A 56,392-nucleotide genomic window follows, 5' to 3' on the forward strand; every position below is an offset into this window, starting at 1 on the left:
CCCCCCCCCCCCCCCCCCCCCCCCCCCCCCCCCCTTATTTCAAGCAGAAGACGGCATACCAGATAATGGCGTATGTCTCGTGGGCTCGGAGATGTGTATAAGAGACAGGAGTGCGCTGAGCGACATTGACGGTCTGCTGTTCACCGGCAGTGCCGGAACGGGGTATCAGCTGCATCGTCAGCTGGCGGGGCAGCCGGAAAAAATTCTGGCGCTGGAGATGGGCGGCAACAACCCGCTGATTGTGGAAGATCCGGATGATATCGATGCCGCGGTCCATCTGACCATTCAGTCGGCGTTCATTACCGCCGGACAGCGCTGCACCTGCGCCCGCCGCCTGCTGGTTAAGCGCGGCGCGCAGGGGGATGCGTTCCTGAAGCGTCTGGTGGAGGTGAGCGCGCGTCTGGTTCCCGCGAAATGGGATGCCGAGCCGCAGCCGTTTATCGGCGGGCTGATCTCCGCGCAGGCGGCGCTGAACGTGCTGAAAGCGTGGCAGGAGCACGTGGCGCGTGGGGCGAAAACCCTGCTGGAGCCGAAACAGGTAACGCCGGGCACGTCGCTGCTGACGCCGGGGATTATTGAGATGAGTGCGACGAGCCACGTGCCGGATGAAGAGGTCTTTGGCCCGCTGCTGTGCGTCTGGCGCTATGACGATTTTGAGTCGGCGATCGAGATGGCCAACAACACCCGCTACGGCCTGTCGAGCGGCCTGATATCGCCGCATCGCGAGAAATTCGAACAACTGCTGCTGGAAGCGCGCGCCGGGATCGTGAACTGGAACAAACCGCTGACCGGTGCGGCGAGCACCGCGCCGTTTGGTGGCGTAGGGGCGTCGGGCAACCATCGCGCCAGCGCCTGGTATGCCGCCGATTACTGCGCGTGGCCGATGGCAAGCCTGGAAACCCCGGCGCTGACGCTGCCGGAGACGCTGAATCCAGGGCTGGATTTTACAGAGGGTGACGCCCATGAAAGCGCGTGAGGTTAACTTTGACGGCCTCGTGGGGCTGACGCACCACTATGCCGGGCTGTCGTTCGGTAATGAAGCCTCGACGAAGCACCGTTTCCAGGTCTCGAACCCGAAGCTGGCGGCGAAGCAGGGTCTGTTGAAAATGAAGGCGCTGTCCGATGCCGGTTTCCCGCAGGCGGTGATCCCGCCTCAGGAGCGACCAAACGTGGACGTGCTGCGCCAGCTGGGGTTCAGCGGTACGGATGAACAGGTGGTGGAAAAAGCAGGCACGCAGACGCCACACCTGCTTTCGGCGGCCAGTTCAGCCTCCTCGATGTGGGTGGCGAATGCCGCCACCGTTGCGCCGTCGGCGGATACGCTGGACGGCAAAGTGCATCTGACCGTTGCTAACCTGAACAACAAATTCCACCGCGCCAGCGAAGCGGAGACAACCGGGCGCGTGCTGCGCGCCATTTTTAATCATGAAGCGCATTTCGAGGTGCATTCGGCGCTGCCGCAGGTCGCGATGTTTGGCGATGAAGGGGCGGCAAACCACAACCGTCTGGGCGGCGACTATGGCGAGCCGGGTTTGCAGCTGTTTATCTATGGACGGGAAGAGGGCGGCCACGCCGCGCCGGTTCGTTATCCGGCGAGACAAACTTTAGCCGCAAGCCAGGCGGTTGCGCGGCTGAACCAGGTTAATCCTTCTCAGGTGATTTTTGCCCAGCAAAATCCGCAGGTGATCGACCAGGGCGTGTTTCATAACGACGTCATTGCCGTTTCCAACCGTCAGGTGCTGTTCTGCCACGAGCAGGCGTTTGCCCATCAGGAAAAGTTGCTGGCCACGCTGCGCGAACGCGTGCCGGGATTTATGCCGATTCAGGTGCCCACGCAGGCGGTAAGCGTGCAGGATGCGGTCGAAACGTATCTGTTCAACAGCCAGCTGCTGAGCCGGGATGATGGCAGCATGATGCTGGTGCTGCCGCAGGAGTCCCGCAACCATCAGGGCGTCTGGCGCTATCTGAGCGAACTGGTGCAGGCGGATAACCCGATTGATGAACTGCGCGTGTTTGATCTGCGGGAAAGTATGGCCAACGGCGGGGGACCGGCGTGCCTGCGACTGCGCGTGGTGTTAACGCCGGAGGAGATGCAGGCCATGAATCCGGCGGTGATGATGAACGACACGCTGTTCAATACCCTCAATGACTGGGTGGACCGCTATTATCGCGACCGTCTGGTTCAGGCCGATCTGGTTGATCCGCAGCTGCTGCGCGAAGGCCGCGAGGCGCTGGATGCATTATCGACCATCCTGCAACTGGGATCGGTTTATCCGTTCCAGCGCTAAGGAGATGATATGGAAAACTTACTGGCGCTGACGCTGGCCGAAGAGACACCGGAGCGGCAAGAGGGGGAAGGCCCCTCGTTCCACTGGCGATGGCTGGGGCCGGGCATGCTTGAACTGACGCCGACGGGGGAATATGACCTGTCGCTGCTGCTTTCGACCGGCATTCACGGAAACGAAACCGCGCCCGTGGAGATTGTCGATCTTTTGCTGCGCGCGCTGTTTCGCGCAGAGATCACGCTGCACTGCCGTCTGCTGGTGGTGCTGGGAAATCCGCCTGCGCTGGCGCAAAATAAACGGTATCTCGTGAGCGACATCAACCGCATGTTTGGTGGTCGCTGGGCGCAGTTTCCACAGAGTGATGAGACGACACGCGCGCAATGGCTGGAGAAGGTGGTCACGGCGTTTTTTGCCGGGGCGGGGGAAACGCGCTGGCACCTCGATCTGCATACGGCCATTCGCGCCTCGTACCACGTGCGTTTTGGCGTGTTACCGCAGCGTCATCAGCCGTGGGATGAGGCGTTTCTGACCTGGCTTGGCGACGCGGGGCTGGAGGCGCTGGTTTTCCACCAGACGCCAGGCGGCACGTTTACCCACTTCACCTGCGAAAATGTTGGCGCGTTATCCTGCACCCTGGAGCTGGGAAAAGCGCTTCCGTTCGGGCAAAACGACCTGACGCGTTTTGCCCCTACGCATCAGGCGCTTCGGGCGTTGCTCGCCGGGGTTGCGGCGGAACCCTCCCGGGAACCCGTTGTGCGCTATCGGGTCGTGCAGCAGATCACGCGTCAAAGCGAGGCTTTCCAGCTACATATGGCGCCCCATACGCTGAACTTTACGCCGTTTCGCCAGGGCGTCCTGCTGGCGGAAGATGGTGAGACGCGCTATGCGGTACAGAAATCCACGGAGTATGTTTTATTTCCTAATCCGTCGGTCGCGTTTGGTTTGCGAGCTGGCCTGATGCTGGAAAAAATGCCCTGATCGTCTCCCCTCGCGCAGACCGGAGGGGAAATGAAGAATAAATTTCTTAGCGTTAAAAGCGCTCTGGTATTGTTTGCGGAATATTCCTGGAGAATTGCTTTATTATTAAACGGCACTTCGCTATACTTCTCCACAATCTCTTTAAAATCATCCTGTTGAATATTTTTGTTTCATCTCTCCACGCTTTTTCCTTAATTTCTCCACAATTGGTGGAAAGTTGTTTTTTACACTTTCATTGTTTTACCGTTGCTCTGACTAATTGACGATAAACCCCGTAAAGTTAATCTCGTCAACACGGCATAGCGCCGAAGAATAACTGAAAGTAAGGAAAGACATTATGCGTAAATTAACTGCACTGTTTGTTGCCTCTACCCTGGCTCTGGGCGCTACCAGCATGGCGTTCGCCGCCGATACCGCGACCACTACCGCCGCGCCGACGGAAGGCAAAATGATGATGCATCATAAAGGCAAGCCGGGTATGCACCATGAGATGATGATGTTTAAAGATCTGAACCTCACCGATGCGCAGAAGCAGCAGATCCGCGACATCATGAAAAGCCAGCGTGACCAGATGAAACGTCCTCCGCTGGAAGAGCGCCGCGCAATGCATGACATCATTGCCAGCGACAGTTTCGATAAAGCAAAAGCGGAAGCGCAGATCGACAAAATGGCCGAGCAGCATAAAGCGCGCATGCTGGCCCACATGGAAACCCAGAACAAGATTTACAACATTCTGACGCCGGAACAGAAAAAGCAATTTAATGCCAATTTTGAGAAGCGTCTGACAGAACGTGCAGCGCCGGAAGGTAAAATGCCTGCACCAACCGAATAATCGGTTCACTCTCTTAAGACCGCCGGGCTCCTGTCTACAAAAGCGAAAACGCTGTGGACAGGACCGGCGGTTTTTCTTTTATCCCATGCCTAAGGTCTGGCCTGACTGCTGCCGATAATACGTCTGTGAAAATGCCCTGGCGCACGTTGCGTCCTTCAGGAGTGGTCATGGAATTCTTTGATATCCGTAAAATGCCGGTCAGTCTCTGGCGTAATGGTGGGGGTGAGACGCGTGAGATTTGCTGTTTTCCTCCCGCGACGCGGGATTTTTTCTGGCGGGCCAGTATTGCCTCCATCGCCAGTAATGGCGAATTTTCCGCGTTCCCGGGCGTTGACCGGGTGATTACGCTGCTGGAGGGCGGCGAGGTGACTCTGGATGCAGGCAGGGCGTTTTGTCATACCCTGAAGCATCATCAGCCTTACCGATTTGCGGGCGATCTGGCGGTGAAAGCCGTGCTCACAGAGGGGCAGATGTCGATGGACTTCAACATCATGACCCGACGGGACTGCTGTCAGGCAAAGGTGCGCGTTGCTACCCGGACGTTCACTACCTTCGCATCACGCGGTGGGGTGGCCTTCGTATTAAGTGGCGCCTGGCAACTGGGCGACAAATTACTGACCGCCGATCAGGGCGCCAGCTGGGAAGCGGGCAGTCATACCCTCCGTTTACTGGAAACGAAGGGGTCGCTGCTGTTCAGTGAAATTACCTGGCTGCCGGGTCATTGAGGACGATGATCTCATATTTTCCGGTTAACAGTGGCTTGCAGAGAATTTTGTAACCATCCTGATCGAAACCGGCAGGGGTGCGCAGCAGAGCGGTAGCGTCATCCAGACTTTCAACGGCGCCAAGCCAGAGCCAGTTGCGGATGATGTGATAGTGCGTCATCCCATCGCGGGTTTCTTTCAGCGCCACCGCGCCTTCCCACGGCCAGCAGTTAACGCTGATAGAGGCAAGGCCAGCCATAAACCGGGCATGATGGTCTTCAACGCTCTCTTTTCCACAGCACGCCCCGGCGCAGCGTTTCAGCGCTGAGCGGAAACAGGCGCGACCACGGGTGGTGGCTTCCAGTCCTAACAGGCCGTAACAAAGCTGTAATTCATCAGCCAGGGATTGCAGGGTTTGCAGTGCGGCACGTTTGTTGGCAAACAGACCGTAAAGATTGGGTTCATGCGAAAAATCCACTTCCCGGGCATAAACGACCTGCGGTTTTCCTGCGTTAATCTGCAAGGAACACAGCTGGCGGTTGCGGCGCAGGCGTTTGTTAAACAGCGGCTGCTGTTCCTTGATGAGCCGGGCTTCGAGCAGAAGCGCGCCCAGTTCGCCTGCCGTCTCGATCCAGGTGATCCGCCGGGACTGCCTGAGCATCGATGCTTCATCCGGCGTACGCAGGTGCGACATCACCCGGCTGCGGATATTCACGCTTTTGCCGATATAGAGCGGCATGGTGTCGCTGTCGCCGTGGAAGAAATAGACGCCAGGCTGTTTAGGCAGTGCCTCAAGCCAGGGGCGAAGATGCTCGGGATATTCGTAGATAGCCGCCGCTTCGAACTCAAGACGCGGGGCGGATTGACGCCTGCTCACATACTGCTCCATATACTGTTCAGGCATACAGTGTAGCAGGTGTTCGGTGGTTAAAAAAGAGCCGGGTGGCGGCTACGCCTTACCCGGCCTGCAAAGCGGAGTTACCGTTTTGCTTTTACTTTTTCCAGAAATCATCAAACACCGTAATGGGCGGACGGCGCTTGTGCTCGGTTTTCAGATACCAGCCTTCGATAATTTTAGCGGTACCTTCGTCGAGCGTTTTGCCTTCCAGATAATCATCGATGTTGTCATACGTGACGCCCAGCGCCGCTTCATCCGGCAGGGAAGGGCGATCGTCCTCCAGGTCCGCCGTTGGCGCCTTCTTATACAGGTGCTCCGGGCAGCCCAACGCCGCCAGCAGTTGCTTGCCCTGACGCTTGTTCAGGCGGAAGAGGGGGTTGATATCCGTGCCGCCATCGCCGTATTTGGTGAAGAAGCCGGTGATGGCTTCCGCGGCGTGGTCGGTGCCGACGACGACCCCTTTGGTCATCCCTGCGATACTGTACTGCGCTTTCATGCGCTCACGGGCTTTCTCGTTGCCGCGGACAAAATCGCTCAGTTCAATACCGGCTTCACGCAAGGCCTGCTCGCTTGCCAGTACCGAACCTTTGATGTTTACGGTAAGAACACGGTCCGGCTGAATAAACGCAATCGCATCCTGACAGTCCTGCTCGTCGGCCTGCACGCCATACGGCAGACGTACGGCAATAAATTGCAGCGCGGTGTCACCTGTCTCGTCACGCAGCTCGGAGATGGCCATCTGGCTCAGCTTACCGGCCAGAGTGGAATCCTGACCGCCGCTGATGCCCAGCACCAGCGTCTTCAGGAAAGGGTGTGCAGACAGGTAAGCTTTCAAAAAATCAACGCTACGACGGATCTCTTCATTGGCATCAATCGCAGGTTTCGCGCCCAGCGCCTGAATAATTTCTTGTTGCAGAGCCATTACGCCCTCCCTATGCAGAACCAAACAGAAAGTGTGATCTGTTAAAACTAACCCTTTGTCGGGGAAACGACAAGGATCACAGTTTTGAGTGTACTGTTTTACAGCGATTTAGCAGCTTACCGTTGTTTTATTAGAATTTTCCGAAATTCGTCTGGCGTAACTCGCAAAGTTGAACAATAGTAATTTTTATCCCATGCTTAGTTAACACGCTGATAAACAAGAGGACGGAATATGAACAAGAACGTAGCAGGAATTTTAAGCGCAGCGGCGGTACTGACTATGCTGGCAGGGTGTACAGCTTACGATCGCACTAAAGATCAGTTCACACAGCCAGTGGTAAAAGACGTCAAAAAAGGCATGACGCGTTCCCAGGTTGCAGCCATTGCCGGTAAACCTTCTTCAGAAGTCACGATGATCCACGCGCGTGGTACCTGCCAGACGTACATTCTGGGTCAACGTGATGGTAAGGCAGAGACCTACTTTGTCGCCCTGGATGATACGGGTCACGTGATCAATTCTGGTTACCAGACCTGTGCCGAATACGACACCGACCCACAGGCACCTAAGGCACAGTAAGCCTGCTTGCCTGAGAGCGTTAACAAACCGGCCGGAAGGCCGGTTTTTTTATGCATACGTGAATCTTATTTCTTGGCGCGAATTATTTGCCTGAAATGTGAAGGTAGTCAACAAGCTAGGTCAATGAGAGACAATTTCAGTCTATCCAGAATTATCCCCTCCCTGTACCATTGCGTATACTCACTTCAACGACAAACAATGTTCAGCACACTGCCCGTCAGCCAGGATAGCGAGTCGAGTGATAGCGCGACGGCGGGTAGCCAAACAAGAGGGAAGTTATCATGGAAAAGAAACATATCTATCTGTTCTGCTCTGCGGGCATGTCCACTTCGCTGCTGGTTTCCAAAATGCGCGCGCAGGCCGAAAAGTATGAAGTCCCTGTGGTGATTGAGGCGTTTCCGGAAACGCTGGCGGGCGAGAAGGGCCAGACAGCAGACGTTATTTTACTCGGGCCGCAAATCGCTTATATGCTGCCAGAAATTCAACGTCTGCTACCCAATAAGCCGGTCGAAGTGATCGATTCCGTTTTATACGGCAAGATCGATGGTTTAGGTGTATTAAAAGCTGCCGTTGCGGCGATTAAAAAAGCTGCTAATTAATTTTTTATTTTTCCCGTCAAAGAGTTATTTCACACACAATATGCCGTAACGGTCGTTGCGGCCTTTAAGGGTATTTTCCTATGAGTAAAGTCATCGCTTCACTTGAAAAGGTACTCCTTCCTTTTGCTGTTAAAATAGGAAAGCAGCCTCACGTTAATGCCATTAAGAACGGCTTTATTAAATTAATGCCGTTGACATTAGCCGGGGCAATGTTCGTTTTAATTAACAACGTTTTTCTGAGCTTTGGAGAAGGTTCCTTTTTTTATTCATTAGGAATTAGGTTAGATGCTTCAACTATTGAAACCCTTAATGGTTTAAAAGCCATTGGCGGCAACGTATACAACGGTACGTTGGGTATTATGTCGCTAATGGCGCCTTTCTTTATCGGAATGGCGCTGGCGGAAGAGCGTAAAGTGGATCCGCTGGCGGCAGGCTTACTGTCCATTGCCGCGTTCATGACCGTCACACCGTACAGCGTGGGCGACGCTTATGCCGTTGGCGCCAACTGGCTGGGTGGGGCAAACATCATTTCCGGTATTATTATCGGGCTGGTGGTGGCCGAAATGTTCACCTTCATTATTCGCCGTAACTGGGTAATCCGCTTGCCGGATAGCGTTCCGGCCTCTGTTTCTCGTTCATTTTCCGCGTTGATTCCGGGCTTCATTATTCTCTCCATCATGGGGATTATTGCCTGGGCGCTCTCTCACTGGGGAACTAACTTCCACCAGATCATTATGGACTCTATCTCAACGCCGCTGGCGTCGATGGGTAGCGTGGTCGGTTGGGCGTATGTCATCTTTACCTCCCTGCTGTGGTTCTTCGGCGTGCATGGTTCACTGGCACTGGCGGCGCTGGACAGCGGTATTATGACCCCGTGGGCACTGGAAAACGTCGCGCTTTACCAGCAGTACGGCTCCGTCGATGCGGCGCTGGCGGCCGGTAAAACCTTCCATGTGTGGGCGAAGCCGATGCTTGACTCCTATATCTTCCTGGGCGGTACCGGGGCGACGTTGGGTCTGATCATCGCGGTCTTTATTGTCTCTCGCCGCGCTGACCATCGTCAGGTTGCGAAGCTGGCCCTGCCGTCAGGCATCTTCCAGATTAACGAGCCGATCCTGTTTGGTCTGCCAATTATCATGAACCCGGTGATGTTCATTCCCTTCATCCTGGTTCAGCCGCTGCTGGCCGCGATTACGCTGACGGCGTACTACCTGGGCATTATCCCGCCGGTGACCAACATTGCGCCGTGGACGATGCCGGCTGGTCTGGGCGCGTTCTTCAACACTAACGGTAGCGTGGCCGCCTTCCTGCTGGCGATATTCAACCTCGGGATTGCAACCCTGCTCTACATGCCGTTCGTGGCGATTGCGAACAAGGCCGCAACGGTTATCGATGAAGAAGAGAGCGAAGAGGATATCGCCCTCGCACTGAAATTCTAAAATTGCACGGCGCGGGGCAACCCGCGCCAGCGGAAAGGAGCTTAAAGATGTTAGATTTAGAGAGTATCGTTGCCGAAGAAACCGCAGAGAACGATCTGGAAGAGGTGGTGATGGGCCTCATCATCAACTCCGGGCAGGCGCGCAGCCTGGCGTATGCGGCGCTCAAGCAGGCTAAGCAGGGCGATTTCGTTGCCGCGAAAACCATGATGGAGCAGTCCCGTACGGCGTTAAACGAAGCGCATCTGGTGCAGACGAAGCTCATCGAAAGCGACCAGGGCGAAGGGAAGATGAAAGTGAGTCTGGTGCTGGTACATGCGCAGGATCATCTGATGACCTCCATGCTGGCACGCGAGCTGGTAGCGGAGCTCATCGAGCTTCACGAGAAGATGCAATAAGTCAGTTGCAGTAGCAGGAGGTCAGCACGATGGAAATCAAAACCGCACATGAGCAGCAGCTGTTTAATGGCAAGAATTTTCACGTGGTGATTTACAACAAAACGGAGAGCGCCAGCGGTCTGCACCAGCATGACTACTACGAGTTCACGATTGTTCTGACCGGCCGCTACTATCAGGAGATCAACGGTAAGCGCGTCCTGCTTGAGCGTGGCGATTTCGTCTTCCTGCCGATGGGATCTTATCACCAGAGCTTTTATGAGTTTGGCGCGACGCGCATTCTGAACGTAGGGGTGAGCAGGCGTTTCTTCGAGAAGCACTATCTGCCGCTGGTGCCGTTCTGCTTTGTGGCGTCACAGGTGTATCGCGTTAAAAATGAGTTTATGGCCTGGATTGAAACGGTTATCGCCTCGCTGAATTTCCGCGACAATGAATTTGATGAATTTATTGAAACCGTGACGTTCTACGTCATGAATCGCCTCCGCCATCACCGTGAAGAACAGCAGGTGGTGGATGATATTCCTCAGTGGCTGCGCAGTACCGTGGAGCTGATGCATGATAAAGGACAGTTCAGCGATAACGCCCTGGAGAATATGGTGGCGCTGTCGGGTAAATCGCAGGAATATTTGACGCGCGCCACGCAGCGTTATTACCGTAAAACGCCTGTGCAAATCATTAATGAAATCCGCATTAACTTTGCCAAAAAACAGCTGGAAATTACTAACTACTCTGTCACCGATATCGCTTACGAATCGGGTTACAGTAGCCCCAGCCTGTTTATTAAAACCTTTAAAAAATTGACTTCATTCACACCGAACAGTTACCGCAAAAATTTAACGGTAATTAATTAACTTTCGGCGGTTTATCCGCCAGGAACAGTGACGTAATGGCTTGCCCAAATAGCGGGAAGAGTACGCTATACCTTGCAGGCGATTAACCTGATACGCTAAGGGAGATATTATGCAACAGAAATTAAAAGTCGTAACCATTGGTGGCGGCAGCAGCTATACCCCGGAATTACTTGAAGGTTTCCTGAAACGGTATCATGAATTACCGGTCAGCGAATTATGGCTGGTGGATGTTGAAGAAGGTCAGGAGAAACTGAATATTATTTTTGAACTGTGCAAACGCATGGTTGAAAAAGCGGGCGTGCCCTTAACCGTGCATAAAACGCTGGATCGCCGCCTGGCGCTGAAAGATGCTGACTTCGTAACCACGCAGCTGCGCGTCGGCCAGCTGAAGGCGCGTGAGCTGGACGAGCGCATTCCGCTGAGCCACGGTTATCTGGGCCAGGAAACCAACGGGGCAGGTGGCCTGTTTAAAGGCCTGCGTACCATTCCGGTCATTTTTGACATCATTAAAGACGTGGAGGAGATCTGCCCGAACGCCTGGGTGATCAACTTTACTAACCCGGCCGGGATGGTCACCGAGGCAGTCTATCGCCACACCGGTTTCAAACGTTTTATCGGCGTCTGCAATATTCCGATTGGCATGAAGATGTTCATCCGCGATGTACTGGAACTGACCGATCACGATGACCTGTCCATTGACCTGTTCGGCCTGAATCACATGGTCTTTATCAAAGATGTGATAGTGAACGGGCAATCGCGCTTTGCGGAACTGCTCGACGGCGTCGCCTCTGGCCGCCTGACCGCGGCCTCGGTGAAAAATATCTTCGATCTGCCGTTCAGCGAAGGGCTGATCCGCTCCCTGAATCTGCTGCCGTGCTCGTATCTGCTCTACTACTTCAAGCAGAAAGAGATGCTGGCCATTGAGATGGGCGAATACTACAAAGGTGGCGCACGCGCTCAGGTTGTGCAGAAAGTAGAGAAGCAGCTGTTTGATTTGTATAAAGATCCGAACCTGAACGTCAAACCGAAAGAGCTGGAGCAGCGCGGCGGGGCATACTATTCGGATGCCGCGTGTGAAGTGATTAACGCCATTTACAATGACAAGCAGGCCGAGCACTATGTGAACGTTCCCCATCACGGGCACATCGACAATATCCCGGCAGACTGGGCCGTTGAGATGACCTGCATCCTTGGGCGCGAGGGGGCAAAACCGCATCCCCGCATTACCCACTTCGACGATAAGGTGATGGGGCTGATTCACACCATCAAAGGCTTTGAAGTGGCAGCGAGCAATGCGGCCCTGAGCGGCGAACTGAATGACGTGCTGCTGGCGCTGAACCTCAGCCCGCTGGTGCATTCTGACCGTGACGCTGAAAAACTCGCGAGTGAGATGATCCTGGCGCATGAAAAATGGCTGCCAAACTTTGCTGCAACGGTTGAGAAACTGAAACTCACACACCGTTAAGAGGAGGCGCGATGGAAAACCTGCTGATCGTCAATGCCGATGATTTTGGCCTGTCAAAAGGGCAGAACTACGGCATTATTGAAGCCTGTCGCCGTGGCGTCGTGACCTCTACAACAGCGCTTATCAACGGTGAGGCGGTGGAACATGCGGCGCAGTTAAGCCGTGAGCTGCCCGAACTGGGCGTGGGCATGCACTTTGTGCTGACGCTTGGGTTGCCCCTTTCACCGATGCCGGGTCTGACGCGCGAGGGGCAACTGGGGAAATGGATTTGGGAAATGGCGGAGCAGGACGCTCTGCCGCTCGATGAGATTGCCCGCGAGCTGGATTGCCAGTTTAACCGCTTTGTGGATGTGTTTGGCCGCGAGCCTACCCATATTGACAGCCATCATCATGTGCATATGATCCCGGCGATTTTCCCGCTTGTGGCAGAGTTTGCGCAACGTAAAGGCGTGGCGATGCGCGTGGATCGTGAGGTGCGCGGGTTGCCGGACGTCGCGGTAACGTCAACGGAGGGGTTCAGCAGCGCATTTTATGGCGACGAAATCGACGAAGCGCTGTTCCTGAAGGTGCTGGATGACTCCGCCGCAAAAGGGGAGCGCTCGCTTGAGGTAATGGCGCACCCGGCGTTTGTCGATCAGATCGTACGTAAGAGCGCCTACTGCTGGCCGCGTCTGGCGGAACTGGAAGTGCTGACGTCGGCGTCGTTGAAGTACGCGATTGCCGAGCGCGGATATCGTCTGGGGACGTTCAGGGATCTTTGAGTTAAAGCCCGGTGGCGAGGTAAAAGCAAAACGGTAACCTTTTGGTTACCGTTTTTATTGTTTTCTCCCTCTCCCGAGAGAGAGGGCCGGGGTGAGGGCTTCAGGCCGCACAACCGGGTATGGTTTTTTACGCCGGTATCTGGTCAATCTTACTGCTGCGCGACCACACGCGGTGCGCGGCAAGCAGGTCAAACAGCCGGGTCATAAACGCATCGTCAATGTTATCACCTTCGACAATGCCTTCTTCCCCTTGATCCGGTACCTTCAGCAGAGATTTAAACTTCCGCGCATCGCCTGCCAGGGCGATTGGCTTCAGGTGCTTATAGGCTTCCAGCAGGTAATAGGCGGCATCACCGTTACCGAGCAGGCTCTCAACGTCGCCGCACGGCATGATCACTGCATCAACCGTCAGCGACGGCGCTCCGGCGAAGGTCGCGGCAATCGGCAGGACAGAGCCATCGTCGGCTGTCACTTCACCCATGCGTGAGTAAAGCAGTTTGGCATGTACGCCCTGGGTTTTGAGCGCCCTCATGATCCCCAGTACGTCGCTGGCGCGCGGTTTATCGTTCAGCAGGATAGCCACTACGCGGCCTTTAATTGACCCGCCAGGTACCGCGTACAGGCTCAGGGACGGATCCTTCTTCAACCCGTTCACGTCTTTTGGCGGCGCGGCATGGCATTGCTCGTCAGTCAGCGTGATGCCGAGATTATTCGCCACGCCCTGAGCAAGCTGGATATCAATATGCGCCAGATGGTCGACCACGCGCTCGCGAATGTAGGTACGCACCACTTTACTCAGTTCAAAACTGAAACCGCCGATAATGTGCTGCTGTTCAATCGGGGTCTGGCTGTTCCAGAACAGGCGAGGCTGAGCGTAATATTCGCCGAATGACGGGCTGCGCTCGCGAATTTTTGTTCCGTCCACGCGCTCCTGATACGACTCAAATCCGCCACGTTTTGGCCCCGGCGGGGTTTCACGCGGCCAGTTATCGTTAATGGAGTTTGGCTCGTAGTTCGCCGGGTTGGTATCGATATCCTGGCGATGCATCCCGTCACGCTGGAAGTTATGGTACGGGCAGGTCGGACGGTTGATAGGAATTTCGTGGAAGTTCGGTCCACCGAGACGGCTGATCTGCGTATCGGTGTAAGAGAACAGACGGCCCTGTAGCAGCGGATCGTTGGTGAAATCCAGCCCCGGCACAATATGGCCCGGGTGGAACGCAGCCTGCTCATTCTCCGCGAAGAAGTTATCCGGGTTGCGGTTAAGCACCATTTTGCCCACCAGCTGAACCGGCACCAGCTCTTCAGGAATAAGCTTGGTCGGGTCGAGCAGGTCGAAGTCGAATTTGAACTCGTCCTCTTCCGGGATCAGCTGTAATCCCAGCTCGTATTCCGGGAAATCACCGGCTTCAATGGATTCCCACAGTTCGCGACGGTGGAAGTCCGGATCGCGCCCGGTCAGCTTCTGTGCTTCATCCCACACCAGGGATGCTTTCCCCGCGACCGGTTTCCAGTGGAAACGCACAAACGTCGCTTTGCCTTCAGCGTTAATCAGACGGAAGGTATGAATACCAAACCCTTCCATGGTGCGATAGCTGCGTGGGATCCCCCGGTCAGACATCGCCCACATCACGTTGTGAAGGGTTTCCGGTTGCAGGGAGACGTAGTCCCAGAAGGTGTCATGCGCACTTTGTCCCTGCGGTATGGCCCAGTGTGGCTCTGGTTTTACCGCATGGACAAAGTCAGGGAACTTATGCGCATCCTGAATGAAGAAAACCGGGGTGTTATTCCCGACGAGGTCGAAAATGCCCTCTTCGGTATAGAATTTGGTGGCGAAGCCGCGGATATCACGCACCGTATCGGCCGAACCCGCGCCGCCCTGTACTGTAGAGAAGCGCACAAATACCGGTGTGATTTTGTTCGGATCGGAAAGGAAATCCGCCTTCGTGATCGCCTTCAGGCTCTTGTACGGCTGGAAATAGCCGTGCGCCGCGGAGCCGCGAGCGTGAACGATACGCTCAGGAATACGCTCATGGTCGAAATGGGTGATTTTTTCCCGCAGGATGAAATCTTCCAGCAGCGTCGGGCCGCGCGTTCCGGCGCGCAGGGAGTTCTGGTCATCGGCGATGCGCACGCCCTGATTGGTGGTCAGCGCATAGCCTTCACCCCCTTTGCGGTGCGGGTCGAGAGATTTTAACTTTTCGTTGTCCGCATCGGGTGACTTCATGCTTCCCGGTGCAGTAGGTTGCTCGCCCGGCGCCGAAGGACCTGGCGACGGTTTATGAGAGCCATCAGCCGGGGCGAGTGAGTCCATTCCTGGTTGAGATTCTTCGGTGCCATGAATAGGGGATTGATGGGGTTTATCATTGTTCGACATTGCACGATTCTCCTTTGTTCGTTCCTGAAAACCCTATTAAGGATAGAACAATGTGATGAATTAGCAGGCGAACTAAGCGTTTTCAGAGGAAGTGATTAGCGAAAGGAGCCATCTGCCACACGTCAGGCGCGACGGGTGGGGGGAGAATCGGCTATGATAGAAATTTCCTGCTTTAAGAATTTGCTTTAGTGAACCCGTCGCTTATGAAACCTCTTCGTCAACAAAACCGCCAGGTTATTAGCTATGTGCCCCGCGTTGAACCCGCGCCGCCTGACCATGCCCTGAAAGTGGATGGTTTTCGCGATGTCTGGATGTTACGGGGTAAATACGTTGCCTTCGTGCTGATTGGCGAGCACTTCCGTCGCTCCCCTGCGTTTACGGTGCCGGAATCGGCGCAGCGATGGGCTGTGCAGACCCGCCAGGATGAAGAGGTTGAAGAATAACAGCCATAAAAAAACCGCCCGCAGGCGGTTTTTTTATTTTCAGCAGTGATTAACGATGGGCCAGTTCGGCATCTTCTTCACTGTCGAGAATCGTTTTGTCGGTCTGCTTCAGCCACTGGCTGGTCAGGGTACCGGCGGTCATTGAGCCACTCACGTTCAGGGCGGTACGCCCCATATCGATCAGCGGTTCAACAGAGATCAGCAGCGCAACCAGCGTCACCGGCAGTCCCAGCGCAGGCAGAACGATCAGCGCAGCGAAGGTCGCGCCGCCGCCCACGCCCGCAACACCGGCGGAACTAATGGTCACGATACCCACCAGCGTCGCAATCCAGACCGGATCCAGCGGGTTAATCCCCACGGTTGGGGCAACCATCACCGCCAGCATCGCCGGGTAGAGACCCGCACAGCCGTTCTGCCCGATGGTGGCGCCAAAGGAGGCCGAGAAGCTGGCGATAGACTCCGGTACGCCCAGACGACGGGTCTGTGCTTCCACGTTCAGCGGGATAGATGCCGCGCTGGAACGGCTGGTAAAGGCGAAGGTCAGCACCGGCCAGACTTTGCGGAAATATTTCAGCGGGCTAACGCCGTTCACGCCCAGCAGGATACCGTGCACCACAAACATAATGCCCAGCCCCAGGTAAGAGGCGATCACAAAGCTGCCAAGCTTGATGATGTCTTGCAGGTTAGAGCCTGCCACGACTTTGGTCATCAGCGCCAGGACACCGTACGGCGTCAGCTGCATGACCAGACGCACCAGCTTCATCACCCAGCTTTGCAGGGTATCGATGGCCGTCAGAACGCGCTCGCCTTTCGGCGCATCGTCCTTCAGCAGCTTCAGCGCCGCCACGCCCAGGAACGCCGCGAAGATCACCACGCTGATAATGGAGGTTGGGCTTGCACCGGTCAGGTCAGCGAACGGGTTCTTCGGAATGAAGGAGAGCACCATCTGCGGAACGGTCAGATCGGCCACTTTACCTACGTAGTTGGTCTCAATCGCCGTCAGACGCGCGGTTTCAGCGCTACCCTGCACCAGACCTTCAGCAGTCAGGCCAAACAGATTGGTTACCAGCACACCCACCAGCGCCGCAATCAGCGTGGTGAAGAGCAGGGTACCAATGGTCAGGAAACTGATTTTACCCAGTTGAGAGGCATTATGCAGGCGGGCTACGGCGCTCAGAATAGAGGCGAATACCAGCGGCATAACGATCATTTGCAGCAGCTGTACATAGCCGTTACCGACGATGTTGAACCACTGAATGGAATCTTTCAGTACCGGGCTATCGGAGCCGTAAATGGCGTGTAAGGCCAGGCCAAACACCACGCCCATGACCAGACCGACCAGTACCTTTTTCGCCAGGCTCCACTGTTTGTGGCGAGCCTGGGCGAGAAGCAATAGCAATACGACGAACACAACAATGTTCGCGATGAGTGGAAAATTCATCCCCGTTCTCCTGATTTATTATACGGTCGGTTTTTACCGAACCTGTTGGCGCAAGGTTAGCAGAAGTGTGATGTCGCGCTTATATCCATATGGAATGGTTTATGACAAAAGTGATTATATTGTCGGTTTAATGTTCAATCTGGTGATTAATAAAACGATTGAACTGAAATTGCAGCGAGTTGATCATCTGCGATGACCAGCGCACTGCACCATTTTCGGGCAATGTCTGCGGCATCCAGACGGCATACGCAAACAGCGCCATGCACAGAACGCGCTCCAGCTGGTTGCCTTTTTGCGGCACGAGGATGGGCAGGCGGAAACGCCAGCGGCAGGGCCAGAGCAGCGGAACGCCCGCTGGCGTCAGCATATCGGCGAGGATATGGCTTAAGTAGCCGAGCACCATGCCCTGAATGGCATCCGCCGGGACGATCCAGCTCTCCGGAACCTTCAAATAGAAGAGTGTAAGCAGGCCGAATACGGCCAGCAGGCTGTGGGTAAATCCGCGATGACCAAAGGCTCTGGCGATGGGTTTTGAAATCCACTTTAGCCGCTGGCCAAGGAATGACTTTGGATGATCTACGTCCGGCAGCAGGCAGGTCAGCACGGCGGAAGGGACAATATGCCACCAGTCCCCCTGTGCCAGCACAGGGGTCAGTTCAGCGTTTTTGGCAAACACTGCACAGGCAAGTGAAAAAAGCAGGTGGCCTTCCGCCGTCATGATAAAACCCGGTAAACTGTCGATTCATACAGTATAGGGTTTTTATACAGTGTATGAAAGAGGTGACGGTGTAACTCTTTGTCACAAACGCGCGGTTAGCGCGCCAGCCAGCCACCGTCTACGGCGAGGGTATGACCGTTAACGTAATCAGAGGCCGATGAGGCCAGGAACACCACCGGACCCTGTAAATCCTCCGGCAGACCCCAGCGACCCGCCGGAATACGGTCGAGGATCGCCTGGCTGCGCTGCTCATCATCGCGAAGCTGCCGGGTGTTATTGGTCGCCATATAACCCGGCGCAATAGCATTCACATTAATGCCCAGCGTTGCCCATTCGTTCGCCAGCAGGCGGGTGAGGCCCAGCACGCCGCTTTTGGACGCCGTATAGGAGGGCACCCGGATGCCGCCCTGGAAGGAGAGCATGGAGGCAATGTTAATGATCTTGCCGCCCTGACCCTGCGCGATAAACTGTTTCGCCACTGCCTGAGAGAGGAAAAAGACCGATTTCAGATTGAGATCGATGACCTCGTCCCAGTCCTTCTCGCTAAATTCCAGCGCATCGGCACGGCGGATGGTGCCGGCATTGTTAACCAGAATATCGATGCGGCCCATCTCAGCGACTGCGGTATCCACCACGCTCTGAATACTCTCCTGCTTGCCAAGATCGGCGCGAATCGCGATAAAGCGTCGTCCCAGCGCCGTAACGCGCGCTGCCGTTTCGTCAGGAACCTTGCGGTTAACCCCCACGATATCGCATCCTGCCTGGGCGAGGGCAATGGCCATACCTTGCCCCAGACCGGTATCGCACCCGGTCACCATCGCCACTTTTCCTGCCAGAGTAAAAGCATCCAGTATCATACGCGCCTCAGAAGTCAGGTTATTGTCATTCTGCACGTAAGAATAGGAGTCTGGAATGAGAAAAGCAAATAAAGTAAAACGTTGTTTTGATTTGGCGAGACAGGCAGCCGAAGCTGCCTGAAAGAGCGTTACTCCCCGCGCAGATGGCGGGCAGTCAATTCTTCAAGAGACGTCAGCCTGACGTCCGCGAGGGCAAAACGGGGATCGTGTCGGCCTTCTTCAGCCGGCACAACGATGGAGCGCATACGTGCGGCTTTGGACGCCACCATGCCGTTAACCGAATCTTCCAGCGCCACACAGGTAAGTGGATCCAGCCCCAGTTTCGCGGCGCAGTCCATATATACCTGCGGATGTGGCTTGCTGTAAGGAAGCTTTTCGGCCGAGGCCAGCGCGTCGAAGCTGTCGCGCAGCCCGAACATCGTCAGCACTTTTTCCAGCATATGCAGCGGTGAGGCGGAGGCCAGCCCCACTTTCAGCCCTTGCGCCTTGCACAGGGCGATAGCGTCGCGTACGCCCGGTAACAGCGGCTTATACTCTTCTACGAGGGAGATAGCGCGGTTGATAATGCGCGCCGTTACTTCGTCGCGATCCGGGCCAACCCATGGCTGGTGGGCATACCAGAGGTCAACCACCATATCGATGCGCAGCCCCAGGGTATCGGGAAGCTCGTTACGACGACTGATATCGACGCCGAGGCTGGCCATCACGTCCAGTTCAGCCCGATCCCACAGGGGTTCGGAGTCAATCAGCAATCCATCCATGTCAAAAATAGCGGCAAGTATCTGGCGCGGGGTCGACATTACAACATCTCCTTATCTTGGGGGTAAGACGAACGGTGCTAAGCACAAGCAATTTAGCATATTGCATTCAAAGAGCGGGCGAAAATGACCGACAGCAGGTAGACTTAGGCACAAATAACGCGTCTTTATGAAGAGGAACTAATGACGTATCAACAAGCTGGACGCATCGCGGTCTTAAAACGTATTGCTGGTTGGGTTATTTTCATTCCCGCCCTGATTTCAACGCTGATCTCCGTACTCAAATTTATGTACGATCACAGCGAAAAACAGCCGGGCATCAATGCCGTCATGCTTGATTTTGCGCACGTCATGATTGAGATGATGCGGTTTAACACCCCGTTCCTGAACGTCTTCTGGTTCAACTCGCCCACGCCGGATTTTCACCACCAGCTGAATGTCGGTTTCTGGATAATCTATGCGTTGATATTTATCGCGATGGCGTTGCAGGCCTCCGGCGCACGCATGAGTCGCCAGACCCGCTTTTTACGCGAAGGGGTGGAAGACCAGCTGATACTTGAGAAGGCGAAAGGCCCTGACGGGATGAGCCGCGAGCAGATCGAATCGCGCATTGTCGTTCCGCGTCATACCATTTTCGTGCAGTTTTTCCCGCTCTACATCCTGCCGGTCATCATCATTGTGGCCGGGTATTTCTTCTTTACGCTGCTTGGCTTCCTGTAAATCCTAAGGGAAGGGGCGTCAAGCCGCCCCCTCCCGCTATGCCGCCAGAATGCGGTCCAGCGCCCGCTGGGCATTCACCAGATGACTCCCGCCAAACAAAATAGCCCGGTTTATCAAGGTGTACAGCTGATAAACCGGCTGACGATCAAGGAAACCCGCAGGTAACGGCGAGACAGACTGATAGCCATCATAAATTTGCGGCGGCTGTTCAGGGTGCAACGGCAGCATTGCTAGGTCACATTCTCTGTCGCCCCAGTAGCAGGCCGGGTCAAATATATAGGGACCATCAGGCCCAAGTGCACAGTTGTTTGACCATAAATCTCCGTGCAGAAGGGAAGCCTGAGGCTGATGCGAAGCCAGACGCTGCTGAATGTGTTCAACAATCGCGTCGATGTTGCCGAACGCTAATCCCTTTTCAGCGGCCAGCTCCAGCTGCCAGCCGATGCGCTGCTCGGCGAAAAAGGTCGACCAGCGGCGCTGCCATGCGTTTGGCTGTGGGGTAGTGGAGAGGTCGTTATCAAAGTCGAGCCCGAACTGAGGTTGATCGCTCCACTGGTGCAAACGGGCGATCTGTTGCCCGAGAATAAAGGCATTGTGCGCATCCAGAGGGCGCGCGGGAAGATAGTTCATCACCAGAAAGCTATAGTCACGATCGCTGCCGACGGCTAAAACCTGCGGAACGGTGACTGTTTTACTGCGCGATAACAGCTCAAGCTGATCGGCTTCGGCAGTAAAAATGGGGAGTAATTCGCGCTCATCACATTTAACGAAAAGATCGCGCCCGGCGTAACGTAAATGCCATGCGGCATGGATCTCTCCGCCTGGCAGTTCGTTACGCAGTTCAATTTCACCTTCACCCAGCTGCTCACTTAAAAGATGACTGATAGCCTGCCACATGATGTCTCTCCCATGTTGTCTGCCAGATCATAAAGTTAGCGCAAAACGGCTATAAAAAAACAGGAACTAACGCACAACTGAGCGGTTTAATTTTATACAGGGCACTTATTGTGCTTTTTTATGCCAGTTTTCCCAGCTATCCACATCAATTTCCGTGGCTTTGTCAGTCACGCTTTCCACCAGGCTACTGGCCAGCGCCTTCACCTCTTCCTGGCTCAGCGGGCTTATCAGGCCAAATGCCAGTGAGCCGAGATCGTGAATATTGCCCTCATCGTCCGTCAGCGTGAGCAGAAAATTCGCCCGCGTGAACGCGTTGTTGAGTTCATTCAGTTCGGTCAGCGACGCCTCATGAATATTCACGGTAACGACGTAGCGGGTGATATCACCACTGCTCATAATTCACCTCGTTGTTATCCTGAAAGTTTTCTTAGCATAGTCGATATGCCCTGTTTAGCGACTTCCCCCTCCATGGGAAGGGGAAGCAGGTTCAGCTTCTCGCCAGGTAATCGACAATTTTCTGGGTATCCGCAAGCGAACACAGGCGCGTTCCCTGGTTTATGGTGGCTGCACTCCCTGCCGCGACGCCATAGCGTGCCATCTCCAGAAGCGAAGCGCCCTGCGCCAGCTTCAGCACCATCGCGCCAACCATACTGTCACCGGCACCCACGGTGCTCTGGCTTTTCATCGGCGGTGGCACAACCTGCACAAAGCCCGTCTTGTCGACGGCCAGCGCACCCTGAGGACCGAGAGAAACCACAACGCGATGCGCTTTGCCCGTACGTACCAGCTCTTCTGCGGCAGTACGCACGTCATCGGGCTGGTTGAGTTCGCGATTAACCAGGGCACTGAGCTCTTTCTGGTTAGGTTTAACGAGTTCAAGTTGTCCGGGCTCTAACGCCGCCTTCAGGGCTTCGCCCGAGCTATCGACAATGCAGCGGATGCCGCGCTGGAGCGCCGCCTGAACCAGCGCCGTCAGTTTCTCTGTTTCGACGCCCGGCGGCAGGCTACCGCTGATCACCAGTAATGAGCCGCTTTCAATGGTCAGCACTTTCTCTTCCAGTTGACGAAACTCATCATCGCTTAATTTCGCCCCCGGCATCACAAAACGATATTGCTCGCCGCTGGATTCAACATGGACATGCAGGTTCTGCCGGGTCCAGTCTTTAGCATCGACGGTGTCTACGGCCACCTGTTCATCTGCCAGCAACGCAACCAGATGTTCTCCCGTGGCGCCGCCAGCGGGGAAGATGGCGGTGGCTTTTCCGCCGAGATGGGTAATAGCGCGCGCCACGTTGATGCCGCCGCCGCCTGGCTCAAACACCGGCGCGCTACAGCGCAGCTTACCTTCCGGGTAGATTTGCGGCGTCATGGTCGCGGAGTCGAGGGAAGGGGAGAGTGTCAGCGTATAAATCGAAGCCATCATGACCTCCTTTTATCATGGGTTCTTTTAAGCCTGGCACCGTTTGGCAGGAAGGCAACGTAAATAACAGTATGATTTTAAATATGAATGCTGACAAATAACCTGCGCCGGGCATATAAAATAAAACGCGTTTTGGGATCGTTCTTATTCAAAAAATGAAAGAAGAAAATATTGCTATGTTATTTGCGGCTTTTTATAATTTGTTACCTTTCTATGGTCGCCTTGTCATTGATCCGCAAGAAAGTTTCCGAGACCGTGACGGTCTCTTTTTATGTTGTACGGACTCCTTAAATAAAATGAAGCTTTTGAAGACAGTACCCGCAGCACTGATGCTGGCGGGTGGCGTATTTGCGTCACTGAATGCAACCGCCGATGATACCGTTTTTACTGTCATGGACGATCCCTCCACTGCCAAAAAACCCTTTGAAGGTAACGTGAATGCCGGGTATCTGGCGCAATCCGGTAATACGAAAAGCTCCTCCCTGACCGCAGACAGCACCCTGACCTGGTACGGCAACACCACGGCCTGGTCGCTGTGGGGAAATGCCAGCAACACCTCTGCTAACGATCAACGCTCATCGGAGAAATACGCGGTAGGCGGACGTAGCCGATACAACATGACCGATTATGACTACCTGTTCGGGCAGGCGAGTTGGCTGACTGACCGCTACAACGGCTATCGCCAGCGTGATGTCGTAACTGCGGGTTATGGTCGTCAGTTCCTCAATGGGCCGGTGCACAGCCTGCGTTTTGAATTCGGTCCGGGTGTCCGTTACGACGAGTACACCAACGGCGAAGATGAAACCCAGCCGTTGGGTTATGCATCGGGCACCTATGCATGGCAGATGACGGACAACGCAAAATTCACCCAGGGTGTGTCGGTGTTTGGTGCTGAAGATACAACGCTGAACTCAGAAAGTGCGTTGAACATGGCCATCAACGAACACTTTGGACTCAAGGTGGCGTACAACGTAACCTGGAACTCATCACCACCTGATTCTGCACCGGAACATACCGATCGCCGAACCACGATTTCTTTAGGTTATAAAATGTAATATCGTCGGGCCGGGACTCTTCTCGGCCTGTTTTTTATTTTCTGAAACTGTGCTTATTTATATTAAACGGCGTTTTAAAATAAATAATGGGTTTGGTTTCTTCTTCATAATTTCTCCATAATTGCTTGTCAGACCTTATTCAGTTTATTTGACACGAATTGATAAATAATTTGACTAGGCAAAAATGTGATCCAGATCTACACTTACGGCACAGGCGAAAAAATCGCCTCAGGCATATCGCATTAAACGCATTAAATAAGTATGAGAATAAAATTATGAAAAAAATCAAAACCGCTACAGCAGCGATGGTGCTTTCCGCACTTTCATTTGGCGTATTTGCTGCTGATAATATGACACAACCTGCCAGTGACGTTAACAACCCAATCGGGATCGCTAAAGCCTCTGGTGTAGAAGCGGGCTCCAACATTGCCCCCGGCTCTCAGTCTACCGGCCAGTCAATGAATGACGCATTTGATGTACACAAGCTGGTGGCGGGTGAGTGGTCCTGATATTTCAACTGCCGCCTCTGACGCAATATATACGCTGTCATAGCCTGTCGAAAACCGGATTATGACGTACCGGTTTTTGTACCCTAAATTATCGTAAAGATAGTTAAATTTTATTCAGTAAATTACCGCCACGTTTTTGCTGACAAAATATTAGCCCCAGATCATTGCGGCCCAGCGCAACAGCAACATCGCGCCGCAAATAGCAATTAACACCACGACCATTTTCCAGTGCTTCACGGCAAATCTTTTTGTTGGCATAACCTAATCCTTGTCAGTTGATACCCTTAGTCTATCAAAATTTGCGCCAGAAAGCGCTCAACCCGGGACAACAGGTTATGCCGGAACACCGGTTCGGCTTAAAACCAATGGAATCTGTCAGCCAGAATCAATACCAGGCAAGCAGCGGAAAGTAGATTCAATATCACAACGGTTTTGCTGGATACATTCATGTGATACCCCTTCGATGTTTAAGGACCAAGTCAAGAATAGCTCAGCACTTTCGGATTGCGAGCCTCTGCCAGCAAAAGTTCATGAACGCATACAAAAGGATGTGCGGTTCAAAACGGTCGCAGAAGGTGCATTCGCCCTTTCAATAGTGTTACCATTACCCTGCTTGCCGTAAATCCGCATTTATCTGAAATCGGCAGGTGCACGATGACGACCCAATTTGACGATTGTTGGTCAGATGGTTTCGTAATCTACTGTTTAATCACGATTATTTTCTTTGTATATGCTCTTATGTGTGGGGCATCACTGCAAATAAGGATATAAAATGCCTGTAATTACTCTTCCTGATGGCAGCCAACGCCATTTCGACCACGCTGTTAGCCCAATGGATGTTGCCCTGGATATCGGTCCTGGACTCGCAAAAGCAACCATCGCAGGTCGCGTAAACGGCGAGCTGGTAGACGCGTCCGATCTGATTGAAAGCGATGCAACGCTTGCGATCATCACCGCGAAAGACGAAGAAGGTCTGGAGATCATTCGTCACTCCTGTGCGCACCTGTTAGGCCATGCTATCAAGCAACTGTGGCCAAACACCAAAATGGCGATCGGCCCGGTTATCGACAACGGTTTCTATTACGACGTTGACCTTGACCACACCCTGACTCAGGAAGATATCGACGCGCTCGAGAAACGAATGCACGAGCTCGCCGAAACCAACTATGACGTCATTAAGAAGAAAGTCAGCTGGCACGAAGCGCGTGAAACCTTCGTGAAGCGCGGCGAGAACTACAAAGTCTCGATTCTTGATGAAAACATCGCTCATGATGACAAGCCAGGCTTGTACCATCACCAGGAATACGTCGACATGTGCCGTGGTCCGCACGTGCCGAATATGCGCTTCTGTCATCACTTCAAGCTGATGAAAATCGCAGGCGCTTACTGGCGTGGCGACAGCAACAACAAAATGTTGCAGCGTATCTATGGTACCGCGTGGGCCGATAAGAAAGCCCTGAACGCATACCTGCAACGCCTGGAAGAGGCGGCTAAGCGTGACCACCGTAAAATCGGTAAGCAGCTTGACCTGTATCATATGCAGGAAGAAGCGCCGGGGATGGTGTTCTGGCATAACGACGGCTGGACTATCTTCCGTGAACTGGAAACGTTCGTGCGCTCCAAGCTGAAAGAGTACCAGTATCAGGAAGTGAAAGGCCCGTTCATGATGGACCGTGTGCTGTGGGAAAAGACCGGCCACTGGGACAACTACAAAGATGCGATGTTCACCACTTCGTCTGAGAACCGTGAATACTGCATCAAGCCAATGAACTGCCCGGGCCACGTTCAGATCTTCAACCAGGGTCTGAAATCCTACCGCGATCTGCCGCTGCGTATGGCGGAGTTCGGTAGCTGCCACCGTAACGAGCCATCAGGTGCGCTGCACGGTCTGATGCGTGTTCGTGGCTTTACTCAGGATGATGCGCATATCTTCTGTACTGAAGATCAGGTCCGTGAAGAAGTTAACGCCTGTATTCGTATGGTCTACGATATGTACAGCACCTTTGGCTTCGAGAAGATCGTGGTCAAACTCTCAACGCGTCCGGAAAAACGTATCGGCAGCGATGAGACATGGGATCGCGCAGAGGCGGATCTTGCCGTAGCGCTGGAAGAGAACGGTATTCCGTTCGAATACCAGCTGGGCGAGGGCGCATTCTACGGTCCGAAAATTGAATTTACCCTGTATGACTGCCTCGATCGCGCATGGCAGTGCGGAACGGTACAGCTGGACTTCTCCCTGCCGCAGCGTTTAAGCGCCTCTTATGTTGGCGAAGACAACGAGCGTCAGGTGCCGGTTATGATTCACCGTGCGATTCTCGGTTCACTGGAGCGCTTCATCGGCATCCTGACCGAAGAGTTCGCGGGCTTCTTCCCAACCTGGCTTGCGCCAGTGCAGGTCGTGGTGATGAACATTACCGATTCTCAGGCGGATTACGTTAAAGAATTGACGCAGAAACTACAAAATGCGGGCATTCGCGTAAAAGCAGACTTGAGAAATGAGAAGATTGGCTTTAAAATCCGCGAGCACACTTTACGTCGTGTCCCGTATATGTTGGTCTGTGGTGATAAAGAGGTGGAAGCAGGCAAAGTTGCCGTTCGCACCCGCCGTGGTAAAGACCTGGGGAGCCTGGACGTAAGTGAAGTGATTGAGAAGCTGCAACAAGAGATTCGCAGCCGCAGTCTTCAACAACTGGAGGAATAAGGTATTAAAGGCGGAAAACGAGTTCAAACGGCACGTCCGAATCGTATCAATGGCGAGATTCGCGCCCAGGAAGTTCGCTTAACAGGTCTGGAAGGCGAGCAGCTGGGGATTGTGAGTCTGAGAGAAGCGATCGAAAAGGCTGAAGAAGCTGGAGTAGATTTAGTTGAAATCAGCCCTAACGCCGAACCGCCAGTTTGTCGTATCATGGACTACGGCAAGTTCCTTTATGAAAAGAGTAAGTCTTCTAAGGAACAGAAGAAGAAGCAAAAAGTTATCCAGGTTAAGGAAATTAAATTCCGTCCTGGTACCGACGATGGCGATTATCAGGTAAAACTCCGCAGCCTGATTCGCTTTCTGGAAGATGGCGATAAGGCCAAGATCACGCTGCGTTTCCGCGGTCGTGAGATGGCCCACCAACAGATTGGTATGGAAGTGCTTAACCGCGTCCGTGACGATCTGAGTGAACTGGCAGTAGTCGAATCCTTCCCTACGAAGATCGAAGGCCGCCAGATGATCATGGTGCTCGCTCCTAAGAAGAAACAGTAAGGCCTTCAAGCAGCAAAATCTGTGGAGCCTTCGGGCCCCATAGGTTTTGTTCGCCTATGTTTCGTTTATTTAACAATGCGAAGTGGAAGTTATTAAAATGCCAAAAATTAAGACCGTACGCGGTGCTGCTAAGCGCTTCAAAAAAACCGGTAAAGGTGGTTTTAAGCACAAGCACGCTAACCTGCGTCACATTCTGACTAAGAAAGCTACCAAGCGTAAACGTCACCTGCGTCCAAAAGCCATGGTTTCTAAAGGCGATCTGGGCCTGGTCATCGCGTGCCTGCCGTACGCATAAGTCGTTAACGTTTAACTTTTTTAACTTAGAATAGATACAGGAGAGCACACATGGCTCGCGTAAAACGTGGTGTAATTGCACGTGCACGTCACAAGAAAATTTTGAAACAAGCTAAAGGCTACTACGGTGCGCGTTCACGCGTATACCGCGTTGCCTTCCAGGCTGTTATCAAAGCAGGTCAGTACGCTTACCGTGACCGTCGTCAGCGTAAGCGTCAGTTCCGTCAACTGTGGATTGCGCGTATCAACGCAGCAGCACGTCAGAACGGTATTTCTTACAGCAAATTCATCAACGGCCTGAAAAAAGCCTCTGTTGAAATCGACCGTAAGATCCTGGCTGACATCGCAGTATTCGACAAAGTAGCGTTCACCGCTCTGGTCGAAAAAGCGAAAGCAGCACTGGCATAAGCCAGTTGAGAGAGGGGGCTTTGCCTCCTCTTTTCATTTAACACCATCAGAAGATTGACATTTATCCGTGCAGGCTTTTCAATAAGGTCTTAACGGTTTTTACCCTACAAGGTAACGCAAGCATGAATGCTGCTATTTTCCGCTTCTTCTTTTACTTTAGCACCTGACTTCAGGAGGCTAGCGCGTGAAAGATGAAACGAAAAACAGCGCCAGATAAGCCTCCCGATGGAGGCTTTTTTTGTGCCTGAAGTTAAGAGAATACGTCCAACAATTCGGTGTCTGCACCGACATAATGAGGAAAACCATGTCACATCTCGCAGAGCTGGTTGCCAGTGCAACGGCCGCCATTAACCAGGCCTCAGATGTTGCCGCGTTAGACAATGTCCGCGTCGAATATCTGGGCAAGAAAGGGCATTTGACCCTTCAGATGACTACCCTGCGTGAACTGCCAGCAGAGGAGCGCCCGGCAGCCGGTGCAGTGATTAACGAAGCCAAAGAGCAGGTACAGCAGGCGCTGAACGCGCGTAAAGCCGAGCTGGAAAGCGCAGTCCTGAATGCGCGCCTGGCGGCAGAAACGATAGACGTCTCTCTGCCGGGTCGTCGTATTGAAAACGGCGGTCTGCATCCGGTTACCCGTACTATCGATCGTATTGAAAGTTTCTTCGGTGAGCTCGGCTTTACCGTGGCGACTGGCCCGGAAATTGAAGATGACTACCACAACTTCGATGCCCTGAACATTCCTGGCCATCATCCGGCACGTGCTGACCACGACACTTTCTGGTTTGACGCCACCCGTCTGCTGCGTACCCAGACCTCCGGCGTGCAGATCCGCACCATGAAGGAACAGGAGCCGCCAATCCGCATCATCGCGCCGGGTCGCGTATACCGTAACGACTACGATCAGACCCACACCCCAATGTTCCACCAGATGGAAGGTCTGATTGTTGATAAAAACATCAGCTTTACCAACCTGAAAGGCACGCTGCACGATTTCCTGAACAACTTCTTTGAGGAAGATTTGCAGGTTCGCTTCCGTCCGTCCTACTTCCCGTTCACTGAACCGTCTGCGGAAGTTGACGTGATGGGTAAAAACGGCAAATGGCTGGAAGTGCTGGGCTGCGGCATGGTGCATCCAAACGTGCTGCGCAACGTGGGTATCGATCCGGAAGTGTATTCCGGCTTTGCGTTCGGTATGGGCATGGAGCGTCTGACCATGCTGCGCTACGGCGTGACCGATTTACGTGCGTTCTTCGAAAACGATCTGCGTTTCCTCAAACAGTTTAAATAAGGGCAGGACAGAACAATGAAATTCAGTGAACTGTGGTTACGCGAATGGGTGAACACCACGCTGGACAGCGACGCGCTTTCCAACCAGATCACCATGGCGGGTCTGGAAGTTGACGGTGTAGAGCCGGTTTCTGGCGCCTTCACCGGCGTGGTCGTGGGCGAAGTGGTTGAATGCGGTCAGCACCCTAACGCTGACAAACTGCGCGTAACAAAAGTCAATGTGGGCGGTGACCGTCTGCTGGATATCGTCTGCGGTGCGCCAAACTGCCGTCAGGGCCTGAAAGTGGCCGTGGCGACCGTCGGTGCGGTGCTGCCGGGCGATTTCAAAATCAAAGCGGCTAAGCTGCGCGGTGAGCCGTCTGAAGGCATGCTGTGCTCCTTCTCCGAACTGGGTATTTCCGACGATCACTCCGGCATTATTGAACTGCCGCAGGATGCGCCAGTTGGTACCGATATCCGCGAATACCTGAAGCTTGATGACAACACCATCGAAATCAGCGTAACGCCAAACCGTGCTGACTGTTTAGGCATCATCGGTGTGGCCCGCGACGTGGCCGTGCTGAACCAGACTGAACTGAACGTGCCGGAGATCGCTCCGGTTGAGGCAACCATCAGTGACGTGCTGCCGATACAGGTAGACGCGCCTGAGGCCTGCCCACGCTACCTCGGTCGTGTGGTGAAAGGTATTAACGTTAAAGCGCCAACCCCGCTGTGGATGAAAGAGAAACTGCGTCGCTGCGGTATCCGTTCTATCGATGCAGTCGTCGACGTCACCAACTATGTTCTGCTGGAGCTGGGCCAGCCAATGCACGCCTTTGATAAAGATCGTATCGAAGGTGGGATCGTCGTGCGCATGGCGAAAGAGGGCGAAACCCTGGTTCTGCTGGACGGCAGCGAAGCGAAACTGAACGCTGACACCCTGGTGATTGCCGATCACAACAAAGCGCTGGCGATGGGCGGGATCTTCGGCGGCGAGCACTCTGGCGTTAACGACGAGACGCAAAACGTCCTGCTGGAATGCGCGTTCTTCAGCCCGCTCTCCATCACCGGCCGCGCACGCCGTCACGGTCTGCACACTGATGCTTCTCACCGCTACGAGCGTGGCGTGGATCCTGCGCTGCAATACAAAGCGATGGAGCGTGCGACTCGCCTGCTGATCGCCATCTGCGGCGGCGAAGCGGGTCCGGTTATCGATGTGACCAACGAAGCGACGCTGCCGAAGCGTGCGACCATTACCCTGCGCCGCAGCAAGCTGGATCGCCTGATTGGTCACCACGTTGCCGATGCGCAGGTGACCGACATTCTGACGCGTCTGGGCTGCGAAGTCACTGAAGGTCAGGACGAGTGGAAAGCCGTTGCGCCATCCTGGCGTTTTGACATGGAGATCGAAGAAGATCTGGTGGAAGAAGTGGCCCGCGTGTACGGCTACAACAACATCCCTGACGAGCCGGTGCAGGCGGGTCTGGTGATGGGCAGCCATCGCGAAGCCGATTTGTCTCTGAAGCGTGTGAAAACCATGCTGAACGACAAAGGCTACCAGGAAGTGATCACCTACAGCTTCGTTGATCCTAAGCTGCAACAGCTGATCCACCCGGGTCAGGAAGCGCTGATCCTGCCAAGCCCGATTTCCAGCGAGATGTCAGCGATGCGTCTGTCCCTGTGGACGGGACTGCTGGGCACTATCGTTTATAACCAGAACCGTCAGCAAAACCGTGTACGTATTTTCGAAAGCGGTTTGCGCTTTGTACCGGATACTCAGGCGAATTTAGGCATCCGTCAGGATCTCATGCTGGCCGGCGCCATCAGCGGTAACCGCTATGAAGAGCACTGGGACCTGGCAAAAGGGACGGTTGATTTCTACGATATGAAGGGCGATCTGGAAGCGATTCTCGATCTGACCGGTAAATTATCCGAAATTGAATTCCGCGCAGAAGCGATTCCAGCCCTGCATCCGGGTCAGAGTGCGGCGATCTATTTAGACGGCAAACGCGTTGGTTTCATTGGGGTTGTTCACCCGGAGCTGGAACGTAAGCTGGATCTGAATGGCCGTACCATCGTATTCGAACTGGAGTGGAACCCGGTTGCAGACCGCGTCATTCCTCAGGCGCAGGACGTCTCACGCTTCCCGGCAAACCGCCGTGATATCGCGGTTGTGGTCGCTGAAAATGTGCCCGCAGCAGATATTTTGGCCGAATGTAAGAAAGTTGGCGTAAATCAGGTAGTTGGCGTAAACTTATTTGACGTGTACCGCGGCAAGGGCGTAGCAGAAGGTTTCAAGAGCCTCGCTATTAGCCTTATCCTTCAGGATACCAGCCGTACACTCGAAGAAGAGGAGATTGCCGCTACCGTCGCCAAATGTGTAGAGGCATTAAAAGAGCGATTCCAGGCATCATTGAGGGATTGAACCTATGGCGCTTACAAAAGCTGAAATGTCAGAATATCTGTTTGATAAGCTTGGGCTTAGCAAACGGGATGCCAAAGAGCTGGTAGAGCTGTTTTTCGAAGAGATCCGTCGTGCTCTGGAAAATGGTGAGCAGGTTAAACTCTCCGGCTTTGGCAATTTTGATTTGCGAGACAAAAACCAACGTCCGGGCCGTAACCCGAAGACGGGGGAAGATATTCCCATTACAGCCCGCCGCGTGGTGACCTTCAGACCCGGACAGAAGTTAAAAAGCCGTGTCGAAAACGCAACGCCCAAAACAGAGTAATATGAACTAACTAAAAAGGCCGCTCACGCGGCCTTTTTTCTTTGCGCTATTTGCCAAACCCGCCGTAAAATCAATGATATCTCAACCGGATAACCTATCGTCTATGCTTGATCTTGCCCGTCGCCAGCACCGCTCCGATCTCCGCCGCCTGTGTCTGCTCGGGGTGCTGTTGATTGTCGCCACCACCGTCAGCCTGTGTGCGGGCGATCGGTGGTTGGGGCCGGAAAGCTGGTTTACGCCTGAAGGACAGCTCTTTGTCTGGCAGATCCGCCTGCCGCGGACGCTGGCGGTCCTTTTAGTCGGCGCGGCGCTGGCGCTGTGCGGTACGATCATGCAGGCATTATTTGAAAACCCCCTGGCGGAACCCGGACTTCTCGGGGTCTCGAATGGCGCAGGCGTCGGGCTTATCGCCGCCGTGATGCTGGGGGGAAGCGAGCTCTCCGCCTGGGGGATTAGCCTCAGCGCAATCCTTGGCGCGCTGTTGATCACCCTTATCCTTCTGCGCTTTGCCCGTCGCCACTTATCCACCAGCCGGCTGCTGCTTGCCGGGGTAGCGTTGGGGATCATCTGTAGTGCGCTGATGACCTGGGCCGTCTACTTCTCCACCTCCTTCGATCTGCGCCAGTTAATGTACTGGATGATGGGGGGATTTGGTGGCGTCGACTGGCGTCAGGGGTGGCTGATGGTGCTCCTGATCCCGGTCATCCTGTGGACGGCGTTCCAGGCGCAGCCGCTTAATATTCTCGCGCTGGGGGAAACGTCTGCTCGCCAGCTCGGGATGCCGATTGGATTCTGGCGCAACGTGCTGGTTATCGCCATCGGCTGGATGGTGGGCGTAAGCGTGGCGCTGGCGGGGGCGATTGGCTTTATTGGGCTGGTGATCCCGCATATGCTGCGTCTGTGCGGTATTACGGACCACCGAACCCTGCTCCCGGCCTCGGCGGTTGCCGGGGCGGCAACGCTGCTGATTGCCGATATCATCGCCCGGCTCGCCCTGACGGCCGCTGAGTTGCCCATAGGCGTGGTGACCGCAACGCTGGGCGCGCCGGTCTTTATCTGGCTACTATTAAAAGCTGGACGTTAAAACACAACCTGTAAGTCAACCTGAGGGAATGCTATGCAGTCTGATATTCTGAATACCGAAGTGACGACCATTGACGGCGAGAAAACCACGCTGGAAGGCTACAAGGGCAAGGTGCTGCTCATCGTTAACGTGGCGTCGAAATGTGGCCTTACGCCGCAGTATGAACAGCTGGAAAACATTCATAAAGCCTGGGAAAAAGACGGCTTTACCGTACTCGGCTTCCCGTGCAACCAGTTCCTGGGCCAGGAGCCGGGTAGCGAAGAGGAGATTAAGACCTTTTGCAGCACAACCTATGGCGTGACGTTCCCGATGTTCAGCAAAATTGACGTGAACGGGGAAAATCGTCATCCGCTGTATGCCAAACTGGTGGCCGCGGCGCCGACCGCCGTTGCGCCTGAAGAGAGTGGTTTCTATGAACGTATGGCGAGTAAAGGCCGCGCGCCGCTCTATCCGGACGATATTCTGTGGAACTTCGAAAAATTCCTGATTGGCCGTGACGGTCAGGTTGTGCAGCGTTTTTCGCCTGACATGACGCCTGAAGATCCTATCGTGATGGAATCAATCAAGCTGGCGCTGGCGAAATAATGACGCTGCTGATGCAGCTCACGGACGTTGCCGGGAAGGGACGTCTTGAGCCTGTGACTGCCGCAGTCAACGCAGGTGAAATCCTTCACCTGGTTGGGCCAAACGGCGCCGGAAAAAGCACGCTGCTGGCGCGCATGGCGGGGCTGACCACCGGGGAAGGAGAGATTACCTTTCTCGGGCAATCGCTCGTCGACTGGCTACCCGCTACACTCGCCTCCCGTCGAAGCTACCTGGTTCAGCAGCAGGTTCCCCCCTTTGCGATGCCCGTCTGGCACTACCTGACGCTGCATCTGCCTGATAAAAATCAGGTGGGCTTGCTCAACGAGGTTGCTGCGGCGCTCGGGTTAGACGACAAGCTTACCCGGCAGGCAAATCAGCTTTCCGGCGGCGAGTGGCAGCGCGTGCGTCTGGCCGCCGTTATCCTTCAGATCCATCCGGCGGGAAATCCTCACGGGCGGTTGCTGCTGCTGGACGAGCCGATGAGCGGGCTGGACGTTGCCCAGCAGGCTGCGCTGGATACCCTGCTCAGCGCGCTGTGTCGCAAGGGGATCGCCATCGTGATGAGCAGCCATGATTTAAACCATACGTTGCGGCACGCGCATCGGGTGTGGTTGCTGGCGCGTGGCAAGCTGATTGCCAGCGGAACGCGCGACAGCGTGCTGACGGCCGCAAATCTTGCGAGCGCTTACCACATGTCGTTCCGGAGGCTGGATATTGAAGGCCACAAGATGCTCATTTCCACGGCGCAGGAATAACCTTTCTTGCACAGCTGCATAGATGCACGCTAAATTACCGAAAGAACAAAAAAAGCAGAGGATTCGTCTGAAATGCGATTCTGGTTTCTCCTTGTTGCGGCGCTCTTTCTTGCAGGATGCAGCAGCCATCGTGCACCTCCGCCCAACCCACGACTTTCTGATTCCATTACGGTCATTGCCAGCCTGAACGATCAGCTCAGCAACTGGCGCGGCACCCCTTATCGCTACGGCGGCATGAGCCGGGGCGGGGTGGATTGCTCGGGATTCGTGCTGATGACCTTCCGCGATAAATTTGACCTCCAGCTTCCGCGTGAAACGCGTATGCAGGCGAAAATCGGCACTGAAATTGATAAAGACGAACTCCTGCCCGGCGATCTGGTCTTTTTTAAAACGGGCTCCGGTGAAAGCGGCCTTCATGTCGGCATTTATGACACCGATAATCAGTTCATTCATGCCTCGACCAGCCGTGGCGTGATGCGCTCCTCTCTGGATAATGTTTACTGGCGTAAAAACTTCTGGCAGGCCAGACGTATTTAACCGCTGCATAAAAATGCAGTGCGGAGGGCCTGGCGGTGAAAATAGACGTCAGGCTTTTCTTACGGGTTGATTAAAGTTAAATTTTTTGCCCAATTATTTATGGCTGCATGTGCCTGTTTTATCTAAAACTGGCTATTATTCAATAACCAGGATAAAATTAATTAAGATTCAGGGAAAAATCTGAAAATTAATACGGAAAGAATGAAATTAATCTTATTAAAATCAAGACAGTGGAATTGTGCCTGCAATTGCTCCAGGATGTTCTCTCTCATCTTTAATGCAGGACAAGCGCGATGATTATTACGCTAGATAATGCTTACCAGTCTGAACTTTTACTCCTTCCGGCGCGTGATAGTGCAGGTTTGCTTAAAGGTTTAGAGATTTTGGTTAACTTTACTGGCGTGGGTGCGGACGTACGGATCCCGACTGAACTGGTTATCCCACATCTTTCTCACGAAGATGAATTAGCGCTGTTTCAGGAGAAACTGCAATTACTCGATACCTGTAAGCTATTTTTTATTCAGCATCAGTTAATTGCATGGATCAATATTACACCTGCAATTGTTGAGTTTTTATTAACTAATGAGAACGCTGTTTCAATCCTTGAGCGATATCCGTTTCTTGAGTTTACTGTTAATGAGAACTATCCAGGTTTAAATAACGGGAAAGACGATCCCTGTCTGGCAAGAATGGCGATCCATTTCCCCTTAGTGCTGGCTAACTTCGGTGCAGGGGCTGCGTCCCTTAAACCGGTTTATGATGGTCTGTTCAAACGGGTGATTGTGGATAAAAACTTTATCCAGCAGCGCGTGTCGGCACTCTCGTTTGAGCCTTTTATGCGCGCTATTCTCTGGCAGATCGCGCCGCATTGCCAGTCGGTCATGGTCTCGGGAATTGACGATCACGGCATCTTACAACGCGTGCTGCCCTTCAATTTTGGTGCAATGCAGGGAAGCCTGTGGCCTGCCGTCCCGGCAGAGCGGGTCACGACTCTCGTTCAGCAATAACCCCTTTCTTCGCCCGTGTTTACGTCCAGGGAAACCCTCTACACTTAAAGCAGGAGGACTTATGACCCTGTCTTTTACTGCTCACTGGCACGATGAATTACCCGGCTTTTACACCGCGCTTAAGCCAACGCCTTTACAAAACGCGCGTCTTATCTGGCATAACGATGCCTTAGCGGATTCGCTTGGCATCCCTGCGACACTTTTTCAGCCAGAAAAAGGCGCCGGCGTCTGGGGCGGCGAAACGCTGCTCCCGGGCATGAAGCCGCTGGCTCAGGTCTACAGCGGACATCAGTTTGGCGTCTGGGCGGGACAGCTCGGCGATGGTCGCGGCATCCTGCTGGGTGAACAGGTTCTGCCGAATGGCGAAACGCTCGACTGGCACCTGAAAGGGGCAGGGCTAACCCCGTACTCACGCATGGGGGATGGCCGCGCGGTGCTGCGTTCAACCATCCGTGAAGCTCTGGCTTCCGAGGCGATGCATGCCCTGGGGATCCCCACCTCACGCGCGCTGTCCATTGTCACCAGCGACACGCCGGTGGCCCGCGAAACGATGGAGCAGGGGGCGTTGCTGGTCCGCGTGGCGGAAAGCCATCTGCGTTTCGGTCATTTTGAACACTTCTACTATCGCCGCGAGCCGGATAAAGTCCGCCAGCTTGCCGATTACGCCCTTCGCCGTCACTGGCCGCACCTGCAAAACGAACCAGACCGCTATGTTCTCTGGTTCCGGGATATTGTCGCCCGCACTGCCGCAATGATTGCCCGCTGGCAGGCCGTCGGCTTTGCCCACGGGGTGATGAATACCGACAACATGTCCCTGTTAGGGCTGACGTTTGACTACGGTCCGTACGGCTTCCTTGATGACTATCAGCCGGGTTACATCTGTAATCATTCGGACTATCAGGGGCGTTACCGTTTCGATAACCAGCCTGCGGTGGGGCTGTGGAACCTTCAGCGGCTTGCGCAAAGCCTGTCGCCGTTTATCGACGTCGATGCCCTGAACGATGCGCTGGACAGCTATCAGGAGGTCCTGCTGCGGGAATACGGTGTGTTAATGCGCAACAAGCTGGGGCTGATGACCCAGGAAAAAGGCGATAACGCGCTGCTGAATGGGCTGTTTGCAATCATGGCGCGGGAAGGCAGCGACTATACCCGAACCTTCCGTATGCTGAGCCAGACCGCGCAGCAGAGCGCCGCGTCACCGCTGCGCGACGAGTTCATCGATCGTCAGGCGTTTGATGACTGGTTTGCCGTTTACCGGACGCGTTTACAGCAGGAACAGATTGATGACGATACCCGCCAGACGCGGATGAAGGCGGTTAACCCGGCGATGGTGTTGCGCAACTGGCTGGCGCAGCGGGCTATTGAGCAGGCAGAGCAGGGGGACTATACCGAGCTGCATCGGCTGCATATCGCCCTGCGCACGCCGTTTGCCGACCGGGAGGATGACTATGTCAGCCGCCCGCCAGACTGGGGCAAGCGGCTGGAAGTGAGCTGCTCAAGCTAAGGGGCGAGAAAAACCTGCGGCGCGGCGTGCGCCGGATGTCTGCCGACGTGCACCTGCGCACCGTACCAGTGTGCCAGCGCGTCGGCCTGCAATACCGTCTCCGGTATGCCCTGAGAAACAATCCTGCCGTTGTGTAACAGCAGGATCCGGTCCGACCATAATGCGGCAAGATTGAGATCGTGCAGCACCACACAGGCGTGAAGATGGCCCTGACGGGTCAGCGATTTCAACAGGCGCAGCAGATGCTGCTGGTGGTAGAGATCCAGCGCGGAAGTGGGTTCGTCGAGAAACAGCCAGCCACGCGGCGTTCCGTCACGCCACAGCTGCGCCAGCGCGCGGGCGAGCTGAACGCGCTGCTGCTCGCCCCCCGAGAGGGCATGCCAGCGCCTGCCGGCCAGCGGCAGGCAACCGGTCAGCTGCAACACCTCACGCACAATCGACGGTTCCGGGTGACGCGTCCAGGGCGCACGCCCCATTCCAACGATCTCCTCCACCTGCCAGTCAAATCCAGGCTGAGACTGCTGACGCATCACCGCCCGATAGCGGGACAGCGTCTGCGGATGCCATTCACTTAGCGCTTTTCCCGCCAGCGAACAGCCGCCGCTGTCGGGTTTCAGGTAGCCGGTCAGCAGCCGCAGCAGCGTGGATTTCCCCGCGCCGTTGGGGCCGATCAATGTAACCAGCTCTCCCTGCGACAGTGACAGCGAAACGTTATCTGTCAGCGTGCGGCCAGACCGGGTAAAAGTAAGATTTTCAGCCGTATAACGTTCAGCCATGCTGTTCTCCACGACGAAAAATGAGCCATAAGAACCAGGGAGCGCCAAGGATACTGGTGAGCAGGCCGACCGGCATTTCTGCCGGAGCGACCAGGGTGCGCGCGACCGTATCCGCCACCAGCAGCAGTAAAGCGCCCGCGAGTACCGTGCCGGGGAGGGTTGCCCGGTGATCGGCGCCCAGCCACATGCGCATCAGGTGCGGCACCACGAGTCCGACAAAACCAATCACGCCGCTGACGGCGACAGCCGCCGCGACCAGCAGGGCGCTACATAACAGTAATATTCGCTGTACAAGGGCAACGTCCACGCCAAGGTAATGCGCTTCCTCCTCACCCAATTGCAGTAAATTTAACGCGCTGGCACAGCGCCAGATCGCCAGAACGGCAGGCACCATCAGCGAGGTCACGGCGAGTAGCGTTGACCACTGCGCCTGACCGAGACTTCCCATTCCCCAGAGTGAAAGCTGACGCAGCTGGGCGTCATTGCTGACCCACGAAAGCACACCCACTGCCGCACCGCACAGGGCATTGATGGCGATACCCACCAGCAACAGACGTGACAGAGAGGGGTCACGCTGCCTGCTGAGCAGGAAGATCACGCCAGTGGCTGCCAGCGCCCCAAGAAATGCCGCCAGCATAGGGGCGTAAAGCATCACCAGCGCGGGCAGCGAGAGCGGGAGCACCACCCACAGGGCGACGGCCAGCGCCGCACCGCTGCTGATCCCGAGCAGGCCCGGGTCGGCCAGCGGATTGCGGAACAGCCCCTGCATGACGCAGCCGGCGAGCGCCAATGACCCGCCAATCACCAGCGCCAGCAGTACGCGGGGCAGACGGATGGTAAGCCAGATCTGGCGTAGCGTCTCATCGCTGCCGCTCCACAGCACGTTCACCGGCAGGCGTAACGCCCCAAAACCGGTGGCCATGAACGTCATGACGGTAAGCAACCCCGCCAGAAGCCATAACGATAACGTGATGCGCCGGGACATCAGGGCAGTTGCTCCGCTCTGGCACGCAGCTGTTGTATGGCTTTCGGCGTGCGGACGCTGAAGCCCAGCAGGGCCATATCATCAATAGCCAGCATCTGCTTGCTTCGTCCCGCTGGCGTTTGCGCCAGACCGGGCAGTTTCCACAGATTTTCTTCGCCGCCCAGCGCGTTAAGGCCGTCCTGCGAAATCACCACCAGATCCGGCTGGCTGGCCATAATCCCCTCCTGCGAAAGCGGCTGATAGCGGGTAAAGCCCTGCATGGCGTTCTGCAACCCGGCGGCGCGTATTGCCGCATCCGCGCCGGTCTGTTGCCCGGCCGCCATTGCGGTCATTCCGCCGTGGCTGAGGATAAACAGCACCCGCTTGTTGAGCGGTGTTGAGGGCAGTGCCGCCACCGCCTGACGCAGCGAGCTGCGCAGGGTTTCCCCTTGCGCCTCATGATGCGTCGCCTGAGCTATCACCCGCACTTTTTCGTCAATCGCGCGCAGGTCAGGCGTGCCGGGAACGGTAACCACCCGGACGTGGCTCTGTTCAACCTGCTTCAGCGCCAGAGAGGGTTGCGCCTGGTCGCTTGCCAGCACCAGCGTCGGGCGTACGGACAAAATCCCCTCCGCATTCAGCTGGCGAAGATACCCCACGTCAGGCAGCGCGTTTGTCGCCTGCGGCCACTGGCTGGTACTGTCGCGCGCAACCAGAGAAGACTCCGCGCCGAGGGCGTAGACGATCTCCGTCACGTCACCGCCGAGGGCGACAATTCTCTCCGGCGCGGCGACGGCGACCAGCGGCAGGGCGCAGAGCAGGGCGAACCAGTTTTTCATGCGGCCAGCCCTTCTGGCGTCAGGGCGTCAATCTGGCGGCGCCACTGGCTCTGCTCAGGCTCGCCTTCGGTACGCTGGCCGTAGAGCTGGGCGATCTGAGTGCCATCCGCAGCAAACAGCTCCAGGCTGGTAACGTGTCCGTCCGCCGTAGGCTTGCGCGTTACCCACGTCTCGGCGATAGTCTCCTCCAGCAGATGCAGGGTAAAGATTGGGTTGAAGATGTTCAGCCAGCCTTTCATGGGCGTCAGATTTTCCACCACACCGGTGAAAATCTGCACGCAGCCGCGGTTGCCGACGAAGATCATGATTTCGTTTCCGTCCTGTCGCGCCGTCTCCAGCAGCTGTGCCAGCGCGCTGTTATCCACCTGACAGGCCAGATCGTCACTCACCAGACGAAACGCCTGCTGGCGGCTCAGGTTATGGCGCTTCAGTAAGCTAAAGAACTGATGCACGTCGGTCATGGCGCGCCACTCTTTCTCCACCGAGCCTGCATCAGCACCGTCGGAATGCGCAGGGGCATCGACAGCCTTTAGCGCCAGAGTGGGGTTATCGGCAATGATAAAACGGGTCAGCACGTCGCCCCAGGCGGCAACGTCGGTGTGATCCGTGGTGTAGACCTTCAGTAAAGCGTCGCCCTGATGATCGAAGAACTGTATGCTCTGACGTTCGCCGCGGGAGGTCGTTTCACTTATGTGAAACGCGCTCGCCCACTGGTTGAGGAACAAACGCAGATCCAGCGCGCGCGGATTCAGCACCAGCCCGGCGTGGCCGCCGAGGTGCTGGTGAGTAAATGCCCCGACCTGTTCGTGAACGGCGTATTCGTTACGGCAGATGCATTTGGTTTCCCCCACCGATTCCAACGCTGCCAGAATCTCACGGATTTCACCGCGCAGCCGCCAGGCGTCGTGTCCAACGCGCGCAAATGCCAGCTCTGCTTCGCTGATGTGCATTAATCCGGCGATATCACGGGCGTACTTACCCGGATGTTCTTCTTTAAGCTCAAGCCAGCGTGTGTAGTGACCCATAATCTTATCCTTCTGAATCGTTGCCCCGAAGGGAATTACCATTGATAACTGACGAAGATCTTGCCGTTGCGGCCATCCTGCGGGATGCCTTGTGGTGACCAGTAGGCTTTGTCGAAGGCGTTCCCCAGCACGAGGGTGGTGGTGATGCCTTTGAACTGCTGCTGACCTCTATAGCTGACGTAGAAATCATTCACTGCGTAGCCAGGCTGCTCGCTGTAGCTGCTGCTGATGTGCGTTGAGCGTTCGACGAAGGTGCCGATCCAGCCCACGGAGAAGCCGCTTTGCGCCACCGGGATATCCAGCTTGCTGGTGACGGTGTCCGGGTTGATGCTGGAGATGTACTCGCCCGTGTCGGTATCTTTCCCGCGCGTGCGGTTGTAGGCCACGTCGAGGTTGAACAGGCTGGTCGCGTAGGTTGCCATCATGTCCCAGCCCCAGATTTTGGCATTGGGTACGTTATAGGACATGGTGGTGGCCGCCGCAAAATCGACGGCGGTGGAGATGTAATCTTTCGCTTTGGTGTCGAAGTAGCTGGCTTTGAACTCCAGCGCGTCGTTGGCGAGCAGCAGATCGTCAAAACGTAGCCCAAAACCGAACTCCTGGGTTTCGTTAGTTTCCGGACGCAGGTTCGGGTTCGGCACCCAGTAGTTGGTGTAGACGCTGCCGATAGAGAAGTGCTTCGAGTCGTTATACATCTCGCCCATCGTTGGCGCGCGGAAGGCCTGGGCGTAAGAGCCGAACAGCATCAGCCAGTCGGCTGGATTCACGGTTAACCCGGCGCGTGATGACCACTTATCCGCATCCACGTCGTCGTAACCGTCGCTGCTGCCGCGGTAGTTGTCGTAACGCGTCCCGCCGAGAAGCGTTACCGGCAGGTCGCGCAGGGTGATCTCATCCTGCAACCAGCCGGAGCTGAAGTCGATCTTTGCGTCCGGGAAGCCGGTAGTCGCGCCGCCAGGGTGTTGCTCCTGACGATAGTATTCACCGCCGTAGGTCAGCAGGTGCGAGGCGAAGGAGTCGCTGAACAGGCGGGTGCGGTTTTCCACTTTGCCGCCTTTGGTGGTCTGCTTACGGAACTCGCCGCTGGCGTCGATGTTCTGGGCGTTGATCCGCGCTTCGGACCAGTAAATTTTTGCATCGGCGTTCAGCCAGTCGTTTCCGGCTGGCGCAATGCGGTAGCCAAGCTGGGCATCGCGCTGAATGGTGGAACGATCGGTCATCGGGTTACTGCTGCTGGCATCCGTGGTCTGCGGATTTTTCGGCTCCTGCGCGTCGTTGTTGTAGTAGCGCAGGGAGCCGCTCAGCGTCTGCGCCGGATCGATTTTCCAGCTGCCTTTCGCCAGCATATTGTTGATGGATTCGTCGTTTGGCGCCCTCGCGCCGTCACTCTGGCGAATGTCGCCGCGATCGCGGCTGGACCAGGAGACCAGACCGTCCAGGGTATCGGTGCGGCCATAGGCGCTGGCACCCATCCCGATGCTGTGATCGCCCGTCGCGCCGGTAGCAAATACGCGATAGCCGCTGTTTTTACCTGCATCCAGCAGATCGCTGGCGTCGACGGTGTCATACGAAATTACGCCGCCCAGCGCGCCGCTGCCGTACAGCAAGGCGGAAGGGCCGCGCACCAATTCGATACGTTTGATCAGCGCCGGATCGAGGAACGTACTGTTCAAGTGTCCGGTATCGGTGCCCTGGCGCACGCCATCCACCAGCACCAGCACGCCACGGCGATCATAACCCCGGAGGTTAACGTCCTGACCGTTGGTGCGCCCGGTGCCGTCCAGCGTCAGACCGGGCACCTTGCGCAGCAGGTCGGCGGCGGAGCCGGCGGTCTGGTTTTCCGGGGCGGTGGCGTCAACCACGCTCACCATCATGGGGGCTTCAAAGGCGCTGCGGGCATTGCCGGTGGCGGTGACGGTGATCTCGTCTGCGGCGGCAAACGTAACGCCCGGCAGGATGCTGACAATCGCCAGCGCCAGAAGAGACGGGCGTAAAGACGCGGATTGCAGGTGTGGCATAGCAACTCTCCATAAGAATTGAAAAGCGCTGGCTGCCTGGGGATCACCTGGGTGGCTGGCGAATGTGTTGTCTGGTTTATTTAGTCAGGATCAGTTTTCCGGCATTGGTCTGGCGCAGCAGGTAGTGCTGGCCGTCATGCTCGATAATAACCCGTCCCTCCTCACCTAACAGAGTTTTGCTGTCGATTCGGCGATCGGTGGGAGCAGGGGACGGCGCTGTGTGTGTTTTTGTTGGCGTTGCCGCGCTGTTATCGGTCGTTGACATAATGTTTATAAATAACAATCAATGTAACAATGATAATCATTATCAATAAACTGCAAATTCACGGCAAGCGTTTTTGTGAAAAAAGGGTGAGAGGATCAAATTTGTGGTAGAGGTGCGGTTTGATGCCCTCACCCCGACCCTCTCCCACGGGGAGAGGGATAAGGGCACGTACCGTAGGCCGGGTAAGCGCAGCGTCACCCGGCAGGATTTTAAAAGCGCGTGTCCACGGCTGAAGCCAGCATCTCCAGCAGCCGTTCGCTGTCTTCCCAGCTCAGGCACGGGTCGGTGATTGACTGGCCGTAGACCATTTGCTGTCCGGCGACGATCTTCTGCGTGCCTTCTTTGATAAAGCTCTCCGCCATAATTCCTGCAATGGCGGTCGAGCCGCTGCGGATCTGCTGGCAAACTTCCTCGCAGACGTCCAGCTGGCGGCGGTGCTGTTTCTGACAGTTGCCGTGGCTGAAATCCACCACCAGATGCTCCGGCAGGTCAAATTCCGCCAGCGTTTCACAGGCGGCGGCAATATCTTCTGCATGGTAATTTGGTTTTTTACCGCCACGCATAATGATATGTCCGAACGGGTTGCCGCTGGTCTGGTAGATGGTCATCTGGCCGTTTTTATCCGGGGAGAGGAACATATGGCTGGCGCGTGACGCGCGGATGGCATCTACCGCAATTCGGGTATTGCCGTCCGTTCCGTTTTTGAAGCCCACCGGACAGGAGAGCGCCGACGCCATTTCACGGTGGATCTGGCTTTCGGTGGTACGCGCGCCAATCGCGCCCCAGCTTATGAGGTCGGCAATAAACTGTCCGGTCACCATATCCAGAAATTCGGTGGCAGTCGGCACGCCCAGCTCGTTAACCTGTAACAGTAGCTTGCGCGCCAGCGCAATACCGTGATTTACCCGGTAGCTACCGTTCAGATCGGGATCGGAAATCAATCCTTTCCAGCCTACGACGGTACGCGGTTTTTCAAAGTAGGTACGCATCACGATCTCCAGGCGATCCTGATACGTGCCGCGCAGCGTCTGAAGGCGTTGTGCATAATCCATTGCCGCGTCCAGGTCGTGGATGGAGCAGGGGCCAATCACCACCAGAAGACGTTTGTCTTCACCATTGAGAATTTTTTCGATGCGGCGACGGGAGGCCGTCACATGGTCCGCCACCTCGGCGGATACGGGATGCAGCCGGGCCAGTTCAGCCGGTGTGACCAGGCTATCAATGCGCGCGGTGCGCAGTTCGTCGGTTTTGTTCATGGAATGTCTCAGAAATTTTTTGCTTCATCGGCAGACTACCGGGAAGTGATGGGCATCACCTTAAACCAATCCCTGCTGATTTCAAGTTCGGGGCACGTCGCCCCGAGGATGGCATGATAATAACTGAAACTGGATTAATGTACTAGCATATTAGTACATGCGGCGATTCAGCCCCATGATATCGAGGATCTTGGTGGCAATTTCTTCTACTGAATAGTTGGTACTGTTCAGCCAGGGAATTTGATTTTTCCGGTATAGCGCTTCGACTTCGGAGACTTCCATTCGGCACTGGCGCATCGAGGCGTAGCGGCTGTTCTCGCGACGTTCTTCGCGGATCGCCGCCAGGCGTTCCGGGTTGATGGTCAGCCCAAACAGCTTATGCTGGAGCGGCTTGAGCGCGGCGGGAAGCACCAGGTTATCCATATCATCGGCAATAAAGGGGTAGTTGGCGGCACGAATGCCAAACTGCATCGCCAGGTAAAGGCTGGTGGGGGTTTTACCGCAGCGCGACACGCCGAGCAAAATCACCTGCGCCTGGTCGAGATTGCGCAGGGAGATCCCGTCGTCGTGCGCCAGGGTGTAGTCAATGGCGGCAATACGCGCATCGTATTTGGTCAGGTTGCCGGGGTTCAACCCGTGGGTACGGTGGGCGATCGGCGTCGGGTCGAGCTTCAGCTCGCTTTGCAAGGGGGCAACCAGCGCCTGCACGATGTCCTGACAGAAGCCCTCGCTTTGCAGAATGATGTTGCGGATCTCAGGGATCACAATGGAATAGAACACCAGCGGACGAACGCCGGTCTGCTGGTAAATAGCGTCGATCTGGTCCTTAACCGCTTTGGCCCGGCTCTCATTTTCCACGAACGGCAGCGTGATGCTGTTTATCGATACCGGAAACTGCGACATCACCGCGTGTCCCAGCACCTCGGCGGTAATCGCCGTCCCATCAGAAATATAAAAAACGTGGCGATCGACAGCATTATCCATTTTATCCACCCTGAATAGCGTACCTAATTGTCTGAAAGCATAAATTAAAAAAGTTAATTTCACAGCAAAGAACTTATCTGAATTTTAAATGAAATGGTGTTTTTGATTTTCCTGAAAAGTGGATTTCATTTTTCGAATAGCGGCTTTATTTCTATGGTTTTTGCCGGAATCTATAGGAATCATCGGGTTAGCGAGTGCCGGGAAACTGTCCGAAAAGTTGAAAATTTAAATTGCTTACACGATTCACCGTTTTTTTAGCGGAAATAAATATGCCAGTATAAATACGTAGTCAGGTGTTTCTTACTCCGATCAAATATCACAAAAGGATTGTTTCGATGTCCAACAATGGCTCGTCACCGCTGGTGCTTTGGTATAACCAACTCGGCATGAATGATGTAGACAGAGTTGGGGGCAAAAATGCCTCCCTGGGTGAAATGATTACAAATCTGTCCGGTATGGGTGTCTCCGTACCAAACGGGTTTGCCACGACCGCCGATGCGTTTAACCTGTTTTTAGACCAGAGCGGTGTAAACCAGCGCATTTACGACCTGCTGGATAAAACGGATATTGATAATGTCACCGAGCTTGCCAAAGCCGGGGCGCAGATCCGCCAGTGGATTATCGACACACCTTTCCAGCCGGAACTGGAAAAAGCCATTCACGACGCGTACAACCAGCTCTCCGCTGACGATGCGCAGGCCTCCTTTGCCGTGCGCTCTTCCGCCACCGCGGAAGATATGCCGGATGCTTCTTTCGCCGGGCAGCAGGAAACCTTCCTCAACGTCCAGGGTTACGAGGCGGTGCTGGTGGCGGTGAAGCATGTGTTTGCTTCCCTGTTCAACGACCGCGCCATCTCCTATCGCGTCCATCAGGGCTATGACCACCGTGGCGTGGCGCTCTCCGCAGGCGTACAGCGCATGGTGCGTTCCGACGTGGGCTCTTCCGGCGTGATGTTCTCTATCGACACTGAATCCGGCTTCGACCAGGTGGTGTTTATCACCTCCGCGTGGGGTCTGGGCGAGATGGTGGTGCAGGGGGCGGTAAACCCTGACGAATTCTACGTGCACAAGCCTACGCTGGCGGCTAACCGTCCGGCAGTGGTACGTCGCACCATGGGCTCGAAAAAAATCCGCATGATCTATGCTCCGACGCAAGAGCATGGCAAGCAGGTCACCATTGAAGATGTACCGCAGGAGCAGCGGGATCGCTTCTCGCTGACCGACGCCGAAGTGGAAGAGCTGGCGAAGCAGGCGGTGCAGATTGAAAAACACTATGGCCGTCCAATGGACATCGAGTGGGCGAAAGACGGACACACCGGCAAGCTGTTTATCGTGCAGGCACGTCCGGAAACCGTCCGTTCACGCGGTCAGGTCATGGAGCGCTACACGCTGCACGCGCAGGGCAAAATTGTCGCGGAAGGCCGCGCAATTGGTCACCGCATCGGTGCCGGTCCGGTGAAAGTGATCCACGACATCAGCGAGATGAACCGCATTCAGCCTGGCGACGTGCTGGTGACCGACATGACCGACCCGGACTGGGAACCGATCATGAAAAAAGCGGCCGCCATCGTCACCAACCGCGGCGGCCGTACCTGTCACGCGGCTATCATCGCCCGTGAGCTGGGGATACCGGCGGTGGTCGGCTGCGGTGACGCGACCGAACGCATGAAGGACGACCAGAAGGTGACGGTCTCCTGTGCCGAAGGCGACACCGGCTACGTGTATGCCGATATCCTCGACTTCAGCGTGAAAAGCTCCAGCGTGGATACCATGCCGGACCTGCCGCTGAAGATCATGATGAACGTCGGTAACCCGGACCGCGCGTTTGACTTCGCCTGCCTGCCGAACGAAGGCGTGGGCCTGGCGCGTCTGGAATTTATTATTAACCGTATGATCGGGGTGCACCCGCGTGCGCTGCTGGAGTTCGACGACCAGGACGCAAAACTGCAAAACGAAATCCGCGAGATGATGAAGGGTTACGACTCGCCGAGAGAGTTCTATGTGGGTCGTCTGACGGAAGGGATCGCCACGCTCGGCGCGGCCTTCTACCCGAAACGCGTGATCGTGCGTCTGTCGGACTTTAAGTCCAACGAATACGCCAACCTGGTGGGCGGCGAACGCTACGAGCCGGAAGAAGAGAACCCGATGCTGGGCTTCCGCGGCGCCGGACGCTACGTGTCGGAAAGCTTCCGCGACTGCTTCGCGCTGGAGTGCGAGGCGGTAAAACGCGTGCGCAATGACATGGGGCTGACCAACGTGGAAATCATGATCCCGTTCGTCCGTACCGTGGATCAGGCGAAAGCGGTGGTGGATGAGCTGGCGCGTCAGGGGCTGAAGCGCGGCGAGAACGGGCTGAAGATCATCATGATGTGTGAAATTCCGTCCAACGCCCTGCTGGCCGAGCAGTTCCTGGAGCACTTCGACGGCTTCTCCATTGGCTCGAATGACATGACGCAGCTGGCGCTCGGCCTGGACCGCGACTCCGGCGTTGTCTCTGAGCTGTTCGATGAGCGTAACGAGGCGGTGAAAGCGCTGCTCTCCATGGCCATCCGCGCGGCGAAGAAACAGGGTAAATATGTCGGGATTTGCGGGCAGGGTCCTTCTGACCATGAAGACTTTGCGGCCTGGCTGATGGACGAGGGGATTGATAGCCTCTCCCTGAACCCGGACACCGTGGTGCAGACCTGGCTGAGCCTGGCAGAGCTGAACAAGTAAAACCTGCACAACCTGAAAAAGGCGAGGATATCTGTCCTCGCCTTTTTTATTTTCCTGCGAATATGCTCACCATCACAAATAAAGCAAAAAACCAAATATCATAATTTATCTGTTAATTTAGACAATTGTTAGCGGGCAGGGCGTTGCTAATACTTGAGCCTTACCGCGTACATCCGTCGGGATGATGCGCGACTGGTTGAAATACGTTTTAACCTGATAAAAAGGCAAATAACAATGACAATCTCCTCTGTATTACGTACCAAAGATAAAATAGGTTATGGCCTCGGCGATATGGCCAGCGCGCTGGTCTGGCAAACGGCAACGTTATTTCTCGCTTATTTCTATACGGACGTATTCGGTTTGCCGGCGGCCATTATGGGCACCATGTTTTTAGTGGTGCGCGTGGTCGATGCGTTTGTCGACCCGTGCATTGGCGCGCTGGTGGACCGCACTCAGACTCGCCACGGTCGTTTTCGTCCCTGGCTGCTCTGGTTTGCCATTCCGTTTGGCGTGAGCTGCCTGATTACCTTCTACGTACCGGATGCCGGGGCGACGGCAAAAATTGTCTATGCCTGCGTAACCTATGCCATCCTGAGCCTGATCTACTCCGCGATTAACGTCCCTTACTGCGCCATGCCCGGCGCGCTGACGCTCGACCCGCGCGAACGCCACTCGCTGCAATCCTGGCGCTTTGGCCTGTCGTTTATCGGCGGATTGATTGTAACGGTCATCGCGCTGCCACTGGTCTCATTATTAGGCCAGGGGAATGTGCAAAAAGGCTATTTCTATGCCATGAGCCTGATGGGGCTGCTGGGTATTGTTTTATTCTTCTGCTGCTTCTTTATGACCCGGGAGCGTTACTCGCCGCGCAATGACACCTCCGGCTCGATGCTGACGGATTTAAAACTGCTGGCCGCCAATAGCCAGTGGCGAATTGTTTTTCTGTTTAATATTTTACTGTTAACCGCCGTCGTGACGCGTGGCTCTGCGACCATGTATTACGTCAACTATGTTCTGTTACGTCCGGAACTGGTTTTTGCCTTTATTGTTTCCGGCATGGTGGCCTCCTTAAGCGGCGCATTATTATCTGAACGCCTGCTGGGGAAATTTGACCGGGTGCGTGCCTATCAGTGGACCATTATTTCTTTCGTTATTTTTGGCGCGCTGATTTTCTTCATTCCGCCTTCGCAGGTGTGGCTGATATTCGGTCTGAATATTGTGTTTAGCTTTATTCAGAACCTGACCACGCCGCTGCAATGGACGATGTTCTCCGATGTGGTGGACTACGAAGAACACCGTAGCGGCCGCCGCCTGGACGGGCTGGTCTTTTCTACCGCCCTGTTTGCCATCAAATTTGGGCTGGCGCTGGGTGGGGCGGTGGTCGGTTGGGTGCTTGGCATGGTGGATTACGCTCCCGGTCAGGCAAACCAGGCGCCTCACGTTCTTGCAACCATCAATGCCCTGTTCACCCTGATCCCCTGCGCGCTGTTCCTCTGCATGGTGGCGCTCCTTGCCATCTACAAACTTAACAGCCGGCTGGTGGACAGCATCGCCCGCGAGCTGGCCAGCAAACGCGATAGTCGAAACGATGCGGGGCAGCTCAGCCCGGCAACCCAATCCGCACTACAGGAGTAAACCATGACTGCGATCTACAAGGACGCGGGACGTCCCGTACACGAGCGTGTCGCTGATTTACTGGCGCGTATGACGCCGGAAGAGAAATTTGCCCAGATGCACGCGTACTGGCTGATCCTCGAAGAACACGGCAACCACCGCGAGCGCAGCGATCTGAGCGATGAATTCGCTGGCGTAAGCGAACAGGCGTCCCTCGGCGAAAGGCTGAAGCTCGGCGTCGGGCAGATCACCCGCCCGCTCGGCACGCACATTGTTGATGCAAAAACCGGCGTGCGTGCCGCCAACCGGCTGCAACGCATGATGATGGAGGAGACCCGGCTCGGCATTCCGGCGCTGTTTCATGAGGAGTGTCTGGTGGGGCTGCTGTGCAAAGATGCAACCCTGTTCCCGTCGTCGCTGAACTACGGTTCCACCTGGGACCCGGCGCTGGTGCAGCGCGCGGCGGAGCAGATTGGCAAAGAGGCCCGATCCGTCGGGTGCCAGCAGGGGCTGGCCCCGGTGCTGGATGTCTCGCGCGATGTGCGCTGGGGACGGACGGAAGAGACCTTTGGGGAAGATCCGTGGCTGGTAGGGGTAATGGCGACGGCCTACGTGAAGGGGTTGCAGGGCGATAAGCGCGATCTGCTGGCGACCCTGAAACATTACGTCGGCCACTCCTTCAGCGAAGGGGCGCGCAACCATGCGCCGGTCCATCTCGGTTTCAGCGAGCTTAACGATACCTTCCTGCTGCCGTTTGAGATGGCGGTGAAGCTGGCCAACGCCGGTTCGGTGATGCCAGCCTATCACGACATTGATAATCAGCCAGGACACAGCGACCATTTCCTGCTCACCACTGTGCTGCGTGAACAGTGGGGCTTCGACGGCATTATCGTGGCGGATTACGGCGGCGTCAGCCTGCTGCACCAGCACCACGGGATTTCTCACGATCCAGCGGAATCGGCGGCGCTGGCGTTTAATGCCGGGCTGGACGTGGAATTGCCGAAGGATGACTGCGCGCGTCATCTGGCGGAAGCGGTAGAGCGTGGGCTTATCTCAATGGCGAAAGTGGATGAGATTGTGGCGCGCGTGCTAAGTGAAAAATTCCGTCTCGGGCTGTTTGAAAAACCGTACGCCGACGAAGACGGTATCGATTTGCAGAATGAGGCGACCCGGCAGGTGGCGCGCGAGGTGGCAACAAAATCGATCACGCTGCTGGAAAATAACGGCATTTTGCCCCTCGGCGGAAAACCCCGTGTAGCGGTAGTGGGGCCGACGGCGGACGATCCGCTGGCGCTGCTGAGCGGCTACAGCTTCCCGGTTCATCTGATCATCAGCGATATGGTTGAAGAGACCTCGCAGGTGACTACCCCGCGCGCGGCGCTGGAACAGTACCTTGGCGCTTCACAGATACGTTACGCCAAAGGATGCCACATTATCGAAAAACGGATGGCGGGCGCGCCGGTGTTCCCGGGCGACAGCGGCGGTAAACTGATGCAGCAATCGCCGGTTTCACAACGCACGGATCTGATCCCCGACGCCGTGAGCGCGGCAAAAGAGAGTGACGTGGTGGTGGCCTGCGTGGGCGACCTCGCCGGGCTGTTCCAGAGCGGCACCGTGGGGGAAGGTTCGGATACCGATTCGCTGGATCTGCCAGGCGTGCAGCAACAGCTGCTGGAGGCGCTGGTGGCAACCGGTAAGCCGGTGATTGTCGTCATGACGGGTGGGCGGCCTTATAACCTTCAGGGGCTGGAAGAGAAGGTGGCCGCGCTGATGATGGCCTGGGCGCCGGGGCAGGAAGGGGGCTGGGCGATTGCCGATGTCTTAACCGGCCGCGCGGAGCCGCAGGGCAGGCTGGTAGTGAGCGTGCCGAAAAACGCCGGGGCGATGCCGTACTACTATAACCACAAGCTGAAAAGCGGCGGCACGCCGTTTGCGTTCCATTTCGGCGCACTTTACCCGTTCGGTTACGGTCTCGGCTGGACGCAGTTTCGCTGGGGCGCGGCCCGCCTGGCTGAAAGCCGCGTCCCGATCGACGGAGAGGTGGCGTTAAGCGTCGATATCACCAACACCGGCGAGCGCAGCGGCAGCGAAGTGGTGCAGGTGTACGTACGCGATAAGGTCGCCACGCAGGTGCGTCCGCTTCAGGAGCTGAAAGCGTTCCAGCGCGTGACGCTTTCACCGGGAGAAACCGCCACGCTGACCTTTACCCTGCCGGTGGAGATGTTTAATTTCACCCGCCGGGACGGGAAGCGGATTATCGAGCCAGGGGAATTTGAGCTACAGGTTGGCGCGTCCTCGGCGGATATTCGCGCGGTGGTGAACGTGCGGGTAACCGGGGAGACGCGGGTGCTGGCGGGGGAATGGCGGATGCTCAGCAGCTGTGACATTACACGGGCGTAAAAAGGATAAAAAAAAGCCCATCGTGGGAGATGGGCAAAGACTACACACAGCAATTCGTTGTTTCACTCAGGGGATTTCCATGCTTATAAATCAAGGTGTTGATTTATAACCGTGTCTTAATAGTAGGCATGCCAGGATTTTGAGTCGATCGGATTCGTCTCAATAGTTAAAGGGAGGTAAAGATTTCTTGAAGAGAATGACGGTTTTAGGCAGGAAAAGGCGGGTCTGACCAGTGCGCAGAGAATAAATAGTTTAGCAACGTTTAAGTATTGCTGTGGAGAGTGTAGGCCGGGTAAGCGTTAGCGCCACCCGGCATCCGTTCTTACTGCGCGTTCTTATCTTCCAGCTCTTCAAGTTCGCTTAAGATGACATCCGGATCGGTTCCCGGCGCTGGCACTTCATGCACCCAGGCGGAGAAGAGTCGCCAGGTCACCGCAAGCAGCACCGGACCGATGAACAGGCCAATCATGCCGAAGGCAATTAACCCTCCAATTACCCCGGACAGGATCAGAATCAGCGGCAGGTCAGCGCCCATGCGGATGAGGAGGGGACGGATCACGTTATCCATGGTGCCCACCACGCAACTCCAGACCAGCAGCACCGTGCCCCAGGTCGTATCCCCCGTCCAGTAAAGCCAGATAATGCAGGGAACCAGCACCAGCAGCGGACCGAGCTGCGCCAGACAGGTCATCAGCATGACGACGGTGAAAATGGTGGCATACGGTACGCCGGAAATCGCCAGCCCGATTCCGCCAAGCACCGCCTGCACCAGCGCCGTGACCACCACGCCGAGCGCCACCGCGCGGACGGCCTGGGCTGCCAGCAGCACGGCCGCATCGCCGCGTTTACCTGCCAGTCGGGTGGCGAAATGTCGTACCCCCAGCGCAACCTGCTCGCCGCGCCAGTACAGCAGGGCGCTGAAGACCAGCATCAACGTACAGTGCATCATGAAGCGACCAATGTGCGCAGCCTGCCCCACAAACCAGGTGGTGGTTGTGCCGATGTACGGGCGCACTTTAGCCATCAGGGCGCTACCGCCCATCTCCAGCAGGCTGTGCCAGCCGCTGTACAGTTTTGCGCCTACAACAGGAATGCTGTTCAGCCACGCGAGATCCGGCAGCGTCATATCACCGCTGGTGACCGCGCGAATAACCGGGCCGCTACTGTCAACCAGGCTGTTAACCAGCAGAGCAATGGGAATAATAAACAGCAGGAACAACAGCAGCGTCATCACCAGCACGGCCAGGCCGCGGCGACCAAACAGCAGTTTCTGCAAACGCAAGAGTAAAGGCCAGGTGGCGACGACGACGGTCGCGGCCCAGGCAAATCCGAGCACGAAAGGACGAACGATCCACAGACACGCAATAATCATAATGGCTAAGAACAGCACCGACAGCAGTATCTGCGCGACATCCCTGGGCTGACGAAGATTGACCATAAACGAAACTTTCCTTAAATGAACACCAGCAAGGCTGATGGGAATATAAACCGCATCTCTCTAATCATTAGTGATTTCAGCGATTTTTGACAGGCGGATTTTGCCCGTAATTCTACGAAGCACATAAGAAAAAAATGTGATAAAACTTTCCAGACACAACGCAAACGATTTCACACTATTCTCATTAGGGTCGACAGCAATGATCCCACAGATTTCTCAGGCACCGGGCGTCGTTCAGCTGGTGCTTAATTTTTTGCAGGCACTGGAGCAACAGGGTTTTACAGGTGATACCGCCACCGATTATGCCGACAGGCTGACGATGGCGACCGATAACAGTATTTACCAGCTTCTTCCCGATGCCGTCGTTTTCCCGCGCTCTACCGCCGATGTGGCGCTCATCGCCCGCCTGGCGTCGCAGGAGCGTTTCAGCTCCCTGGTATTTACCCCGCGCGGCGGCGGGACGGGCACCAACGGGCAGGCGCTGAACCAGGGCATTATCATTGATATGTCCCGCTATATGAACCGCATCATTGAGATCAACCCGGAAGAGGGGTGGGTGCGTGTGGAAGCGGGGGTGATCAAAGATCAGCTGAATCAGTTTTTGAAACCTTACGGCTATTTTTTTGCGCCGGAGCTTTCCACCAGTAATCGCGCGACCATTGGCGGGATGATTAACACCGATGCCTCGGGGCAGGGCTCGCTGGTCTACGGCAAAACCTCCGATCACGTTATGGGTGTGCGGGCGGTGCTGCTGGGGGGCGATATCCTCGATACCCAACCGATGCCGGTCGAGCTGGCCGAAACGCTGGCAAAAGAGAGCACCACCAGCGGACGGATTTATCGCACCGTGCTGGAGCGCTGCCGCGAAAATCGCGAACTGATCCTCAACAAATTCCCGAAGCTCAACCGCTTCCTGACGGGCTACGATCTGCGCCATGTCTTTAATGACGATCTGAGCCAGTTCGATCTTACCCGCGTACTGACCGGGTCAGAAGGGACGCTGGCCTTCATCACCGAGGCGCGTCTGGATATCACCCGGTTGCCAAAGGTGCGCCGTCTGGTGAACGTCAAATACAACTCCTTTGACTCCGCGCTGCGTAATGCACCGTTTATGGTGGAGGCGCGGGCGCTGTCGGTGGAAACCGTCGATTCAAAAGTTCTGAACCTGGCCCGGGAAGATATCGTCTGGCATTCGGTGAGCGAACTGATTACCGACGTGCCGGATAAAGAGATGCTCGGCCTGAACATCGTCGAGTTCGCCGGGGATGACGCAGAGCTGATTGAGAGCCAGGTAAGCACGCTCTGCCAGCGTCTGGACGAGCTGATTGCCCAGGGGGAAGGCGGCGTCATTGGCTGGCAGCTGTGTAACGATCTCTCCGGCATCGAGCGAATCTACGCGATGCGTAAAAAGGCGGTGGGGCTGCTCGGCAACGCGAAAGGGGCGGCGAAGCCGATTCCGTTTGCGGAAGATACCTGCGTGCCGCCGGAACATCTGGCGGATTATATCGTGGAGTTTCGCGCGCTGCTCGACAGCCATGGTCTGAGCTATGGCATGTTCGGGCACGTGGACGCGGGTGTGCTGCACGTGCGCCCGGCGCTGGACATGTGCGATCCGCAGCAGGAGATCCTGATGAAGGCGATCTCCGACGAGGTCGTGGCCCTCACGACCAAATACGGCGGTTTGTTATGGGGCGAGCACGGCAAAGGATTCCGCGCCGAGTACAGCCCGGCGTTTTTTGGCGAACAACTTTACGCCGAGCTGCGTAAGGTGAAAGCCGCGTTTGATCCTGATAACCGCCTTAACCCGGGAAAAATCTGCCCGCCGGAGGGCGTTGATGCGCCGATGTTGCAGGTGGACGCCGTCAAGCGCGGCACCTATGACCGACAAATTCCGATTGCGGTACGCGCTTCCTGGCGTGGCGCGATGGAGTGCAACGGCAACGGGCTGTGCTTCAACTTCGATGTGAAAAGCCCGATGTGTCCGTCGATGAAAATCACCAGCAACCGTATTCATTCCCCGAAAGGGCGTGCCACGCTGGTGCGCGAATGGCTGCGCCTGCTGGCCGATCGCGGCGTTGACCCGCTCAAGCTGGAACAGGAGCTGCCGGAAAAACGCGCCAGCCTGCGCGGGCTTATCGAACGCACCCGCAACAGCTGGCATGCGAACAAAGGCGAATACGATTTCTCGCATGAGGTAAAAGAGGCGATGTCCGGCTGCCTGGCGTGCAAGGCGTGTTCAACCCAGTGCCCGATTAAAATTGACGTACCGGAATTCCGTTCCCGCTTCCTCCAGCTGTACCACACGCGCTATCTGCGCCCGATGCGCGATCATCTGGTGGCGACGGTGGAGAGTTACGCGCCGCTGATGGCCCGTGCGCCAAAAACCTTTAACTTCTTTATCAACCAGCCGCTGGTGCGCAAACTGTCTGAAAAACATATCGGCATGGTGGATCTGCCGCTGCTGTCGGTGCCATCGCTCCAGCGTCGGCTGGTGGGGCATCGCTCGGCGAACATGACTCTGGAACAACTGGAAGCATTAAGCCCTGAGCAGAAAGCGAAGGTGGTGCTGGTGGTGCAGGATCCGTTTACCAGCTATTACGATGCGCAGGTGGTGGCCGATTTTGTCCGACTGGCCGAGAAAATCGGCTACCAGCCGGTGGTGCTGCCGTTCTCGCCGAACGGCAAGGCGCAGCACATTAAAGGCTTCCTCACCCGCTTTGCGAAAACCGCGCAGAAAACTTCAGATTTCCTGAATCGCGTGGCGCAGCTCGGCATACCGATGGTGG

At 55.7% G+C, this 56,392-nt stretch carries 54 protein-coding genes, 1 other RNA gene, 1 pseudogene and 1 other annotated feature (1 of these 57 cut by a window edge); of the genes and pseudogenes, 34 read left to right on the forward strand and 22 right to left on the reverse strand.

Going from position 1 to position 56,392, the window contains the following annotated elements; translation table 11 throughout:
- Window positions 1–124: 124 nt before the first annotated feature.
- The 5 genes and pseudogenes from ACNQ0W_RS10840 to ves all read left to right on the forward strand — a co-directional run.
- Window positions 125–976, forward strand: a pseudogene (locus ACNQ0W_RS10840) (aldehyde dehydrogenase family protein); the annotation flags it as partial.
- Window positions 963–2,288: an N-succinylarginine dihydrolase gene (gene astB, locus ACNQ0W_RS10845; protein WP_045344212.1), complete on the forward strand. Its 1,326-nt coding sequence runs from the start codon at window positions 963–965 to the stop codon at window positions 2,286–2,288. The pseudogene ACNQ0W_RS10840 and the gene astB, both read left to right, overlap by 14 nt.
- A gap of 9 nt (window positions 2,289–2,297) precedes the next feature.
- Window positions 2,298–3,263, forward strand: a complete 966-nt coding sequence (astE, locus tag ACNQ0W_RS10850; RefSeq protein ID WP_062932548.1) for a succinylglutamate desuccinylase — start codon at window positions 2,298–2,300, stop codon at window positions 3,261–3,263.
- A gap of 337 nt (window positions 3,264–3,600) precedes the next feature.
- Window positions 3,601–4,095 (forward strand): ATP-independent periplasmic protein-refolding chaperone Spy, encoded by a 495-nt coding sequence (gene spy / locus ACNQ0W_RS10855; RefSeq protein WP_015570753.1) that lies wholly within the window; start codon window positions 3,601–3,603, stop codon window positions 4,093–4,095.
- Between the two features lie 167 nt (window positions 4,096–4,262).
- Window positions 4,263–4,820, forward strand: a complete 558-nt coding sequence (gene ves, locus ACNQ0W_RS10860) for an environmental stress-induced protein Ves (RefSeq protein WP_062932549.1) — start codon at window positions 4,263–4,265, stop codon at window positions 4,818–4,820.
- On the opposite strand, the gene cho is transcribed toward ves, so the two are convergent.
- Together cho and nadE are read right to left on the reverse strand one after the other, a co-directional pair.
- Entirely contained in the window at window positions 4,798–5,676 is an 879-nt protein-coding gene (cho, locus tag ACNQ0W_RS10865) for an excinuclease Cho (protein ID WP_074135694.1), read from the reverse strand. The genes ves and cho overlap by 23 nt on opposite strands.
- A 115-nt stretch (window positions 5,677–5,791) precedes the next feature.
- A complete protein-coding gene (nadE, locus tag ACNQ0W_RS10870; protein WP_003857837.1) occupies window positions 5,792–6,619 on the reverse strand; it encodes an ammonia-dependent NAD(+) synthetase in 828 nt (275 codons plus the stop codon).
- Window positions 6,620–6,850: 231 nt separating this feature from the next.
- On the opposite strand from nadE, the gene osmE reads away from it, so the two are divergent.
- The 7 genes from osmE (at window position 6,851) to chbG (ending at window position 12,702) form a co-directional block, all read left to right on the forward strand.
- Window positions 6,851–7,195: an osmotically-inducible lipoprotein OsmE gene (osmE, locus tag ACNQ0W_RS10875; protein WP_003857836.1), complete on the forward strand. Its 345-nt coding sequence runs from the start codon at window positions 6,851–6,853 to the stop codon at window positions 7,193–7,195.
- Between the two features lie 281 nt (window positions 7,196–7,476).
- A complete protein-coding gene (gene chbB / locus ACNQ0W_RS10880; protein ID WP_015570750.1) occupies window positions 7,477–7,794 on the forward strand; it encodes a PTS N,N'-diacetylchitobiose transporter subunit IIB in 318 nt (105 codons plus the stop codon).
- Window positions 7,795–7,874: 80 nt separating this feature from the next.
- Window positions 7,875–9,233, forward strand: a complete 1,359-nt coding sequence (chbC, locus tag ACNQ0W_RS10885; protein WP_017384664.1) for a PTS N,N'-diacetylchitobiose transporter subunit IIC — start codon at window positions 7,875–7,877, stop codon at window positions 9,231–9,233.
- Window positions 9,234–9,280: 47 nt separating this feature from the next.
- The gene (chbA, locus tag ACNQ0W_RS10890; RefSeq protein ID WP_003857835.1) at window positions 9,281–9,628 is read left to right on the forward strand and encodes a PTS N,N'-diacetylchitobiose transporter subunit IIA; all 348 of its coding nucleotides are present in this window, start codon (window positions 9,281–9,283) and stop codon (window positions 9,626–9,628) included.
- Window positions 9,629–9,657: 29 nt separating this feature from the next.
- Entirely contained in the window at window positions 9,658–10,476 is an 819-nt protein-coding gene (gene chbR / locus ACNQ0W_RS10895; protein WP_062932551.1) for a transcriptional regulator ChbR, read from the forward strand.
- Window positions 10,477–10,585: 109 nt separating this feature from the next.
- A complete protein-coding gene (locus ACNQ0W_RS10900; protein ID WP_047051479.1) occupies window positions 10,586–11,941 on the forward strand; it encodes a 6-phospho-beta-glucosidase in 1,356 nt (451 codons plus the stop codon).
- Between the two features lie 11 nt (window positions 11,942–11,952).
- Window positions 11,953–12,702 carry a chitin disaccharide deacetylase gene (chbG, locus tag ACNQ0W_RS10905; protein WP_062932552.1) on the forward strand — a complete coding sequence of 250 codons (750 nt, stop codon included), beginning with the start codon at window positions 11,953–11,955 and terminating at the stop codon, window positions 12,700–12,702.
- Window positions 12,703–12,829: 127 nt separating this feature from the next.
- On the opposite strand, the gene katE is transcribed toward chbG, so the two are convergent.
- A complete protein-coding gene (gene katE, locus ACNQ0W_RS10910; protein WP_062932553.1) occupies window positions 12,830–15,079 on the reverse strand; it encodes a catalase HPII in 2,250 nt (749 codons plus the stop codon).
- Between the two features lie 188 nt (window positions 15,080–15,267).
- On the opposite strand from katE, the gene cedA reads away from it, so the two are divergent.
- Window positions 15,268–15,522 carry a cell division activator CedA gene (gene cedA / locus ACNQ0W_RS10915; RefSeq protein WP_071524159.1) on the forward strand — a complete coding sequence of 85 codons (255 nt, stop codon included), beginning with the start codon at window positions 15,268–15,270 and terminating at the stop codon, window positions 15,520–15,522.
- A gap of 49 nt (window positions 15,523–15,571) precedes the next feature.
- On the opposite strand, the gene tcyP is transcribed toward cedA, so the two are convergent.
- The 4 genes from tcyP to hxpB all read right to left on the reverse strand — a co-directional run bounded on the left by tcyP (window position 15,572) and on the right by hxpB (window position 19,338).
- A complete protein-coding gene (gene tcyP, locus ACNQ0W_RS10920) occupies window positions 15,572–16,963 on the reverse strand; it encodes a cystine/sulfocysteine:cation symporter (RefSeq protein WP_015570743.1) in 1,392 nt (463 codons plus the stop codon).
- Between the two features lie 127 nt (window positions 16,964–17,090).
- Window positions 17,091–17,681 carry a metal-dependent hydrolase gene (locus ACNQ0W_RS10925; RefSeq protein WP_062932554.1) on the reverse strand — a complete coding sequence of 197 codons (591 nt, stop codon included), beginning with the start codon at window positions 17,679–17,681 and terminating at the stop codon, window positions 17,091–17,093.
- A 95-nt stretch (window positions 17,682–17,776) separates the two neighbouring features.
- Window positions 17,777–18,538: a 2-dehydro-3-deoxy-D-gluconate 5-dehydrogenase KduD gene (kduD, locus tag ACNQ0W_RS10930; RefSeq protein ID WP_017384658.1), complete on the reverse strand. Its 762-nt coding sequence runs from the start codon at window positions 18,536–18,538 to the stop codon at window positions 17,777–17,779.
- Window positions 18,539–18,666: 128 nt separating this feature from the next.
- Window positions 18,667–19,338 carry a hexitol phosphatase HxpB gene (hxpB, locus tag ACNQ0W_RS10935; RefSeq protein ID WP_003857825.1) on the reverse strand — a complete coding sequence of 224 codons (672 nt, stop codon included), beginning with the start codon at window positions 19,336–19,338 and terminating at the stop codon, window positions 18,667–18,669.
- A gap of 141 nt (window positions 19,339–19,479) precedes the next feature.
- Here hxpB and ACNQ0W_RS10940 point away from each other — a divergent pair, with 141 nt between their 5' ends.
- Window positions 19,480–20,016 (forward strand): YniB family protein, encoded by a 537-nt coding sequence (locus ACNQ0W_RS10940; protein WP_015570741.1) that lies wholly within the window; start codon window positions 19,480–19,482, stop codon window positions 20,014–20,016.
- A 36-nt stretch (window positions 20,017–20,052) separates the two neighbouring features.
- Here the strand turns inward: ACNQ0W_RS10940 and ACNQ0W_RS10945 are convergent, their stop codons facing one another.
- The 3 genes from ACNQ0W_RS10945 to pfkB form a co-directional block, all read right to left on the reverse strand.
- Window positions 20,053–20,913 carry a fructosamine kinase family protein gene (locus ACNQ0W_RS10945; RefSeq protein WP_015570740.1) on the reverse strand — a complete coding sequence of 287 codons (861 nt, stop codon included), beginning with the start codon at window positions 20,911–20,913 and terminating at the stop codon, window positions 20,053–20,055.
- 105 nt (window positions 20,914–21,018) lie between these two features.
- Window positions 21,019–21,309 carry a type V toxin-antitoxin system endoribonuclease antitoxin GhoS gene (gene ghoS, locus ACNQ0W_RS10950; RefSeq protein ID WP_047051472.1) on the reverse strand — a complete coding sequence of 97 codons (291 nt, stop codon included), beginning with the start codon at window positions 21,307–21,309 and terminating at the stop codon, window positions 21,019–21,021.
- A 91-nt stretch (window positions 21,310–21,400) separates the two neighbouring features.
- Complete coding sequence (gene pfkB / locus ACNQ0W_RS10955) at window positions 21,401–22,333, reverse strand: 6-phosphofructokinase II (RefSeq protein ID WP_062932555.1); 933 nt, start codon at window positions 22,331–22,333, stop codon at window positions 21,401–21,403.
- Window positions 22,334–22,629: 296 nt separating this feature from the next.
- On the opposite strand from pfkB, the gene ACNQ0W_RS10960 reads away from it, so the two are divergent.
- Both ACNQ0W_RS10960 and ACNQ0W_RS10965 read left to right on the forward strand, forming a co-directional pair.
- On the forward strand, window positions 22,630–23,388 hold the full coding sequence (locus ACNQ0W_RS10960) for a DUF481 domain-containing protein (RefSeq protein WP_062932715.1): 759 nt from the start codon (window positions 22,630–22,632) through the stop codon (window positions 23,386–23,388).
- A 275-nt stretch (window positions 23,389–23,663) separates the two neighbouring features.
- Window positions 23,664–23,897 (forward strand): hypothetical protein, encoded by a 234-nt coding sequence (locus ACNQ0W_RS10965; protein ID WP_062932556.1) that lies wholly within the window; start codon window positions 23,664–23,666, stop codon window positions 23,895–23,897.
- 150 nt (window positions 23,898–24,047) lie between these two features.
- On the opposite strand, the gene yniD is transcribed toward ACNQ0W_RS10965, so the two are convergent.
- On the reverse strand, window positions 24,048–24,155 hold the full coding sequence (gene yniD, locus ACNQ0W_RS10970; RefSeq protein WP_003857815.1) for a small membrane protein YniD: 108 nt from the start codon (window positions 24,153–24,155) through the stop codon (window positions 24,048–24,050).
- Between the two features lie 98 nt (window positions 24,156–24,253).
- The gene (gene yncL / locus ACNQ0W_RS10975) at window positions 24,254–24,346 is read right to left on the reverse strand and encodes a stress response membrane protein YncL (protein WP_017384656.1); all 93 of its coding nucleotides are present in this window, start codon (window positions 24,344–24,346) and stop codon (window positions 24,254–24,256) included.
- Between the two features lie 323 nt (window positions 24,347–24,669).
- Here yncL and thrS point away from each other — a divergent pair, with 323 nt between their 5' ends.
- From thrS to selO, 14 genes are all read left to right on the forward strand, one after another.
- Window positions 24,670–26,598, forward strand: a complete 1,929-nt coding sequence (gene thrS / locus ACNQ0W_RS10980; protein ID WP_062932557.1) for a threonine--tRNA ligase — start codon at window positions 24,670–24,672, stop codon at window positions 26,596–26,598.
- A 3-nt stretch (window positions 26,599–26,601) separates the two neighbouring features.
- The gene (gene infC / locus ACNQ0W_RS10985) at window positions 26,602–27,144 is read left to right on the forward strand and encodes a translation initiation factor IF-3 (protein WP_023616141.1); all 543 of its coding nucleotides are present in this window, start codon (window positions 26,602–26,604) and stop codon (window positions 27,142–27,144) included.
- A gap of 97 nt (window positions 27,145–27,241) precedes the next feature.
- Window positions 27,242–27,439, forward strand: coding sequence for a 50S ribosomal protein L35 (rpmI, locus tag ACNQ0W_RS10990; RefSeq protein ID WP_001124225.1), 198 nt, complete (start codon window positions 27,242–27,244; stop codon window positions 27,437–27,439).
- 50 nt (window positions 27,440–27,489) lie between these two features.
- Entirely contained in the window at window positions 27,490–27,846 is a 357-nt protein-coding gene (rplT, locus tag ACNQ0W_RS10995) for a 50S ribosomal protein L20 (RefSeq protein WP_000124850.1), read from the forward strand.
- Window positions 27,847–27,963: 117 nt separating this feature from the next.
- Window positions 27,964–28,088: a sequence feature (Phe leader region), on the forward strand.
- Entirely contained in the window at window positions 27,969–28,013 is a 45-nt protein-coding gene (gene pheM / locus ACNQ0W_RS11000; RefSeq protein ID WP_001386830.1) for a pheST operon leader peptide PheM, read from the forward strand. It overlaps the preceding feature by 45 nt.
- Before the next feature lie 62 nt (window positions 28,089–28,150).
- Window positions 28,151–29,134, forward strand: a complete 984-nt coding sequence (gene pheS / locus ACNQ0W_RS11005; protein ID WP_003857809.1) for a phenylalanine--tRNA ligase subunit alpha — start codon at window positions 28,151–28,153, stop codon at window positions 29,132–29,134.
- A 15-nt stretch (window positions 29,135–29,149) separates the two neighbouring features.
- Window positions 29,150–31,537: a phenylalanine--tRNA ligase subunit beta gene (pheT, locus tag ACNQ0W_RS11010; RefSeq protein ID WP_062932558.1), complete on the forward strand. Its 2,388-nt coding sequence runs from the start codon at window positions 29,150–29,152 to the stop codon at window positions 31,535–31,537.
- A 4-nt stretch (window positions 31,538–31,541) separates the two neighbouring features.
- A complete protein-coding gene (ihfA, locus tag ACNQ0W_RS11015; RefSeq protein WP_013097001.1) occupies window positions 31,542–31,841 on the forward strand; it encodes an integration host factor subunit alpha in 300 nt (99 codons plus the stop codon).
- A 103-nt stretch (window positions 31,842–31,944) separates the two neighbouring features.
- Entirely contained in the window at window positions 31,945–32,925 is a 981-nt protein-coding gene (gene btuC / locus ACNQ0W_RS11020) for a vitamin B12 ABC transporter permease BtuC (protein ID WP_045334064.1), read from the forward strand.
- 33 nt (window positions 32,926–32,958) lie between these two features.
- On the forward strand, window positions 32,959–33,510 hold the full coding sequence (locus ACNQ0W_RS11025; RefSeq protein ID WP_022650905.1) for a glutathione peroxidase: 552 nt from the start codon (window positions 32,959–32,961) through the stop codon (window positions 33,508–33,510).
- Window positions 33,510–34,265, forward strand: a complete 756-nt coding sequence (gene btuD, locus ACNQ0W_RS11030; protein ID WP_045141494.1) for a vitamin B12 ABC transporter ATP-binding protein BtuD — start codon at window positions 33,510–33,512, stop codon at window positions 34,263–34,265. The genes ACNQ0W_RS11025 and btuD overlap by 1 nt, the downstream gene beginning before the upstream one ends.
- Window positions 34,266–34,337: 72 nt before the next feature.
- Window positions 34,338–34,802 carry an NlpC/P60 family protein gene (locus ACNQ0W_RS11035; RefSeq protein ID WP_015570730.1) on the forward strand — a complete coding sequence of 155 codons (465 nt, stop codon included), beginning with the start codon at window positions 34,338–34,340 and terminating at the stop codon, window positions 34,800–34,802.
- 293 nt (window positions 34,803–35,095) lie between these two features.
- Window positions 35,096–35,809, forward strand: a complete 714-nt coding sequence (locus tag ACNQ0W_RS11040; protein ID WP_062932559.1) for an EAL domain-containing protein — start codon at window positions 35,096–35,098, stop codon at window positions 35,807–35,809.
- Window positions 35,810–35,870: 61 nt separating this feature from the next.
- Complete coding sequence (selO, locus tag ACNQ0W_RS11045; protein ID WP_062932560.1) at window positions 35,871–37,313, forward strand: protein adenylyltransferase SelO; 1,443 nt, start codon at window positions 35,871–35,873, stop codon at window positions 37,311–37,313.
- Here the strand turns inward: selO and ACNQ0W_RS11050 are convergent.
- The 8 genes from ACNQ0W_RS11050 to ppsR all read right to left on the reverse strand — a co-directional run bounded on the left by ACNQ0W_RS11050 (window position 37,310) and on the right by ppsR (window position 45,440).
- The gene (locus ACNQ0W_RS11050) at window positions 37,310–38,089 is read right to left on the reverse strand and encodes a heme ABC transporter ATP-binding protein (RefSeq protein ID WP_062932561.1); all 780 of its coding nucleotides are present in this window, start codon (window positions 38,087–38,089) and stop codon (window positions 37,310–37,312) included. The two genes, selO and ACNQ0W_RS11050, sit on opposite strands and share 4 nt — an antisense overlap.
- Entirely contained in the window at window positions 38,082–39,074 is a 993-nt protein-coding gene (locus ACNQ0W_RS11055) for a FecCD family ABC transporter permease (RefSeq protein WP_062932562.1), read from the reverse strand. Before ACNQ0W_RS11055 ends, ACNQ0W_RS11050 begins: the two co-directional genes overlap by 8 nt.
- The gene (locus ACNQ0W_RS11060; RefSeq protein WP_062932563.1) at window positions 39,074–39,892 is read right to left on the reverse strand and encodes a heme/hemin ABC transporter substrate-binding protein; all 819 of its coding nucleotides are present in this window, start codon (window positions 39,890–39,892) and stop codon (window positions 39,074–39,076) included. Before ACNQ0W_RS11060 ends, ACNQ0W_RS11055 begins: the two co-directional genes overlap by 1 nt.
- Window positions 39,889–40,917 (reverse strand): hematinate-forming heme oxygenase ChuS, encoded by a 1,029-nt coding sequence (gene chuS / locus ACNQ0W_RS11065; RefSeq protein ID WP_062932716.1) that lies wholly within the window; start codon window positions 40,915–40,917, stop codon window positions 39,889–39,891. Before chuS ends, ACNQ0W_RS11060 begins: the two co-directional genes overlap by 4 nt.
- A 35-nt stretch (window positions 40,918–40,952) precedes the next feature.
- Entirely contained in the window at window positions 40,953–42,935 is a 1,983-nt protein-coding gene (locus tag ACNQ0W_RS11070; RefSeq protein ID WP_062932564.1) for a TonB-dependent hemoglobin/transferrin/lactoferrin family receptor, read from the reverse strand.
- 76 nt (window positions 42,936–43,011) lie between these two features.
- Window positions 43,012–43,200 (reverse strand): hemin uptake protein HemP, encoded by a 189-nt coding sequence (gene hemP / locus ACNQ0W_RS11075; protein ID WP_062932565.1) that lies wholly within the window; start codon window positions 43,198–43,200, stop codon window positions 43,012–43,014.
- Between the two features lie 209 nt (window positions 43,201–43,409).
- Window positions 43,410–44,456, reverse strand: a complete 1,047-nt coding sequence (gene aroH / locus ACNQ0W_RS11080; RefSeq protein ID WP_045336613.1) for a 3-deoxy-7-phosphoheptulonate synthase AroH — start codon at window positions 44,454–44,456, stop codon at window positions 43,410–43,412.
- A gap of 150 nt (window positions 44,457–44,606) precedes the next feature.
- Window positions 44,607–45,440, reverse strand: coding sequence for a posphoenolpyruvate synthetase regulatory kinase/phosphorylase PpsR (gene ppsR, locus ACNQ0W_RS11085; protein ID WP_017384644.1), 834 nt, complete (start codon window positions 45,438–45,440; stop codon window positions 44,607–44,609).
- A 335-nt stretch (window positions 45,441–45,775) separates the two neighbouring features.
- On the opposite strand from ppsR, the gene ppsA reads away from it, so the two are divergent.
- The 3 genes from ppsA to ACNQ0W_RS11100 all read left to right on the forward strand — a co-directional run bounded on the left by ppsA (window position 45,776) and on the right by ACNQ0W_RS11100 (window position 52,168).
- Window positions 45,776–48,154 carry a phosphoenolpyruvate synthase gene (gene ppsA, locus ACNQ0W_RS11090; protein ID WP_062932566.1) on the forward strand — a complete coding sequence of 793 codons (2,379 nt, stop codon included), beginning with the start codon at window positions 45,776–45,778 and terminating at the stop codon, window positions 48,152–48,154.
- A 234-nt stretch (window positions 48,155–48,388) separates the two neighbouring features.
- A complete protein-coding gene (locus ACNQ0W_RS11095) occupies window positions 48,389–49,789 on the forward strand; it encodes an MFS transporter (RefSeq protein WP_017384642.1) in 1,401 nt (466 codons plus the stop codon).
- Window positions 49,790–49,792: 3 nt separating this feature from the next.
- Entirely contained in the window at window positions 49,793–52,168 is a 2,376-nt protein-coding gene (locus tag ACNQ0W_RS11100; RefSeq protein ID WP_062932567.1) for a glycoside hydrolase family 3 N-terminal domain-containing protein, read from the forward strand.
- Window positions 52,169–52,173: 5 nt separating this feature from the next.
- On the opposite strand, the gene rprA is transcribed toward ACNQ0W_RS11100, so the two are convergent.
- An RNA gene (rprA, locus tag ACNQ0W_RS11105) (antisense sRNA RprA) lies at window positions 52,174–52,281 on the reverse strand.
- Window positions 52,282–52,490: 209 nt separating this feature from the next.
- Window positions 52,491–53,606: an AI-2E family transporter YdiK gene (gene ydiK / locus ACNQ0W_RS11110; RefSeq protein WP_045911644.1), complete on the reverse strand. Its 1,116-nt coding sequence runs from the start codon at window positions 53,604–53,606 to the stop codon at window positions 52,491–52,493.
- A gap of 199 nt (window positions 53,607–53,805) precedes the next feature.
- On the opposite strand from ydiK, the gene ACNQ0W_RS11115 reads away from it, so the two are divergent.
- On the forward strand, window positions 53,806–56,392 hold the 5' portion of the coding sequence (locus tag ACNQ0W_RS11115) for an FAD-binding and (Fe-S)-binding domain-containing protein (protein WP_062932568.1). 470 nt of this gene lie beyond the right edge of the window; only the first 2,587 of its 3,057 coding nucleotides appear in the window; the start codon lies at window positions 53,806–53,808; its stop codon lies off the right edge, out of view.

This window comes from Enterobacter cloacae complex sp. 6730903, from assembly GCF_048283985.1.
GTDB classification, from domain to species: domain Bacteria; phylum Pseudomonadota; class Gammaproteobacteria; order Enterobacterales; family Enterobacteriaceae; genus Enterobacter; species Enterobacter hormaechei_C.

Bases quoted from the DNA above. Each gene is read 5' to 3' on its own strand.
- ACNQ0W_RS11095 (WP_017384642.1), top strand. From the start codon at position 48,389: ATGACAATCTCCTCTGTATTACGTACCAAAGATAAAATAGGTTATGGC.
- ACNQ0W_RS10945 (WP_015570740.1), bottom strand. From the start codon at position 20,913: ATGTGGCAGGCTATCAGTCATCTTTTAAGTGAGCAGCTGGGTGAAGGT.
- ACNQ0W_RS10965 (WP_062932556.1), top strand. From the start codon at position 23,664: ATGAAAAAAATCAAAACCGCTACAGCAGCGATGGTGCTTTCCGCACTT.
- ACNQ0W_RS10925 (WP_062932554.1), bottom strand. From the start codon at position 17,681: ATGACGGCGGAAGGCCACCTGCTTTTTTCACTTGCCTGTGCAGTGTTT.
- ACNQ0W_RS11100 (WP_062932567.1), top strand. From the start codon at position 49,793: ATGACTGCGATCTACAAGGACGCGGGACGTCCCGTACACGAGCGTGTC.
- tcyP (WP_015570743.1), bottom strand. From the start codon at position 16,963: ATGAATTTTCCACTCATCGCGAACATTGTTGTGTTCGTCGTATTGCTA.
- nadE (WP_003857837.1), bottom strand. From the start codon at position 6,619: ATGGCTCTGCAACAAGAAATTATTCAGGCGCTGGGCGCGAAACCTGCG.
- hxpB (WP_003857825.1), bottom strand. From the start codon at position 19,338: ATGTCGACCCCGCGCCAGATACTTGCCGCTATTTTTGACATGGATGGA.
- ydiK (WP_045911644.1), bottom strand. From the start codon at position 53,606: ATGGTCAATCTTCGTCAGCCCAGGGATGTCGCGCAGATACTGCTGTCG.
- osmE (WP_003857836.1), top strand. From the start codon at position 6,851: ATGAACAAGAACGTAGCAGGAATTTTAAGCGCAGCGGCGGTACTGACT.
- ACNQ0W_RS11035 (WP_015570730.1), top strand. From the start codon at position 34,338: ATGCGATTCTGGTTTCTCCTTGTTGCGGCGCTCTTTCTTGCAGGATGC.
- ACNQ0W_RS10960 (WP_062932715.1), top strand. From the start codon at position 22,630: ATGAAGCTTTTGAAGACAGTACCCGCAGCACTGATGCTGGCGGGTGGC.
- thrS (WP_062932557.1), top strand. From the start codon at position 24,670: ATGCCTGTAATTACTCTTCCTGATGGCAGCCAACGCCATTTCGACCAC.
- ACNQ0W_RS11055 (WP_062932562.1), bottom strand. From the start codon at position 39,074: ATGTCCCGGCGCATCACGTTATCGTTATGGCTTCTGGCGGGGTTGCTT.
- pfkB (WP_062932555.1), bottom strand. From the start codon at position 22,333: ATGGCTTCGATTTATACGCTGACACTCTCCCCTTCCCTCGACTCCGCG.
- ves (WP_062932549.1), top strand. From the start codon at position 4,263: ATGGAATTCTTTGATATCCGTAAAATGCCGGTCAGTCTCTGGCGTAAT.
- chbA (WP_003857835.1), top strand. From the start codon at position 9,281: ATGTTAGATTTAGAGAGTATCGTTGCCGAAGAAACCGCAGAGAACGAT.
- ACNQ0W_RS11025 (WP_022650905.1), top strand. From the start codon at position 32,959: ATGCAGTCTGATATTCTGAATACCGAAGTGACGACCATTGACGGCGAG.
- ACNQ0W_RS11070 (WP_062932564.1), bottom strand. From the start codon at position 42,935: ATGCCACACCTGCAATCCGCGTCTTTACGCCCGTCTCTTCTGGCGCTG.
- astE (WP_062932548.1), top strand. From the start codon at position 2,298: ATGGAAAACTTACTGGCGCTGACGCTGGCCGAAGAGACACCGGAGCGG.
- yncL (WP_017384656.1), bottom strand. From the start codon at position 24,346: ATGAATGTATCCAGCAAAACCGTTGTGATATTGAATCTACTTTCCGCT.
- ACNQ0W_RS11040 (WP_062932559.1), top strand. From the start codon at position 35,096: ATGATTATTACGCTAGATAATGCTTACCAGTCTGAACTTTTACTCCTT.
- ppsA (WP_062932566.1), top strand. From the start codon at position 45,776: ATGTCCAACAATGGCTCGTCACCGCTGGTGCTTTGGTATAACCAACTC.
- ihfA (WP_013097001.1), top strand. From the start codon at position 31,542: ATGGCGCTTACAAAAGCTGAAATGTCAGAATATCTGTTTGATAAGCTT.
- ACNQ0W_RS10940 (WP_015570741.1), top strand. From the start codon at position 19,480: ATGACGTATCAACAAGCTGGACGCATCGCGGTCTTAAAACGTATTGCT.
- hemP (WP_062932565.1), bottom strand. From the start codon at position 43,200: ATGTCAACGACCGATAACAGCGCGGCAACGCCAACAAAAACACACACA.
- chbR (WP_062932551.1), top strand. From the start codon at position 9,658: ATGGAAATCAAAACCGCACATGAGCAGCAGCTGTTTAATGGCAAGAAT.
- selO (WP_062932560.1), top strand. From the start codon at position 35,871: ATGACCCTGTCTTTTACTGCTCACTGGCACGATGAATTACCCGGCTTT.
- ACNQ0W_RS10900 (WP_047051479.1), top strand. From the start codon at position 10,586: ATGCAACAGAAATTAAAAGTCGTAACCATTGGTGGCGGCAGCAGCTAT.
- chbG (WP_062932552.1), top strand. From the start codon at position 11,953: ATGGAAAACCTGCTGATCGTCAATGCCGATGATTTTGGCCTGTCAAAA.
- rpmI (WP_001124225.1), top strand. From the start codon at position 27,242: ATGCCAAAAATTAAGACCGTACGCGGTGCTGCTAAGCGCTTCAAAAAA.
- chbC (WP_017384664.1), top strand. From the start codon at position 7,875: ATGAGTAAAGTCATCGCTTCACTTGAAAAGGTACTCCTTCCTTTTGCT.
- kduD (WP_017384658.1), bottom strand. From the start codon at position 18,538: ATGATACTGGATGCTTTTACTCTGGCAGGAAAAGTGGCGATGGTGACC.
- chbB (WP_015570750.1), top strand. From the start codon at position 7,477: ATGGAAAAGAAACATATCTATCTGTTCTGCTCTGCGGGCATGTCCACT.
- ACNQ0W_RS11060 (WP_062932563.1), bottom strand. From the start codon at position 39,892: ATGAAAAACTGGTTCGCCCTGCTCTGCGCCCTGCCGCTGGTCGCCGTC.
- ACNQ0W_RS11050 (WP_062932561.1), bottom strand. From the start codon at position 38,089: ATGGCTGAACGTTATACGGCTGAAAATCTTACTTTTACCCGGTCTGGC.
- aroH (WP_045336613.1), bottom strand. From the start codon at position 44,456: ATGAACAAAACCGACGAACTGCGCACCGCGCGCATTGATAGCCTGGTC.
- yniD (WP_003857815.1), bottom strand. From the start codon at position 24,155: ATGCCAACAAAAAGATTTGCCGTGAAGCACTGGAAAATGGTCGTGGTG.
- chuS (WP_062932716.1), bottom strand. From the start codon at position 40,917: ATGGGTCACTACACACGCTGGCTTGAGCTTAAAGAAGAACATCCGGGT.
- pheS (WP_003857809.1), top strand. From the start codon at position 28,151: ATGTCACATCTCGCAGAGCTGGTTGCCAGTGCAACGGCCGCCATTAAC.
- katE (WP_062932553.1), bottom strand. From the start codon at position 15,079: ATGTCGAACAATGATAAACCCCATCAATCCCCTATTCATGGCACCGAA.
- spy (WP_015570753.1), top strand. From the start codon at position 3,601: ATGCGTAAATTAACTGCACTGTTTGTTGCCTCTACCCTGGCTCTGGGC.
- btuC (WP_045334064.1), top strand. From the start codon at position 31,945: ATGCTTGATCTTGCCCGTCGCCAGCACCGCTCCGATCTCCGCCGCCTG.
- astB (WP_045344212.1), top strand. From the start codon at position 963: ATGAAAGCGCGTGAGGTTAACTTTGACGGCCTCGTGGGGCTGACGCAC.
- ppsR (WP_017384644.1), bottom strand. From the start codon at position 45,440: ATGGATAATGCTGTCGATCGCCACGTTTTTTATATTTCTGATGGGACG.
- ghoS (WP_047051472.1), bottom strand. From the start codon at position 21,309: ATGAGCAGTGGTGATATCACCCGCTACGTCGTTACCGTGAATATTCAT.
- rplT (WP_000124850.1), top strand. From the start codon at position 27,490: ATGGCTCGCGTAAAACGTGGTGTAATTGCACGTGCACGTCACAAGAAA.
- pheT (WP_062932558.1), top strand. From the start codon at position 29,150: ATGAAATTCAGTGAACTGTGGTTACGCGAATGGGTGAACACCACGCTG.
- btuD (WP_045141494.1), top strand. From the start codon at position 33,510: ATGACGCTGCTGATGCAGCTCACGGACGTTGCCGGGAAGGGACGTCTT.